Below are 57,671 nucleotides of genomic sequence, written 5' to 3' on the forward strand. Positions count from 1 at the left end.
GACTACTACAGGGAAGTAGCTCCACAACTTAACGAACCGCTGTATGCGAGACCCGCTTGTACAGTGGTGTGAGAGGCGCTCCCCGCTACCTAACGGTGGCGGGGCCGTCTACTCGATTGGCGGTTCTATTCCGCTGCTTTGCGCTCCACGTTGCTAGCCACAACCTCCAGCATGGAGCGGAACACCACGTATTTGCCCTGGTAGCGCTCGTGGTGGCGCATGTCAATCTCTGATGCGTGCTCACGCTGGTACTCTTCCAGGTCGTTGAGGCTGCGGCAGGTATACTGCACGGCATAGGTGGTGCCGTCGTTGGCCACCTCATGCATCAGGCGGCTGATCTGGTTGCCAAGGAAAAAGCCCGTGCGCATTACCGCCGGAATGTGCTCCTCCTTCATCCACTGCAGCCACTCATCGGCCACGGTGTTGTCTACACTTATGGTCTCGTTGTATAATATCATACCCAAAAGTACGAAAAAGCAGGTTAACATGGCCAAAACTAAAAAGAACAGCCCATGCGGCTATGGCACGGGCTGCTCCTCACAGTTTAGGAATTTTAAACTTGTCGATCTTATTTGCAGCTCCAGCGCCCCACCGAGCCGTCGTAGTAACCAGAGGTAGGGTTAGGCTGGTAGGCCAGCACCAGTGGGTCAGCATTGGCCTGTGGCACCAGTTGTAGCTGCCCCTGGCTTAACTGCAGAAAAATTACGCCATCCTTATCAACCACCGCGCGCAGCGTGTGGGATTTATTATCAACCTTGTAGCTGTTGTTGCTGTTAAGGCCGGTGGCAGTTAGTTCGGTAACTATGTACACTTTCTGCTGAGAGAAGGCTCCTGAGTTTGCCAGCATCGCCTTGTTCTGGCTTTCAAGCTTTCCCCCGAACCACAAGTCTTCGCCCAGGCAGTTGGAGGTGTTGGCAATCAGGTCGAAATAAACCTCATCGGATTGGTTCTCATAAGAAGCCACCGTTACAGACGGCACCTTTTTAGATGTTACTACAGCCACAGTAGCGTCTTGCTGCTTTTTATCTGCCTCACGCTCCACATGGGCAGAGCAGGCAGCTACAAAAAACAGGAACAGTAACAAGAAAGCGATTCGGTTTAAAACGGAAATAACAGAAGTAGAAGTTCTACGCATAGGCATATATATTATTAAATATGTTTTTAACTATATTTATTTATACTATGCGGCTTGAATTAATGTTGCTCCTGTGTTAGGAAATATTTAAAATATGCTCTTTGCAGGCGCTGGGGAGGGGTAGAGCAGGTAGCTGTTGTGCGTAGTGCTGCTTTATTCCTGATAGAGGTACGGGGGGAGGCGGCGGCTTTAAAAATGCCCTGCTTCAGGTGCAGGAGTGCAATTTTTGTGTTAGCTTAGCCTGCACTACACTTACAAACCATTTGCTATGGCAGACCTCGGAAAGAAACTACAGCTTAAAACGGAGCAGCCCCTGTTACTGTTGCAAGCCCCTGAAAAAGTAGCGCAGACGCTGCAGCAGGAGGGCTATACTTTTACAAAATCGGATGAGGCCCCAAGTATGGGCGCTTATGCAGCCGTGCTGTTGTTTGTGCAGCGTGCCGCCGAACTGGAGGCACTGGGGCCACAGGCCTTGGCGCTGCTGCAGCCGGAAGGTATACTTTGGGTTGCTTACCCCAAAAAAACATCCGGCGTAAAAACCGACCTTACCCGCGACAAGGGCTGGCAGGTGATGGCGCAGATGCAGTACGAGGCGGTGCGCCAGGTGGCAGTGGATGATGTGTGGTCGGCGCTGCGGTTCAGGCATAAAACGGAGCGCAGGCAGGAGTCTATGTTCGGTGTAGACAGGCCTGGCATAGACCGCTCAACCAAAACCGTAGTGGTGCCGGAGGATATGAAGACGGCGCTGCAGGAGGCCGGGCTGCTGGAGGCTTTTGAAAGTATGGCTTTTACGCACCGCAAAGAGTACGTGGTGGCTGTGCTGGATGCCAAAAGGCCAGAAACCCGTGCCAGCCGTATTGCCAAAGCCGTGGAGGGTGCGGGCAGGGCGGCAGCGAAGAAAAGATAACGTGCAGCAAGTACAAAAAAAGGAGGCGCAGCTCTATGGCTGCGCCTCCTTTTTTTGTACGCGTGTAGCTGTGGGGGCTACTGCAGCGAAACGGTGAAGTTCGCCTCAATGTCTGTATCACCAACAGAAACATCGCTGTTGTCATCCTTCAGGCCTTCCTGGTGCTTCAGGGTAACTCTCAGGGTACCAGACTCACCGGCGTTGCCCGTAATCATCCTTGTTCTCAGGCCAAGCGGGCGGCCATTGCTATCCAGGTCTTCCGGAATATTTTTCTGCACCACTAGCAGGTTTTCAGGGGCGTTAAAGAAGATCTCATGGTCTTCTGCCTCATTTCTTACCTCGGTGTGGAGGTTATCGTTAAGCGTGATAGTGGCGTTATACTGTGTGTTTGGTACTAGCTGCAACGTTGGCGTTGTGCCGGCCTCAAAAGTGGCTGTTGCTGTGTTAACGCCTTTGGCTGTAGATACTGGTTCCAGTGTCAGCGTTAACGAAGTAATGTTTTCACCTTCTTCAACTGGCTCCGGATCGTCATCGCCGCAGGAGGTAGAAGAGATAAGAAGAGCGCCTAGTAAGAATGCAGTAAGATAAGGTTTAAATAGTTTTTTCATGATATAGCTGTTAAGGAATGTACAACAATACGAGTTTTTAAAATAAATGATACTTAAAATTACGATTTGCTAAAATTGAGCGGCACCCGGATGCGCAACATCAACAACCGGCCCGGCTCGTCGGCAAAGTAGCGCAGCTTGTTCAGGTATTCGCGGTAGGTGGTGTTTAGCAGGTTATTACCAGTAATGCCAACCTCCACGGGTTGCCTGCCAAAGCGAATCGTAGTGCCCGCCTCTGCCTGCAAAAGAAAATATCCGGCCGGCGCCGGTGCAAAGTCCTGCTCTGTGTTCTCCGGTACCCGCTTCTGCTCCGTCACATACACCCCTCCCACCGATAAGTAGGCATCCGATAATTTACTGCTGCCCTTGTGCCCGAACTCATAGCGCAGGCTATTATCGAAACGGTTGGATGGCATGTAGATCAGGTAGTCATCTGTGTCAAGGTTGCGGGCGTAGAGCAGCGAGGTCTTCGACTCCAGCATCAGGCCTTCAGCAATTTTGTAATCCAGATTCAGGTCTGCGCCAGTCAGGGTAGCATTGGCCTGGGTGTACTTAAAAGCCGGAAAAGCTCCGCGCACCGTCAGGATCGGCTCGGGTTGCGGCGCCAGGTAGATAAAATTGCGGATGTAGTTGTGGTACACGCTCAGGGCACCATTCAGGCGCGGATTGCTGAAGTAATCCACCGATAGCTCCAGGTTGTACGCCTGCTCCGACTTCAGTGTAGGGTCGCCCTCCTCGTAAGTGGCTGCGCTGTGGTGCACACCTTCACTGAAGAGCTCGTTAGCACCGGGGGCACGCCAGGCCGAGGTGGCACTCAGACCAAAGGTAAAATGATAGCCCACATCGTACATGGCCCCTAAGATACCGGATATATTGTTGAAATCATATGTTGGCTGTATCAGGCTCCGGTCACTCTCGAATTTCTTTACCTGCAGGTGCTTGTAGTCATAGCGCAGGCCTGCCTCCAGCTGCAGCCGGTCTTTCTTCCATTTCTCAGTGGCAAAAGCGCCTGCCGTTACGCTCGTAAAGTATGGCAGAAAGTCGCTGTACTGGTAATTGTTTTTCTGGTAGATGGTGCTCATGCCCACAGCCCCTGAAAAGTTACCAAGTGGCTTGTGCTCAAAAACGGCCTCGGTGGTATGCGTGTTTAGTGTGAGCTGCAAGGATGGCGAAGTGTTGCTGCCGCGGCGCAACTCATACTCCTCGCGCAGGTTGCGCTGCCAGCCATACACAAACTCCAGCTTGCCGGCCTCGCCCAGGTGCCAGTAACCCTTTGCCTTCAGCAGGTCGTGCTGCACAGCCTGGTAAGGGCTGCTGATGTCGTAGGTAAACTCTGCCTTATCAGCCCGGCTGGGCTTGCCGCGCTCAATAGCGTAGAGCAAATCCTGCACACTGCCAATGTGTGACTCGCGCAAAATACCAAGCTTGGTGTCGAAGTGGCTGAAGTAAAGCTCTGCGCCATACTTTTCTTTGCTATAACCAACCGCTGCCGAGAAGTTCTGCTCCTCCAGGCCGGTGTTCTCCAGGTAATAATCCGGGGTTTTGGCGTTGCCGGCTTTGCGTAGCGTGCCCTGCACGCGCCAGCTTAGCGGCGGAAGCTTCTCAAAATTACCCTCTATGGTGGCAGAAGTGGCCAGTTGGCGGTTGTTGGTGCTGCCCAGCAGGTGCAGGTCGCCGGTAATGCCGGGTGTTGTAGGCAGCTCCTTTGGCTCCACCAGCACTACACCGCCAATGGCATCGGCCCCGTAGCGCACGCCGGCTGCGCCTTTTATCACCTTCATCTCAGCAGCCACAAACGGGTCGATCTCCGGTGCGTGCTCTGCGCCCCACTGCTGCCCCTCCTGCCGCACGCCGTTGTTAAGCAGCAACACGCGGTTACTGTGCAGGCCGTGAATAACAGGTTTGGAAATAGTGGGGCCGGTTTGCAGTACCGTGACCCCGGCAATGCCTTGCAGGGTCTCAGCCAGTGCCAGGCCGCGCGTCCTTTCCAGTTCCTGCCCGGACAGCGTGTGCTGCGTCTGTGCTTGCGCCTTCAGGTGCTCGCCTGTTACCTCCACGGTCCGCAGCATGCGGGCATCGGAGTGCAGTTGCAGGTCGCGGGTAGAGGAGCTGCTTAATTTCACATTGAAACGTTCGGTTTCGTATCCAACATAGGTTACCTGAAACATGTAGGTGCCACGGCAGAGCTGGTGGAAATGGTAGTTTCCGTACTCATCCGTGATGGCAGATCTGTCCAGCTCGGGCAGGTAAATAGTAGCACCAGGCAGTGCCTCGCGCGTGTCGTGGTCCAGCACCTTGCCCGATAGGGTAAGGCCGCAGTCCTGCGCCGCCTCCTCCAGCAGCGGCGCCGGCAACGACTGCGCCAGCAACCGGGGCGTTTGCAGCGCCAGCAGCGCCAAGGCAAAAAGTATACTTCTCCGGATTGATTTCGTCTTCAACACTTCTTCGGTTTTCAGCAATAAGAATAAAGGAGGCTATAACAAGTATAGCCAGATGCCCGGTGTTGGCTGCTACTGTGCCAAAAGCAAAGGCAGGCCCGCAGGACTGTTTGAAAGTATAAAAAAGGATGTGTGCACCTGCCTTAGTCATACTTTGCAAAGTATAATTAAGCCGTGCAGGGTAGCTGAAGATCAGGCCACAGGCGGGCCGCGAAGAAAGTATAAACCGGGTTTACTGCCTTGCCAGCTGCGTGTATAGGCAGTGGCGTAAACAGCGGTATGGATAGTAGTTGTAAAACTTAGTGAAAGCGCCTCGCCCTGGTACGGCGTGTTAAACACATCCTCTACCTGGCAGTGCTTGTGCTTTAGGCCGATCTGTGGCTTGTGCGGGTCGGCCTGCTCGGTGTGTACCGTGTGCGTGTGCGGGTGCAGCTCCTGGATAAGTTCATCCGGAACCATGGCCCTGCTAAACAGCAGCAGCAGTATGAGCGCGATATGTTGGATGTAACGGTGCACCTGAGCTTTAGAACAAAAACAAAGATAGATTAAATTCCACAGTGTTGCATTTATAACCTGCTTCTGTTCATACTTTTATTGTACGTGCAAGTATAAAATGGATGTTTCGTGTAGAGGTTTAGATGGCTTTTTGTGCCTATGGTTTAATCTGGAAGTATAAAACCCTGCCGAAGCGGTTGTTTTTTTCGGCGCATTCTGACAACCTGTCACAAATGCAGCCTCTGGAACAGGATTTGAAAGTATGGCTCAAGTATAAAATCAGCAAAAGATCAAACTTAACCTATAAAGTATAGACAATGGAAGAAAGAGGTAATATCTCCATCCACACCGAGAATATTTTCCCGATCATCAAGAAGTTCCTGTACTCCGACCACGAGATTTTCCTGCGCGAGCTGGTGAGCAACGCCGTGGACGCTACGCAGAAAATCAAGCGCCTCTCGTCTATCGGCGAGTATACCGGCGACCTGGGCGAGCTGAAGGTGACAGTGGCCGTTGACAAGGACGCCAAAACCATCACCATCTCCGATAACGGCATCGGCATGACGGCCGAGGAGATCAAGAAGTACATCAACCAGATCGCATTTTCGGGTGCCACCGAGTTTGTGGAGCGCTACAAGGAGTCTGGCGACAAGGATCAGATCATCGGCCAGTTTGGTTTGGGCTTCTACTCTGCCTTTATGGTGGCCGAGCGCGTTGAGATCGTTACCAAATCTTACAGAGACGAAACCGAGCCAGCGCACTGGACCTGCGACGGCAGCACCGAGTTTGCCATTGCCCCTGCCCACAAGGAAACGCGCGGCACCAACGTTATCCTGAACGTAGCCTCTGACTCAGAAGAGTTTTTGGAGCCGGTGCGCATCCGCACCATACTTGATAAGTACTGCAAGTTTTTGCCGGTGCCGGTGGAGTTTGAGGGCGAGATCATTAACAACCCGAACCCGATCTGGACCAAGCAGCCATCCGAGCTTAAGGACGAGGATTACAAGGAGTTCTACACAGAGCTGTACCCGATGTCGGAGCCGCCGCTGTTCTGGATCCACCTGAACGTGGACTATCCGTTCAACCTGACCGGTATTTTATACTTCCCTAAGATCAAGAACGAGTTTGAGCTGCAGCGCAACAAGATACAGCTGTACTCGCGCCAGGTGTTTATTACCGATGAGGTGAAGGACGTGGTGCCGGAGTTCCTGATGCTGCTGCACGGTATCATTGACTCGCCGGACATTCCGCTGAACGTGAGCCGCTCTTTCCTGCAGGCTGACTCCAGCGTGAAGAAGATCAATACCTACATCACCAAGAAAGTAGCTGATAAACTGGCCGAGATCTTCAAAAAAGACCGCACCGCCTTCGAAACGAACTGGGACGACATCAGCGTGTTTGTGAAGTATGGCATGCTCTCAGACGATAAGTTCTATGAGAAAGCCAAGGACTTTGTGCTGCTGCAGAACACCTCGGGCAAATATTATACTTTAGAGGAGTATAAAACCCAGGTGGAGGCCAACCAGAAAGACAAGAACGAGCAGTTGGTGCTGCTCTACACCACCGATGCCGACAAGCAGCACGCTTACGTGGAGGCGGCCGAGAACCGCGGCTACGACGTGCTGAAGCTGGATACGGTGATCGATAGCCACTTTATCGGCATGCTGGAGCAGAAGCTGGAGAAAACAACCCTTAAGCGCGTAGACTCCGAAACGATTGACAAGCTGATAGAGAAGGATGAGGCGAAGGAGAGCGTGCTGAGCGATACCGAGAAAGAGGACCTGAAGAAGGTGTACGAAGAGGCTATCGACAACAAGAACATGATGGTAGAGGTGGCGCCGATGTCGCCGGACGATGCGCCGCTGGTGATCACACTGCCGGAGTTTATGCGCCGCATGAAGGACATGAGTCGTGCTGGCGGTGGCGGCATGATGTTTATGGGCGATATGCCGGACACTTACAACGTGACCATCAATGCCAACCATCCGCTTAACCAGCGCGTACTCAAGGCAGAGGAAAAAGGCAAACTGGCCCGTCAGGCCTTCGATCTGGCGCTGCTGTCGCAGAACATGCTGTCGGGTGCCGCCCTCACCAGCTTCGTAAAGCGCAGCTTCGACCTCATGACAAAAGAATAGTACGTTTATTATAATACCTAACAGTGAAGGCAGTACCCTCTGGGTGCTGCCTTTTTTGCTGCCGGGCCAGCCGGCAAGTATAAATGAAACTTACCAGCGCCGCCCGGAGTTATAGGCACTTAGCCGCGTGTTGGTGCGTATACTTATAATGTGCATCTTTACGTTTGGGATAAAGGTTAAATTGCTTAATTGAGGGTTGCTACTGTTGTAGGTGAGCAAGTATAGCCAGGTTTATTAAGCATTCACTCAGTCAAAAATCATTCATTCAAAATTGAAGAACTCGGTTTATACTTTGTTGATAAGTGTTATGTTGCTAAGCCTGGGCAGCTGCGGCCAGCCTCAGTGGAACAGCGACTATAACCTTGACATGGCGCGCCTGAAGGAGAGCAGCAAAGTAAAGACCGATGCCCTAGCCTCAGCCGATACCACATTGCCCACCGTGGAAAAAAGAAACCCGCTGGAGGAGGAGATAGCCGAGAAAAAGAAAAAACGAAAGGTAAAACGCAGCAAGCGCGAGTTTCTGGGCTATAAGATAAAACGCGGCTACACCAAGACCGGCGGCCGTTACAAGGAAACCATAGAGACCTTCGGGTACTTGCCCGAGCACCAGGAACCGAACGAGTACGCCCCCTACAAGTATTATTACGACACCAAAAAAAGTAAACTGGCCCGCTCAGGCTCTAATGTAGAGGACACCGACCGCTACAAAGTGTTACATGGCCCTTACAAGAAAACTCTGAACGACGAGGTAGTGGAGGAAGGCTACTTTTACGTGGGCACCAAGCACCTGCGCTGGGAGAAATACCGCAATAACGACGACCATACCTTGGTGGACAAGGAGCACTACGACAAGGGCTTCCTGCGCGATGCGGTGGTAACCTACTACGGCGACACCAAAAAGATTAAGGAAGTGATACCGTATGAGTATGGCGAGGTGCAGGGCACTTATTACCGTTTCTATGAAAACGGACAGCTGGAGTGGAGCGGGCAGTACCAGAAAGGCCGTAAGATAGGTGTCTGGATCAACTACTACGACTTCCGGAACCGCCGCCACTACGAGTTTCAGTACCCCGAAACCGCCTACGACGCACCCCACGAGCCATACCTGATAAAGGAGTATGACCGCCACGCCACCCCCATCTACGAGCGCGGCAAATTCGACAAACGCGAGCAGGCAAGCAGTAAATAAAACTGCCGTACCGGGTCCAACCACCCCTGCCCCTCCTGGGGGTGCAGGGGCCCCTTTAGAGGCTAAGGCGGGGAGTTTTTAGCAGATGTAAACCCACCCCTATTCCTCCGAAGAGGGGGATTTTCAGCAGGCGATTACATCCCCCTCCTGCCCCCTTCGAAGGGGGACTTAGACCTCTTTTCATAGCAAAGGCAGCAGCTATTGAAACTGATCCCAGTCTTTCCGTTGAGCGCCTTGTGAGATCCGGTGCCGCGCATGCGGCAGCGCCCTGGCGCAGGAGGGAACACCGCGCGATGCGGGAAGACGAGCCCTCCCGGGCTGGAGGGAGCCAAGGCCAGAGATGAAACGCTAGGGTTTGTAGGACTGAGGATGAACCAATGCTAGAACAGATAGCTTGGTTCCAGTTGCAGGAAGCAGCGGCTAAGAAAGCATAAAGTATGGCTCACGCGGATTAGGAAGTCCGCGGCAGAGAGGTTCCGGACAAGGATGTCCGGAACAGCGGGTAGCTTAGCTCAAGTTAAAGGAAGCAGCGGTCAAAGTATAAATCGACAGGTATAAATCATCGTCAAAGTATAAAGTATGGCTACAGTTGAGTTACAAACTCAACACCATAAAAGGACACAAGTCTGAAGACTTGCGCCAGAGGGGGAATAAGAGCAAGTATAAAGTACAGCAGCTAACAAGTATGACTTACCACAAAAGCAATAACCAGCATCAATAAAACGCATCCTCAATATGGTGTATAGCCGGCGGCGATGTAAGCGTAACCGAGATAATATCAAACCGCACCTCATGCTGCCACTCCTCCTGAAGTATAAACTCCTCGGCAGCGCCTAGCAGCATAGCCTCCTTCCTGTAATTAACCGCCTCCTCCGGATACCCGTACCTATTAGTAGACCTTGTTTTCACCTCAACAAACACCAGTAGGTTGCCTTTTTGCGCAATGATGTCTACCTCGGCGCGTTTATACCTGTAGTTTTGCCGCAGGATAATATAGCCCTGCTCCCGCAGGTAAGAAGCGGCGTGGTTTTCGCCCAACTGGCCGGTATAGAGGTGCTTGCTTATTTGAGAAGCCATATAAAACTTGTACTTTGCAGGCAGCTAAGGCTGCTGCGCCAACTTAGCATACTATGAAACAACTTATTGAAGGCTTTAGCCAACAGCTGCGCAATGCCCTGGAAATTGGGGAGCGAGCAACCGTAACGTTTGCGGGCCCCAGGTATAACAATGTAGTGATGGCGGGCATGGGCGGCTCTGGTATCTGCAGCAGCATTTTACAGGCTTACGTAGCCGATAAGCTTAAGGTGCCTGTGGTAGTGCAGAAGAGTTACAGCTTGCCAGCCTTTGTAGGGCCAGCTACCCTGGTTATTGCCTCTTCCTTTTCGGGCAACACAGAGGAGGCTGTTTCGATGGTAAGGCAGGCAATGGAGGCGGAGGCAGTCATAGGCTTTGTTACCTCCGGCGGAGAGTTGCTCCGTATTGCGAGGGCTAACAACATGCCGCACATCGTTACCCCGGCAGATGCGGGCCCGCCACGTGCCTGCCTTGGCTTTACGCTGGTGCAGCAGCTTTACCTGTTGCATTATGCCGGTTTGCTGGATGACACCTTTAAAACAGAGCTCAACCAAAGTATAAACCTGCTGGAAGAGCAGTCCGGAAGTATAAAAGTGCAGGCTAGTGCGCTGGCGAGCACCTTTCATAACAAGTTGCCGTTTATCTACGCCAGCAATACCTTTGAGGCAGTGGCTTTGCGTTTTCAGCAGCAGCTTAACACAAATGCCAAGCAACTGGCACATGTGGGCAGTTTCCCGGAGATGACCCACAACGAGATAGAGGGCTGGCACCAACCGGAGAAACTAATTAGCCAGATGGTTGTTATGTGCATTAAAACCGCCTATGACCATCCACGCGCTAAGCTGCGCATGGACCTCGCCAGCACCGTTTGCGCGGGCAAGGGGCTGGAGATGCTAGAGGTAGAAGCCATGGGGGCTACCTTTCTGGAGCAGGCCTTTTACCTGATTCACCTGTTCGACTGGGTTGCTTTGTACCTAGCCGATCTGAATGGGGTAGACCCGGACTCCAACGATAATATCAGTTACCTGAAAAGGGAAATATCTAAACTATAACGTGCAAAAGAATACCGATATACAGTTTGAGCACCTGGGGTTGATAGACTACCAAGAGGCGTGGGATTACCAGGGCAAGCTCTTTACTGCCACCCTGGATATAAAAGTGCAGAACCGCGCCGCGGCGGCGGATGCCCAGGTGCCTACACCCAATTACCTGCTTTTCTGCCAGCACCCGCATGTGTACACGCTGGGCAAAAGTGGCCACGAGGAACACCTGCTGCTGAATAAGGAGGGCCTGAAGGCAAAGGGCGCTACATACTACAAGATCAACCGCGGCGGCGACATCACCTATCACGGCCCCGGCCAGATCGTGGGCTACCCGATCCTGGACCTGGAGAACTACTTCACCGACATCCATAAGTACCTGCGATTCCTGGAGGAGGCGATTATACTTACGCTGGCAGACTATGGTATTGAGGCAGGCCGCATAGAGGGTCTCACCGGCGTTTGGCTCGACCACGTGGAACAGCGCAACCCGCGCAAGATCTGCGCCATGGGCGTGAAGTGCAGCCGCTGGGTAACCATGCACGGCTTCGCCTTCAACATCAACACCGACCTCGACTACTTTAATAACATTGTGCCGTGCGGTATTTCTGATAAAGCCGTAACTTCGCTGGCTAAAGAGCTGGGGCATGAGGTGCCGCTGGCTGAGGTAGAAGAAAAACTGATAAAGCACCTGGCCGCCTTGTTTGGGGCCAACATTACAACTGCTGCGCATGAAGAAGGACATTGATTTCGGGACGGTAGAGGGAATTGCGGTGGCTGTTGCCAGAACCACGGATGCCACCACCGACCAGCCCGCCTGGAATGTATACCTACTCAACTATAATAACTTCCCGGTAGAGAACGTGCTGGTGGCCTCCAAAGGCTACGGTGAGGTAGGCGGCGAAGAGGTGAAGACATCGGTGCTGCGGCACATGTTTGAGCGCGTGGAGGCCAAAAGCTTTGTGCAGGTAGAGCCTATCGACCCCGCCATCTTCCACATCAACAACGAGTACTGGGTAAGCTACTACATCGACCGCCAGATATACGACAAGCGCTTCGTGTTTGTGCCGGACTCTATTGTGGAGGAGAACCTGATAGAGATAAGCATGCTGCAGATGCAGGGAGTGCTGCACTCTTAAAAACTAAGCCAGAAGTATAAGTATAAAGTATTGCCGGCGCTGCCGCTTTGCTCCGTTAACCCTTTACGCCGTGCACAGAGCGTTTCCTAAGTATAAATTCACCTTTCTGATACTATTTATAGTATGGCTGGGCGCGTGGCAGGTGCCTGTGCAGGGGCAGGTATTGCCGCTGGAGCAGAAAAACACCATTACAGGTAACTGGCTGGTGCAGCATGGCGAGGGGGGACAACTGGTGCCGTACGTGACAAATCAGCATGCCAATTACAATGCCTTGCACCAGTGGCTGCCCATTGCGCAGGCGCAGCCCTTTAACATTGCCTTTGCCGCACCGCAGGACCTGTGCCTGTTCCTCAATAACCGGCTCGTCTTTAAAGCCGACTCCGCCGCCAACTATACGTTAGACCTAACTAAGTTTACCCAGGGCACAGAACCCGTGGAGGGCAAGTACCTGCTTACCGTGTGGCACCCGGCGCAGCAACCGACCGTGAGCACCTTCCGCAACGTGGCGCTCATGGCCGACTCGAGGCAGGAGGCAGACCAGCGCCCGCTTTCGGTACAGGTGCGGGAGTATGTAAACCAAAACGCCTTCATTATTTTTATGCTGCTGATCGGGCTGATCTACGGCTTGCTGCGCGTCAGCTATCCTGCGGACTTTAAGAGCCAGTTCGACCCGAACCGCTTTCTGCACTCTAACCCGCAGGAGGACATGTATTCGGTGGGGAAGCCGGTAGGTGCGGTGTCCAACATGCTGTTTGTGCTGGCTTTTTCGCTGTCGCTGGCACTGCTCATTGCCGCCATCCATACCAACGTGCAGCACGTGCGGCTGTTTAACCGCCTGTTCCCTGTGTCGGAGGCAGACATAACCACTAAAATTCTTTTCTATACTTTGGTGATATTCAGCATTGTGCTGCTGAAGTATGTTTTCCTGAAAGTGATGTCTTTTGTGTTTGGGCTGGAGCAGCTGGTGCAGCTGCAGTACCGCGAGTTTCTGCGCTCGCTGCTGTTTATGGGCCTTTTCTTGCCGCTGGTCATGCTGCTGTACCTGTCCCTGAACGCGATGATGCCCGAGGCCATCCTGCTAATTTCGAGCCTGGCAGTATCCTTGGTGCTGGTTATCACGATACTGCGCGTGTTTTACACGGTAAATAAGAAAGCGTCAGTGATTAATTTGCATTTATTTTCGTACCTTTGCGCCACAGAAGTGATTCCGCTGGCAATTATGCTGGAGCTGATAGTTTTTAATTTCTAAGCAGCGGGCAGCGGGTATCGCAGCAGGCGAACGTTATAAGCATCATTATTCTAATATGGCTGAAAGCAAAGCAAAGGGCTCTGCGAACCCTGAAAGACACAAGTTTCCGATCAAGAGTATACTGGTTACACAACCGCAGCCTACTACCGATAACTCTCCGTACCTTTCCATTGCGGAGAAGTATGGCATCAAGGTAGATTTCAGGGCGTTTATCGAGGTGGAGCCGGTTCCTTTTAAAGAGTTCCGCAAAGATAAAGTGGATATTCTGTCGCATACTGCCGTGATCTTCACGAGCCGCAACGCTGTGGATCATTTCTTTCGCATTTGCCAGGAGAGCAAGATCGAGATGCCAGCCGACATGAAGTACTTCTGTATCTCTGACCAGACGGCTTATTACCTGCAGAAGTACATCACACTGCGCAAGCGGAAGTTATTTGTAGGTGAGAAAACAGCAAAAGACCTTTTCGAGGTGATTAAGAAGCACAAGAACGAGAAGTTCCTGTTCCCGTGCTCCAACATCCGTAAAGACGATATCCCGGAGTTCCTGACCACTAACAAGATCAAGCATACAGAAGCCATCATTTATAAGACCGTGGCCGCTGACCTGTCTGACCTTGATGATGTAACCTACGACTGCCTGGCTTTCTTCAGCCCGTCCGGTATTCACTCGCTGTTCATCAACTTCCCGGATTTCAAGCAGAACAATACCCGCATCGCCGCTTTTGGCCCAACTACAGCCAAAGCCGTACGCGACGCAGGCCTGGAGCTGGACATTGAGGCGCCGATGCCAAATGCGCCATCCATGACCGGGGCCATCGAGGTATACATACAGAACCAGATGCAGGAGGCAAAAAAATAAGTTGTAACGCAACTTTTAAGCCTTTTTTGCATACGTACTAAAACGCAAACGCCGGCGCAGCACAATGCAGCGAGGCATTTGCGTTTTAGTGTTTAATAGCTATATTTGAAAAGCGTTCTGTGCAAAATAGCTCATCTTAACCTTGCCTTCGTGTCGCAGCCTATGAAAAAGCTTCTACCTGTCTTGTTGCTGGTGCTCCTGCTGGCACCTCTTGCCAAAGCGCAGCAGCAACCTCAGTTTACCCACTATGGGTTTAATGGCATGCAGATAAGCCCTGCCTACGCTGGCATAACCAACCGACCGGAGTTCATGTCTATTTACCGCTACCAGTGGCTTGGCTACGATGCCTCCTTTGATGATGGCGGCTCTCCGCAGACGCTCTTCCTCTCGGCGCACACGCCTGTCAGGCTGCTGCACGGTGGCGTAGGCCTGAACCTGATGCGCGATAAAATTGCTAATACTACCATTCTGACGGCGGCTCTCTCCTACTCCTTCCATATGAAGATAGGCGAAACCGGTAAGCTGGGGCTGGGCATACAGGCCAACGTAAACAACTATAAAAAAGGCCGCTACCGCCCTATAGATGAAGGCGACCCGAGTGTGCCTTTCAACAGCGAGGATACCAAGTATGATTTAGGTGCCGGGGTGTGGTATGAGTCGGAGACTTTTTATGCCGGTGGTGGTGTTACGAACCTGCTCAAAGCCGAGTACGAGTTTGCGGACTCCTCTAATACCGGAAATGGTACATTACTGGGGGAGAACCACATCTACGCCACGGGCGGCTACCACATGCCGCTAACCACAGACCTGACCCTTACGCCCACCGTTTTGCTGAAGCACGACACCGAGACTTTCTCTTTTGATGCAGGTGGCCGTGTAACTTATCAGGAAAAATATTGGGCCGGAGTGAATTATCGTCATGAAGAAGCTGTTAGTGCCCTTGTGGGAGTGTCTCTGTTTCAGGACAATGCACTACGAGTAGGGTACGCGCTGGATCTGACCACTTTTAATAAGTCTGCTAAGGCCGCCACCTCGCATGAGGTAATGGTCAACTATCGTTTGGCAGAGCCGGTTATACGGTTTAAGCCACCTGTAAGAACCCCCCGCTACTTTTTTACCCGGTAGATAGTTGATAATTGTAATCGCTTTTTTACATTTATGACCGATTCTTAAAAAAGTGCATAAAAAAAATCTGATACATCATAATAATAATCAGCTCCTTACCACGTTAAAAAAATTAAAAAAGGTGTTGTAGTGAATTGTTTTTTATTTATTCCTAATTCTCATATATTTGCTACACTCGTAAAAGTGTGCTAAAATCTATTACAGAAAATTTACTTTTTAACAGTCATCATGAATAAACTACTTAAGCTGTCTTCCTTCGCATTGGCGGTGGTACTGCTTGCAAGCTGTGGGATGAGACGCGGGCCGCAAGGAGATCTTGTAGGTGCCGAGGACAGACCAGAGTACAATCCGCAGGAAGTGCCTTACGGCATGGTGGCCTGCCCGGGCGGTACGTTCCACATGGGTCAAGCTGATCAGGATATAGCGGCATCTATGGCGAACTTAAACAAGCAAGTGACGATCGGTGGATTCTACATGGACGAAACCGAGATCACGAACAACGAATACCGTCAGTTCATCAACGTGATGACGGAAGATTCGCTGGATGTTTTGGGCGAGGAGTACGTGATGACACAGTTATACCCTGATACAACTGTTTGGGTAAAAGACTATACATACCACATGGGCGACCCGCTGATGGAGTATTATTTCTCTCATCCGGCGTTCGATGACTATCCGGTGGTGGGTGTGGATTGGTTCGCGGCCAAGTATTTTAGCGAGTGGCGCACCAAGCACAAGAACCAGGCAAATGCCGATAACGGCATGGCGCCAATGCCGCAGTTCCGTCTGCCTTCAGAGGCTGAGTGGGAGTATGCTGCCCGTGGCGGCCGTGATATGGCAGTCTACCCTTGGGGTGGGCCATACCTGCGCAATGCCAAAGGTTGCTTGCTGGCTAACTTTAAGCCAGGCCGTGGCGACTACTACAGCGATGGCTTTACTTATACAGCCCCTGTAGCACAGTTCTTCCCGAACGACTTTGGTCTTTATGATATGGCCGGAAACGTATCCGAGTGGTGCGAGGATGCCTACTCAGACGCTACTGTTCCGATTACATGGGACTTGAACCCGGTTTACAACGATGACGCAGAGCCGCGTAAGGTTGTAAGAGGTGGCTCATGGAAAGATATCGCTTACTTCCTGGAGACAGGTACGCGTAATTTCGAATTCCAGGACTCTGCCAGATCATACATCGGTTTCCGTAATGCGATGATTTACCTGGGACGTTCATCAGGACGCGAGTTTTAATATTTAATAATTACAAATACTAATAATTTACCAATCCCCCATTTATCCTTAATTAATCGTTCACTACTTAATTAGAAAACAAAATGAGCAAAGCTAAAGGTCGCAGTTTCTTGTTCGACGTTTTGATGCCAAAGATCTATGGTATCGGTGCTGCCGTCGTAATTGTGGGTGCGTTGTTCAAGATCCAGCACTGGCCACTGGCCGACTTGATGCTGATCCTTGGTCTGAGCACAGAGGCAATTATCTTCTTCCTGAGTGCATTCCAACCACAGCATGCTGAGCCGGATTGGGCCAGAGTATACCCACAACTTGCTGATGATTATACCGGACAGGGTATCGTTCCTGCAGGTGCAGTAGCTGGTGGGCCGTCTGTAACAGGTAAACTGGACGAGATGATGCGTAATGCTGATATTACGCCTGAAACTATAAACCAACTTGGCCTGGGCCTTAACCGCCTTAGCGAAACAGCTGCCAGCATGGCTGACATGAGCAATGCAACAGCTGCTACTGAGGAGTACACTACCCGAGTAAGAGCTGCCGCAGGCCAACTGGATAAAATCAACAGCGCGTACGCTACTACAGCAGATGCTATCGCTCAGATGGCTGTTTCTGCTACTGACGCACAGGAGTACCACAACCAGATCCAGGGCATGACCCGCAACCTGGGTGCTCTGAACGCAGTGTACGAAATGGAGCTTCAGGATGCTAACAACCACCTGAAAGCCATGAATAAATTCTATGGCAACCTGAGCATGGCCATGGAAAACCTCACTGATGCCAGCAAAGATACAGAACAGTTTAAGCAGGAAGTTTCTCGCCTGACGCAAAACCTACACTCTCTGAACACGGTGTATGGCAACATGCTGTCAGCCATGAAAGGCTAATTCCTGGTTAAATAAGTTCTATCTAAACAAACACAGTTAATATAGTATAAAATGGCTGGAGGAAAAGAGACACCAAGGCAGAAGATGATCGGTATGATGTACTTAGTACTGACCGCACTTCTGGCCCTAAACGTGAGCTCGGCGATCCTGTTAAAGTTTCAGTTCCTGGATGCATCATTGCAGGAAGTGAACAAAAAAACATTGGATGATAACGCCGGAGTCGTAACAAACATACAGGCTGCGATTGCAGAAAACAAAAACCCTTCTGCTAATGACCAGCGCGTGCTAAAATCAGCACAACAAGTACGTCAAGAAACTTCAGAAATGGTTTCCTATATTCAAGGTCTGCGCAAAATGTTGATCGATGAAACAGGAGGACCAAATGAAGAAGGTACGGGATATAAGCAGCCGGAAGGCAATGATATCGTGGCCATGAACATGATTGGCGCGGCTAGCAAGAACAATGGCAAAGGCTATGAACTGGAGCAAAAGCTAAACGAGTATGCCAAGTTCCTGCGCCAGTACAGTGATCAGGTTCCTCAGAAGCTTGCCCTAAGCGGTAAAGAAGACCCGGTAGCACAGAAAGACCCGGCTCAGAAACGTAAAGACTTCGCACAGCTGAACTTTGAGGAAACACCAATGGTGGCTGCCCTGGCAGTACTTTCTCAGAAAGAGGCTGAAGTTTTGAAGTATGAGGCTGATGTGTTGCAGAAGCTTGCACAGCAGGTAGGTGCAGATATTATCAAATTTGAGAAAATTTTTGCCATGGCACGTGCTGAATCTAAAACAGTAGCCGCAGGTACAAAATACAAAGCTGATATGTTCATCGCTGCGTCTTCTGACAATATCACACCTAAAATGACTTTTAATGGTAAGCCTGTTAAAGTAGAAAATGGTGTAGGTCAGGTAGAGTTCGTGGCAGCTGCCTCAAACTATGATGCCGATGGCAACTCAAAGCAAACCTGGAAAGGAACAATTACAATCAACCAAAACGGAGAAGAGAAACAATTCCCTGTCGAAGAAGAGTACATTGTAGCAAAGCCGGTAATCCAAGTGCAGTCTGCCTCTGTGCAGGCGCTGTATTTCCAGTGTGCTAACGAATTGAACATTCAGGTGCCGGCTCTAGGTGCGGTCTATGACCCTAGCTTCAGCGCGAACGGTGGAACTGCTATTAAAGGTGCTAAGAAAGGTGAAGTAACCATTATCCCGAGCGGTACTGAGGTAACAATCAACGTAAGCAGCGGCGGAAATCCAATCGGTTCTGAGAAGTTTAAAGTGCGCCCTATACCTAAGCCAGAAATTGTGGCACTGGTTAATGGCAAACCAATAGATGTGAAGCGTGGTGTTCCTGCACAGGCTTTCAGAGCTGTTGAGATACAGGCTGTGGCAGACGAAGGGTTTAAGCAATTATTACCTAACGAAGCACGTTATAGAGTAACGAAATGGAGAGCGTACCTGGTACGTGGTAACCAACCGGTAGATCAGGGCGAATTTAACGGCCCGTCAGCTAACTTAACCAGCTTTGCCGCTAAAGCCAGCAAAGGCGACCGTGTTGTGATTGAAATCCTGGACGTGAAGCGCCTGAACTATAAAGGCAATGCAGTTGACGTGAATGTAGGTACGCCGAACTTCAACGTTCCTTTAAATTAAAATTTAGAAGCTTACAAGGAGTATGAAATTAGTTAAAGCAATAGGTGTAGCAGCCGGTCTGATGTTATCTGTAGGCGCTATGGCGCAGCAGGTATCAAACACTACGGCAAGCAATCCTTCGGCAAGGCCTATTCCGGAGTCTGATATTCTGTTCAAGAAGACAGTATGGCGTAAAATTGACCTGCGCGAAAAGCAGAACAAGCCACTGTTCTCGGAAAACAGAGAGATAACCAAGGTAATCATCGAAGCTGTGAAAAGCGGAGAGCTTACCGCCTACAGAAGCGACTCTGTAAGCACACCTATTACGCGAGAGGAGTTTATACAGAACATGACTCCGAAGCAAGAGCAAGGTGGCTTGAGCGAAGAGGAACTTGCTGCTGGTTTCGGCGAAGTGGAAGAGGAGGATGATGCCTGGGGCGAAGCGCTTGGTGCTGGTGCCGGCACTACTGAGGCTGCTCCTGTAAGCAATGAGTTCTTTCCCAAGCAATTGTACCTGCTGGAACTGAAGGAAAACGTGATATTCGACAAGAAGCGTTCACGTATGTACCACGATATCCAGACGATCAGCATTAAGGTGCCGGCAACGCTTAACCCACTGGGTTTCGAGCAAAATGTGGCGAGCTTTAAAATGAGCGACCTGGTACGCTTGTTCCGTGAGAATCCGGAAACAGCAATCTGGTACAATGCGCAGAATGATGCCCAGCACAAGAACCTGGCTGACGCATTTGACCTGTGGTTGTTCAGTTCTTACATCACGAAGATTTCAAACCCTGGCGACCAAAGCCTGGCTTCGATCTACGGTGGTGGTAAGAAAGGCCTGCTGGCTTCTCAGGATGCCTTGGAAGCACTTATAGAATATGAATACAGCCTGTGGAGCTACTAAGCACTGCAGCTTACAAAAACAAAAAAGGAGACTTTAACGGGTCTCCTTTTTTGTTTTTGTACTTTTCTGAATAAAAAGCTACAGCAGTATTAGTTATACTTCCTTGCCCTCATCAGCGGGGTGCAGGTGTGCATAAAGTATAGCAGCCTTCGCTTTCCCTATCTCGGTGGATATTTCATTAAGTGATAATTCCCGAAGCTTTTTCACAGATCTGTACTTTTGCAGTAAAGCATCTGCCGTAGATGGCCCTATACCTTTAATATCGGTTAATTCTGTTTTGAGCGTGCCAGCATCGCGTTTGCTGCGGTGGAAGGTGATAGCAAAACGGTGTGCCTCGTTACGGAGCCGTTGGATCAGCTTCAGCGATTCAGATTTTTTATCGATGTACAGCGGTAAAGAGTCGCCAGGATAAAAGATCTCTTCTAAGCGCTTAGCGATGCCCACCACAGCAATCTGACCATAAATGCCCAAATCGCGGAGAGCCTTTACAGCCATACTTAACTGGCCCTTGCCCCCGTCAATAATAATAAGCTGTGGCAGTGGTTGGTTCTCATCAAGCAAGCGGCGATAACGACGTGTCACGATCTCATACATCGACTCAAAGTCGTTAGGCCCAACTACTGTTTTGATATTAAAGTGGCGGTAGTCTTTTTTGCTTGGCTTGCCATTTTTAAAGCAAACCATAGAGGCCACTGGGTTATCGCCTTGGAAGTTGGAATTGTCAAAACACTCGATCTGGCGGGGCAGTTCTGTAAGGCGGAGGTCTTTCTTGAGCGTCTCCAGCACACGCAACTCCCGTTGCTCACTCAGTTCTTTGTTCTTCTCCTGGCGGCCTTCCCGTTCCTTGCGCAAGTATAAAGCATTCTTCAGGGAGAGGCTCAACAGCTTTTTCTTATCACCTATCTGCGGATACGTGACCAAAACATTATCCAGCGGAAGCTTTAGCTCAATATTCGTGATGACTTCACGGGAGGTGCTTTCAAACTCCTGGCGCAGCTGCACCACAACGGAGGCAAGTATGTCAGCATCCTCTTCATCCAACTTCTTTTCAAGCTCCAGCGACTGTGTAAGTATAATGGAGCCGTTCATCACTTTTAGATAGTTAACAAAAGCGCACTGCTCATTGCTGGTGATGGTAAAGACATCGATGTTGGTCAGGGTGTTGCTCACAACCGTAGACTTGGCCTGGAAGTCCTCCAGCAAGTCCAGCTTTTGCTTATACTTATGGGCCAGCTCATACTGGTAATCCGCAGCGGCGGCGGCCATGTGCTCCTTAAAGTATGTTTTGGCTACTGAGAGGTTGCCGGAAAGTATGTTTTTGATTTGCGCGATATTGGCGTTATACTCTGTCTCGTCCACCAAAGCCTCGCAGGGGCCTTTGCAGTTACCGATGTGATACTCCAGGCATACTTTAAACTTGCCGGCAGCTATGTTCTCCGGGGAGAGGTTATAGGTGCAGGTGCGCAGCGGGTACAGCGTCCGGATCAGGTCGAGCACCACATACATGGCCGTACCGCTTGGGTAAGGGCCAAAATAGCGCGAGCCGTCGTTCTTCTTGTTGCGGGTAGTGATAACGCGCGGAAAACGCTCGTTTATGATGCAGATGTAGGGATATGTTTTACCGTCCTTCAGCAGGATGTTATACTTGGGCTGATATTGCTTGATAAGGTTGTTCTCAAGCAGAAACGCATCAGCCTCTGTGTCTACAATGGTAAACTCAATGTCTTTGATCTGGGAGACGAGTTTCAGTGTTTTCTTGTTATGCTGGGCAGAGCGGTTGAAATAGGAGCTTACGCGCTTCCTGATATCAACCGCTTTGCCTACATAGATAATGCCACCGTCGTCGAAGAACTTATAGATGCCGGGCTTATGCGGCAGGTGCGATATTTTCTCCTTCAGCTTCTCGTTTGCTGGCATAGGTATTAGAATTAGATCTCAGCGTCTAAGTCAATCTCGGTTGGCAGGTTCAGGAACTCATCTTGCTGAGCGGAGTCGATCTGAATGCCCCGGTTATACTTTTCACAGTCTAATTCTACAGATAAAGGCACAGAAGGTTTAGGGAAAGGATCTTTTGACACATCCAAAGACTTATCTTTATACACCTTCTGCATAAATGCACCATAAATAGGCATGGCAAGTTTACCACCCTGGCCCAAGGCAATGGTGCGGAAGTGTATAGAACGGTCTTCACCGCCTACCCAGGTTCCGGTTACCAGGTCAGGGGTAACGCCCATGAACCAGGCATCAGAGTAGTTTTGGGTAGTACCGGTTTTAGCGCCTATCTCATTTTTAAGCCCGTTACGGAAACGAAGGCCATAATAAGCTGTGCCGCCTGGCTCTGCAGCTGCCTTCAGCATATGCACCATCATGTAAGCAGTTTCTTCGCTCAGTGCCTCCATCGTTTTAGGCACAAACTCAGCTATCACATTGCCGTGCTTGTCCTCGATGCGGGTGATATAGGTTGGCTGCACCCAAGTGCCTCCGTTTACAAAGGTGCCATAAGCGCCTACCATGTCATACAGCGTTACGTCGCTAGTGCCAAGTACTAGAGATGGGGTTTCATCCAGTTTTGTCGTAATACCCATGCGGCGGGCGGTTTGGGCTACAGATGGGGCACCTAATTTATTTACCAGGAAGGCAGAGATCGAGTTCACAGACTCGGCCAGGGCCTTGCGCAACGTATACTTCTCACCACTGAACTTGTTGTCAGCGTTTTGAGGGCACCACATCTTGCCATCCGGAAGCGGAATGCAGGTCTCCGTATCCAGCACCTCGTAGCATGGGTAGTAGCCATTTTCGATAGCCGTGGTGTACAGGAACGGCTTAAACGTAGATCCAGGCTGGCGTGAACCCTGCTTTACGTGGTCATACTTGAAGTGCTTGTAGTTTATGCCGCCCACCCAGGCCTTGATGTGCCCAGTCTGTGGCTCCATAGCCATAAAGCCCGTCTGCAGGAAGTGTTTGTAATATTTAAGTGAGTCCATCGGGCTCATCACAACCTCTTTCTCGCCATCCCAGCTAAAGATGGTCATTGGTATTTTTTTGTTGAGGTAGTAGTTGATCGAGTCCGTGTCGTCGCCGAAGCGAGCCTTCAGCCTGCGGTAGCGATCTGTACGCTTGATGGCCTGCTCCGGGAAGCTCTTGATCTCGCGCATGTTCTCATCCACCCACGGGTTACGTCCTTTCCAGTGTTCAAAGAAAGCTTTCTGGCGGTCTTTCATGTGCTCTGCCACAGCCTCCTCCGCATATTTCTGCATGCGCGAATCAATGGTGGTGAAAACACGGAGGCCATCCGCATACAGGTCATACCCATTTTCGCGGCACCACTGCAGCAGAAACTTGCTGGTTTCGGTACGGAAGTATGGGGCCATGCCGATGTTATGGCTCTCCACACGGTAATCCAAAGCAATTTCCTGCTCCTTTAATTGGTTAAACTCCGCCTCGGGCAGGAAATTATACTTCACCATTTGGGCCAGCACGGTATTACGGCGGCGCTTCGAATTCTCCGGGTTATACTTAGGGCTGTAGTAGGTAGGTGCTTTCAGCAGGCCCACCAGCACGGCCGACTCCTGTACTTGCAGCTCCTCAGGCTTCTTGTTGAAGAACGTTTTAGCAGCTACCTTGATACCGAAAGCGTTGGAGCCGAAATCCACAGTGTTCAGGTACATCGTCAGTATTTCGCGCTTGGTGTAGGAGCGCTCCAGCTTCACGGCCATGATCCACTCCTTTGTCTTCAGGATGAGCATGCGCAGCCCTGGCACATCATTGAGCACGCCATTGTTAAGTTCATCGCTACGTGTATCGAATAGGTTTTTGGCCACCTGCTGTGTAAGCGTACTGCCGCCCCCCTTTTGCTCGCCGGTAAGTATACCTGCGGCCACGCGCATCATAGACTGTGGATCAATGCCGGCATGTTCCTCAAAGCGAATATCCTCCGTAGCGACAAGTGCGTTCACCAGGTTGTCCGGAAGCTCCTCATACTCCACTGGTGTGCGGTTCTCCCGGAAGTATTTCCCCAGGAGTTGGTTATCGGCAGAGTATAGCTCAGAGGCTACCTCGCTTTTAGGGTTCTCCAGGGTGCGCAGGTCGGGCATTTCCCCGAACAGGTTCAGGAAATTGATGCTTACCGCATAGATGTAAAGTACAAAAGCAGCGAAGCCGCCGACAAACAGCAGCCACAACACGGATACAACTTTTGGATAAAAGGATCTTTTCGGCGTAAGGGTCTTTTGACGCGTAGTCATGGAATTAATAATTGTCTTTGAAGAAGTTCAGGTATACTTCAGGGTCTTTCTTCTGTAAAAATTTCTCGAAGTTGGCAGAAGAGATAACAAAGGTAATGAAATCTATGCCTCTAATTCTACCTATTGGCGCCTGCGGAGCCTTTTGTTTGATGTTATATGAAAGTGCCAGCTGCGGGTCCTGGAAAGAACGGGCAACCAACATGGTTTTGCCTTCTCCAAAATCCAGAGAATCCAGAGCTATTTGTTCCTTCTTATAATACATGCTGTTATACTTTTCATACTTCTGCTGTATGTCGGCGAAGGCTTTGGCATCATTTGGGTAAATCAGTACAAAATAATAGGCAGAGTCTGCCGCTGCTGTGTACTCCAGCGGGTTGGCCGCTGGCTCGGTAAGCGTATCTGTATTGGCCGTTACGCGTTCCTGCTGTTCCACTGAGTCTGCCGCTGTTACCACTGGTTGTGCCTGCTGCGTGGTGTTGGCGGGTTGCGGAGGATTGGCAGGAGGTAACGCAGGCATTGCCTTTGCCGCTGATGCTGTAGCCTGAGCAATTTCTGTGCTAACTTTCTGCTCCGGGGTCAGCTGCTCCTTCTGCTGCTTAGGAGCCGGCGGGGCAGGGGCCTCTGCCCGAAGCTGTTTTTTTTGCTCCAGTTCCTGGTAGGTGGCGAGCAATTTGTCGGCCTGCTTCACCAGGGGGCTATTTCTATGTTCCTTCTTAAACCTGTTTAACTTGTCGCGCAGCACTTCCGGCTTTTCGGTGCGGGCGGCAACCATGGCATCCAGAAACATCACCTTGTCCTGAATGTCGTTGAAAGGGTACTGCGCCGTGATGAGCTGAAGTTGCTCCAAGGCCATTTTATACTCCTGCTCCTCGTAATGCGCATAGGCTGAGTCGTAAAGCGCATGCACCTTTAGGTTATCGGCAGCGTTCTTGGCCGTAAAGCCCTCATCGTCGAGCAGGCGGGCATAGGTGGTGCTCGGGAACTGCTGCTTTATCTTATTATAATATACCTGTTGCTGCTCCTGGTTGCCGGTGCGGCCGTAGAGCAAGTATAAACTATAGTATGTTTCGGCAGCATGCGATGTTAGCGGGAAGCGTTGTAGCAGCTGCTCGTAGGTGGCAATGGCTTCTTCAGGGGCCTGTAGATTCTGGGAGTAGATGACCGCTAAACGGAAAAGCGCCTCCTCCACCATTCTCTCGGACTGCTGCAGAGCAATGGTAGTAAGCGGCAGGTTTTGCTGGTAGGTAGCCATTTGGGCCTGCATACGCTCTTCAGGGCTTTCTTCCTCGGCCGTCGCGGCTAGGCTGTCTGGCGCCTGTGCCACCACTGCAGGCATATTCTCAGTTTCGCCACGGGTACGGATGCGCCAGAAATCCTGATTCGGGCGATCGCCCCAGCGGCGGGTAAACTCTGCGCGTGCTGTGGCCATGGCCGAGGGGTTATCGAAATACCATACACCTCCCGCCTCATTACTGGTGCCAATGCTCGCATTTTTATTGTTTCGCACCGGGTTGCGGCGGTTTTCCTGCTCCTGGCGCTGTGCCTGCTCCTGTTGTTGAGCCAGTGCGGCAAGGCGTTCTTCCTCTTCGCGCTGCACCAAAGCCTGCAGAAACTCCAGGCGCTCCGCCTCCGGCATCTTTGCTATCCGCTGCAGGCTGTCCTGGGTCTGGATGGTGGTGTACTGCTGGGCGAAATCAGCCAGAATATCGCGGCGCTCTGCCACGGCCTCATACATGGCAGCCTGTGGCGGGTACACCTGCACGGCACTGTCATAGTAAGCGGCGGCAAGCTCATACTTTTTCAGGTTCTCAAAGTAGATCTCACCCGCCGATACATAGCTGTAGGCTTTCTGGTTAGGCAAGGCACCCGGTGTGCGCAGCGACTGGTTCAAATACTCCAGCGCCTTGTCATAGTTCTGCTGGCGGAGCTCGAACTGGGCCATCTCGTAATAGATCTTATCGCGGTACTCTTTATTCTTCTCGTCTTTCAGGAGTTTCTGGTAATAACCTTCTATACGCTCTTTGTCGTCGTTATCGGCCAGCTCGCTTACCTGCCCCAGGTTCAGGCGGCTGAAGAAGCCCAGGTCATAAGGCGGGTTGTTGCGCAGCACCTTGCTGTATTGCTTGCTGGCCTCCTTGTTCTGACCTGTAAGCTGATAAAGCTGTCCCAAAGTATAACGTACCCGCGATTCATCATCCTTTTCCTCAAAGTTGGGCAGCGAGAGCGCCAGGTTCTCAATGACCTGTGCCGTGTCATTCTGCAGGCGGTAGTATTGGGCGCGGGTTAAGTATAGCTCACGGGCATTCTCCTTGTTCAGGCGCTCTTTGCGCAGGAACTCCGATACTTGTTGGGCGTTTTCCATCTCCCCCAGCTTTATAAAAGAGCGCATCAGCCACACCAGGGCCTCGTGCCGCTCGTCTTTGCCCTTCCCGTTCGCATTTACATACTTAAAGGTGCGCACGGCCTCCTCAAAGTTCAGCTCATAAAAACTTGCCTGGCCTATCAGCACATAACTATTATCTACCCACTTGCTGTTCTGGTGGTACTGTATAGGGAATGATGCCTTCTTCTTGATGTCCTCCAGGTCGGCGGCCAGGGCGGTAGCGGTGGCTGTGTCGAGGGGCGGAAAGATAGGAAGCACCTGGCTGTAGTCGTACACCGTCTGCTCTTGCAGCTTCTCCTCCAATAGGCGCATCTTCTCCTTGGCCAGAAAATAACCATTGTAGCGGGCAGTGGTGTTGTGGTATGTCTTGCTGAGCGGGTTGTTGCGCTCGGCAGAACATGCCGCCAGCAGCAGCCCGGCAAGTAGAAAGAATATGTGCAGCGGTTTCTTGTTCAAGGCGATGGTGTGTGCAGCGGGTTTTGAGTGCTTCTTTATATATAATATGTAAACGTTGGGGGCAGGATCAAAAGTATAGGTTTTCGGCCTGTAACAGTTGGTGCAGTAATAGTTATAAAGAGTGCCACGCCCCGGCTTATCTACAAAAATACAATAATCATCGGATAGTTAAGCAAATAGCTTATTTGCGGACTGCTATTGAACTATACAAAAATCTAAATGGTTTCAGGCGTGGCATACTTTACTGCTGAGGCGCTGCTTTGGCTGTAAGCTCGTAAAAAGGAGTATCTTTGCAAACTTCTGAAGCACATGGAAAATCAGCCAGAAAAAGAGCAGAAGCCTGAGCAGCGCAGGCAAGAGGGTATAAAGCCCTATGTAAAGTACTCGGGCATGGCGTTCCAGATGATCGGGGCGCTGGTGCTGGCTGCCTTTGCCGGCCGCTGGCTGGACGGGTACATGGGCAACGATAAGCCCTGGTTTACCATTGCCTTGCTTTTGGTGGCTGTTGTCGCTACCATGGTCCTGACCATACTATCTATAAATAAAAAATAACCCGCGTGAAGTTTGTTCGAAACCTGGTCATACTTACAGCCATACTTTGTGTAACCATAGGAGCCCTGTTGCAATTTACCGCTTACTCCCTGTTGCACAGCTACATCTGGCACATGCTGCTTTTCTTTGTGTTTATCACCGGCTTTACCTACTACCTAACCCAGATGGGCTACAAAAACGACCCTGAGAACTTTCAGGTGTACTATTTTGCCTCCATGGGTTTCCGGGTGGTGCTAAGTATCGGGGTGGTGGCACTGTACGTGTGGTTCTTTAAAGAAGGCAGGTTGCAGTTCGTTTTCAACTTCTTCGCGTTATATTTCCTGTTTACCGGGTTTGAAATTTACAGTTTGTTGGCTAACTTGCGCCCGCATTTGAGAGGGCAGGATTAACGGTAGGTTCTGTCTGTAAAATATTGCTCCTAAATCATTCTTAATGAAGAGGTTATTCGTTCTATTGTTTTCCTTCCTTACGCTGACTGCTTTTGCTGAAGCACCTGTGGAAGGCGGAGAGTTTCAGCCAGGGGATATGATCACGCACCACATCGCTGATGATTATACCTGGCATTTCGCAGACGGTGCAGTTCTTTATCTGCCTGTTATACTGGTAGACAATGGTGAGTTTAAAGTGTTCTCTTCTCACAATTTCTACGATGAGAACCATGAGACAGTGCCCTACAATGGGTATGCGCTGGCGCATGGCCACATAGCACGCGTGGATGAGGCTGGCGAATCGCTGGAAGCGCATGGCGGGTTGTACGACTTCTCTATTACAAAGAACGTGGCCTCGATGTTTATTAGTGTGGCACTGCTGTTTGTGGTTTTCTTCCTTATTGCAGGCCGCTATAAAAACAACCCGAAAGCTGCCCCTCGCGGAATCCAGTCTTTCTTTGAGCCGATCATTATCTTTATTCGCGACGAGATTGCCAAGGCGAACATCGGTCCGAAGTATGAGCGTTATATGCCATACCTGCTCACCGTGTTCTTCTTTATCTGGTTCAACAACCTGCTGGGTTTAATGCCAGGTGGAGCCAACCTGACGGGTAACATTGCTGTAACGCTGGTGCTGGCGCTGATTACACTCCTTATAACTGTGTTTAGCGGTAACAAGAGCTATTGGAAGCACATTTTCGCGACACCTGGTGTGCCAACCTGGTTGGCCCCGATTATGATTCCGGTGGAGTTGATCGGCATCCTGACAAAGCCATTCTCCCTGATGGTTCGACTTTTTGCCAACATCACGGCAGGTCACATTATCATCCTGTCGCTGTTTAGCTTGATCTTTATCTTCAGAAGTATAGCTGTAGGCCCGCTAAGTGTTGCCTTCGCTACTTTCATGAACTTCCTGGAGTTGTTCGTGGCCCTGCTGCAGGCTTATATCTTTACGCTGCTTTCTGCCATGTATTTCGGCGGTGCTGTGGAAGAGCATGATCACGCTGATGAGCATCATTAATCTGAATTTTATTTTTTAACTATATATTTCTATAACTATGTTGTTAGCAATCTTGCTTCAAGCTGTTTCTGAAGGCGCTGGTCTTGGTATCATGGGTGCCGGTATTGGTGCAGGTCTAGTTGCCCTTGGCGCTGGTCTTGGTATCGGTCGCATCGGTGGTTCAGCTATGGAATCTATTGCTCGTCAGCCTGAGGCTGGTGGCAAAATCCAAACTGCCATGATCATCTCTTCTGCACTTATCGAGGGTGTAACCCTGTTCGGTGTAGTAGTGTGTCTTCTGATCGCTATTGCTTAATTACTTTATTTTAAAGTAACAAGCTAACATGCTTTAATGATCTCACGTCTGGGCGCATGGCCCAGACGATGAGGTCAAAAGACATAGTACAGATATAGTTAAAGGCGGCCACGAAGGCCGCTCAAAAAGAACTTAATACTCAACCTTCATAAAAAATGGAATTAGTAACCCCTGGTATTGGTCTACTTTTCTGGCAGACGGTAACGTTCCTGATCGTTCTGTTCCTGCTTGGTAAGTTTGCGTGGAAGCCGATCATGAGCGCCCTGAATGAGCGCGAGACTTCTATCGAAAATGCCCTGAGCGCAGCTGAGAAAGCGAAGCTGGAGATGCAGGCGCTGAAAGCTGACAACGAGAAACTGTTGGCAGAGGCTCGCATGGAGCGCGACAAGATTTTGAAAGAAGCTTCAGAGGCTGCTAACAGCATTGTGGAAACCTCTAAGCAGAAAGCGAACGAAGAAGGTGCCCGTATGATTGCCCAGGCTCGCGAGGCTATCGAAAACGAGAAGCGCGCTGCTATCACCGAGGTGAAGAACATGGCGGCCTCTCTGTCGCTGGAGATCGCGGAGCAGATCCTGAAAAGAGAGCTGAGCGATAAAACGGCACAGCAGACGTTGGCTCAGGATTATATCCGTGAAGTAACGCTTAACTAACAAAGTATAAACGCGGCCTGCCCCGGTAGTGCCGCTGCCATATAAACAAGCACTATGTCAGATATTAGAGTTGCTTCCAGGTATGCGAAGTCGCTGATTGAGCTGGCTGAGGAGAAAAGTGTGCTGGAACAGGTAAATGCAGATATGCAGCTGTTTACGCAGGTAGTATCCCAGAGCCGTGATTTTAAGCTGCTGCTGGAGAATCCGATTGTGAAGTCAGATAAGAAGCTGGCGGTGATCAATGCGGTATTCAAAGGAAAGGTAAATGAACTGACGCTGGCCTTCTTCAACCTGATAGCCCGCAAGAACCGCGAAGCTATCCTGGAGAGTGTTGCTACTTCTTACCAGGACCAGTACAGGGAACTACAGGGCATCCAAACTGCCGAGGTGGTTTCTGCTTACCCGCTTACCCCTGCCCTGCGCGATGAGCTGGGCCAGAAGCTGGTAGCCCAGACGGGCAAACGCATTGAGCTTATTGAGCGCGTAGATCCATCACTGATAGGAGGATTTGTGCTGCGCGTAGGAGATAAACAAATCGACAGCTCTGTGAAGAACACGCTTCGCAAGCTGAGAAATCAATTTAAAGACAACCCATACATTAATAAACTATAATCATGGCAGAAGTAAGACCTGACGAAGTATCAGCCATATTAAGAGAACAGCTATCTAACTTCCGTACCGAGACGGAACTGGAAGAAGTAGGTACTGTGCTGCAAGTGGGTGACGGTGTCGCTCGTATCTATGGCCTTTCCAAGGCCCAGTCTGGTGAGCTTTTAGAGTTTGAGAACGGACTGCAGGCACTCGTTCTGAACCTGGAAGAGGACAACGTAGGTGCCGTATTGCTCGGCGACTACAGCGAGATCAAAGAGGGCGCCACTGTAAAAAGAACAAACCGTATTGCCTCTATCAAAGTAGGCGACGGCATCATTGGCCGTGTGGTAAACACACTGGGTAACCCGATTGACGGTAAAGGCCCAATTGCAGGCGAAATGTATGAGATGCCACTGGAGCGTAAAGCACCAGGCGTTATCTTCCGCCAGCCGGTAAACGAGCCAATGCAAACTGGTATTAAGGCGATCGACTCTATGATTCCGATCGGCCGTGGCCAGCGTGAATTGATCATCGGTGACCGCCAGACAGGTAAGACTGCGGTTGCTATCGATACTATCCTGAACCAGCGCGAGTTCTTCGAAAGAGGAGAGCCTGTTTTCTGTATCTACGTTGCTATTGGCCAGAAAGCCTCTACAGTAGCGCAGGTAGTGAAAGCCCTGACAGAGGGTGGCGCTATGGATTACACTGTAGTTGTAGCTGCTTCTGCCGCTGACCCTGCTCCAATGCAGTTCTTCGCGCCGTTTACAGGTGCTGCCATCGGTGAGTTCTTCCGTGATACAGGCCGCCCTGCACTGGTAGTTTATGACGACCTTTCTAAGCAGGCCGTTGCTTACCGTGAGGTATCCCTGCTACTGCGTCGTCCACCAGGACGTGAGGCTTACCCAGGTGACGTGTTCTACCTGCACTCCCGCCTTTTGGAGCGTGCTGCGAAGATCAACGCATCGGATGAGATCGCCCGTAACATGAACGACTTGCCTGACTCTATCAAGCATTTGGTGAAAGGTGGTGGCTCTTTAACAGCCCTTCCGATCATCGAGACGCAGGCTGGTGACGTTTCTGCCTATATCCCGACGAACGTGATCTCTATTACGGATGGTCAGATCTTCCTGGAGACTAACCTGTTCAACGCAGGTATCCGCCCGGCTATCAACGTAGGTATCTCGGTATCTCGTGTGGGTGGTTCTGCCCAGATCAAGTCAATGAAGAAAGTAGCTGGTACCCTGAAGCTGGACCAGGCGCAGTTCCGCGAACTGGAGGCTTTTGCTAAGTTCGGTTCTGACCTGGATGCCGCTACCAAGCTTACAATTGAGCGTGGTCGCCGTAACCTGGAGATACTGAAGCAGGCACAGTACTCACCGGTACCGGTAGAGGAGCAGGTAGCAACGATCTACGCTGCCACTAACGGTCTGCTGGATACAGTTCCGGTAACGGAGGTAAGAAACTTCGAGAAAGACTTCCTGCGTACACTGCGTGCACAGCATGCAAATGCCCTTAGCGCGCTGAGAGCTGGTAAGCTGGATGACGAAACAACTGCCGTTATCAAACAGGTAGCGAAGGAAACTTCTGCCAAGTACAACAAATAGACTTTAAGTAAGAAGGCTGAAGGTTAAGAGGTAACAGCTTTTAACCTTCGGCTTTTGCACATAGCAACAACATATGGCAAGTTTAAAAGAGGTTAGAGGCCGCATTACATCGATCTCATCGACGCAGCAAATCACCAAAGCCATGAAAATGGTGTCGGCTGCCAAGCTTCGTCGCGCACAGGACAGCATCTTAAGAATGCGCCCTTATGCACAGCGCCTGAGCGGCATCCTGACAAACCTGTCATCAATGGCCGAGGGTTCTGTGTCAAACGCGTACGCTGAGAAGCGTGAGGTGAACAGCGTGTTGATTATCGCGATAACCTCTGACCGCGGTCTGGCCGGTGCCTTTAACTCAAATATTGTAAAGGGTGTAATGGCGTTAGTAAATGGCAAGTATAAAAGCCAGTACGAAGCCGGAAACGTTACAATTCTGACGATCGGCCGCAAAGGCTTTGATGCTTTCCGCAAGAGAGGCTTCAATGTGATCGGCGACTACAGCAACACCTTCGCTAACCTGTCTTTTGAAACAGTTCGTGCCGCTGCAGAGCGGGCCATGGCCGATTTTGTGGCAGGTGAGTATGACCAGGTGGATATCGTTTACAACGAGTTCAAAAACGTTGCTACGCAGATCGTGCGCCAGGAGCAGTTCCTCCCGATTGAAGAGAAACCAGCAGAAGAGGTAGACGCTGAGGTAATGCTGATCGATTATACTTTTGAGCCATCGAAAGAGCAGATCATTGAGGAGCTTATCCCGAAATCGCTGAAAATTCAGGTGTACAAGGCAGTGCTGGAGTCAAACGCTTCTGAGCACGGTGCCCGAATGACCGCCATGGATAAAGCGACGGAGAACGCTGGTGAGCTTCTGAAACAACTGAAGCTTACTTATAACAGGACAAGGCAGGCAGCCATCACGAAGGAAATCCTTGAAATTGTTGGTGGTGCAGAGGCCTTAGCTTCAGAATAAACAAGAACAAAAGAGTTCAGGAGCAGCGCCCACCGATAAAAGTGGGCGCTGCTTATTTTTGTAGGCACCAGTGTCGCGCTATTGTTATCAAACTGTAAAATAAGAGTTGTGACGCAGATCGGGGCGCTTAAGTGGGTAGTACTTATTATATTTGTAGGAATTGATCTATAGTAGAATGAGATACAAAGAGTTATTCAGGCAACTTAACCGGGCAACAGCCACGGCAGCCTGTGCGCTGCTCCTGGGCGCTTGCGCCGGAACCACACCCACTACCCCAGCGGCATCCAAAGTAAAGGAGGCAAAGCAAGAGGCATTCAGCCCAATTTTGCAGCGCCCAAAACTGGTGGTAGGAATTGTGGTAGACCAGATGCGCTATGACTACTTGTATCGCTACTGGAGCAAGTATGGCAACGATGGCTTTAAGAAAGTGCTGTCAGAAGGCTTTAACTTCAAGAACACGCAGTACAGCTACGTGCCTACGTATACAGGCCCTGGCCATGCATCGATTTATACAGGAAGCGTACCTTCCCTGAATGGAATAGTTGGCAACAGCTGGTATGACCGTAAGCAGAAGGAGGTTGTGTACTGTGTGGAGGATAAATCCGTGCAGACAGTAGGCAGCAGTTCTGATGCAGGATTGATGTCGCCGGCAAACCTGAAAACAACAACTATTACAGATGAGCTCAGGCTTGCCACTAACAAACAAGCCAAGGTAGTAGGTGTGGCCCTGAAAGACAGGGGATCTATACTTCCGGCAGGCCACCTGGCAAATGGGGCCTACTGGTTTGATTCTCAGAGCGGAAACTGGATTACAAGTACTTTTTACCACCAGCAGCTGCCGCAGTGGGTGCAGGAGTTCAATAATCAGAAGTTGGCAGACAAGTACTTGAGCAAACCCTGGGAAACACTGCTTCCGATAGAAGAGTATACCGAGAGCACCGCAGACGATATGCCTTGGGAGAGAGCCTTTTCCGGTGAGCAGAGCCCGGTTTTTCCGCATAATGTGCCTGCCATTCGGGGAGAAGATTATGAGCTGATTCGCTCTGTGCCTGCGGGTAACACCATAACCAAAGATTTTGCATTGGCAGCCTTGAGGGGCGAAAGCCTGGGCAAAGACGATGTAACCGATTTTCTGACTGTAAGCTTCTCTACGCCGGATTACGTGGGCCACTCTTTTGGCCCGAACTCTATCGAGGCCCAGGATGTGTTTCTGCGCCTGGACCAGGAGTTGGCCGAACTGATCAGTACTATTGAGCAGGAAGTAGGAAAAGGGGAGGTGCTGTTCTTCCTTACCGCGGACCATGGCGCCGCACATGTGCCTGCCTTTATGCAGGAGATGAAGGTTCCGGCCGGCTTGGGTTCATCCGGTGTGGTGCGAGACTCCGTGGATGCTTATTTAGATAAAACATATGGCAAGGCCGACTGGGTAGAGCATTACATAAATCAGCAGCTGTACTTGAACCGAGCCATCATTGATAGTAAGAAGTTAAACATAGCCGACGTGCAGCAGAGCGTGGCCAATTACGTGCTGCGCCTGGATGGCGTGATGCGCGCTGTGCCTGCCACTACGCTGCAAAGCAACAATTGGGGCACCGGCATGATGGCCCGCGTTGAGAGTGGCTATAACCCAAAGCGCTCCGGCGATGTGGTGGTGCTGCTGGAGCCGGGCTGGTTCGAGGGCTACGGAAAAGAGCCGAAGGGCACAACGCATGGCTCCTACTCAAACTACGATACCCACGTGCCGCTGCTGTGGTACGGCTGGAAGGTGCCAGCAGGAGAGAGCGCTGCCGAGGCAGAAGTATCGGATATAGCTGCTACGATTGCGGCCTGGTTATACATACAAGAGCCAAACGGAAGCGTGGGCAAACCTTTACAAGTATACATGAAATAAACCATAGCGCCTGAAGAAGAGCAATGATTGACGGCGCATTTTAATTTAATGATGAATATGGAGAATACAGAGGACAAGAACAATCCATGGCATAGTGTGAGCTACGGCGACATGTCGCCGGAAGTAGTTACAGCTATCATTGAGATTCCGAAGGGATCGAAGGCAAAGTATGAGCTGGACAAAGATAGCGGCATGCTGAAGCTGGACCGAGTACTTTTCTCATCGGTGAACTACCCTGCCAACTATGGCTTTATACCACAGACTTACTGCGACGATAAAGACCCGCTTGATATACTGGTAATCTGCTCGATCGATGTACAGCCGATGTGCCTGATCGATGCGAAGGTGATCGGTGTGATGCAGATGATCGACAACAACGAGGAAGACGACAAAATCATCGCTGTGGCTTATAACGACATGTCGGTGCGCCACATCAATGATATTTCAGAGCTGCCGCCGCACACGCTGCTGGAGATGCGCCGCTTCTTCGAAGACTATAAGAAACTAGAGAACAAAGAGGTAATCGTGGAGCAGTTCCTGGGCCGTGAGCACGCCTACAAAATCATCCAGGACAGCATTGAGCTTTACAATACTACTTTTGGTGAGCCCACCAGGAGAGAGCAAACGCTTTAACCCTATTACTTTTCCTGTTAAGCCTGGCGTGGGGTACCCTGTGCCGGGCTTTTCTATTTTTAAAGTATAAGCCTGTTACTGCTTGCTGTAGCAGCGGCGCCAGTGTTTGATTAGTGGAGGAATTGTTGCGTACTTGCATATAAGATGGAGGTAAACAAGCGGATCGGGGAAGGGAAAATGCAAGGCCAGCTGCACCAGCTGCTGGAGGGGCTGCTGTATAGCAGCGTTTTTATATCTTTCTGTGGCTTCGCCCTTACCGTGGAGACCTACCTGCTGGCGAGGCTGCCGGTGTCGCTGCCTATGGCGGTGTTCGTGTTTCTGGCTACCTTGTTTACCTATAACCTCAGCAGCGTGCAAAGTATACTACGGCATCCCAGCCAACGTGTAAACAGCCAGGATCCGGTTTGGGGCCAGCGGCACAAAAAAGGGCTGGCTGTGCTGGGCGTGCTAAGTATAAGCGCGGCAGTGGTTTTATACTTCTGGTTTGATCTGCGGGTAAACCCATGGTTCCTACTGCACTTGGCGTTGATCTCGATTGGTTACACGGTGCCGGTGCTGTACAAGCGGCGGCGGGTGAAGCCCTTGCGTAGCGTGCCATTACTCAAGGTTTTTCTTATTGCCTATGTTTGGGCGGTGGTTACGGCTGTGTTGCCCTTGCTGGATGCGGGTATGGAAGTATGGCAACCAGAAACCGTGAAATTTTTCCTACGCCGCTTCTTGTTTATACTTGCCCTGGCGCTCCTGTTCGATATTCGTGACTACACTTACGACAAAGGCATGAACACGCTCACCTTCCCTGGCTGGATTGGCGTGCGTAACACGAAGCTGTTTTCGCTGGGTTTGCTGCTGCTGTACGTGTTGGTGCTGCTGAGCAGCGAGAGCGGGCTTATACTTTGGGCGCTGGTGGCCAGTGCTGTGGGCGCAGCGGTCATTGTGTGGCGGTCTGCAGTAAACCGGCCACGGGCCTATTTTGCCATACTTGCCGACGGGGCCATGCTGCTGCACGCTGGGCTAGTGTTTCTGGCTACGGCAGTGGTTGGGTAAGATGCAGAAAAGCCCTCGGTAGGTGATCAATTACGTCTGAGGCTGTCATGGCGATATCCCCAACGGTTTGCAGTGCCAGATCTGCGGCCAGGCCATGCACAAACACACCCAGCCGGCAGGCCTCCTCTAACGTATACTTTTGCCCCACCAGCGCTGTAATGACACCCGTAAGCGCATCGCCGGTGCCGCCGGTGGCGAGCCCTGCGTTGCCGGTGGTGTTAAAGTGTACTTTGCCTTCTGGTGTACCAATGGCGGTGTGGCTGCCCTTTAAGGCAACATAGCAGCCATACTCCTGGCAAAACTCACGCAGGTGCTGCATGCGGTCATAGTCGTTCTTTACCTTGCCCACCAGCCGCTCAAACTCCTTGGGGTGCGGCGTAAAGATGAGCTTCTTCTTAAACAGCTGCGCTTTCAGTTTCTCGCTGGCGCCAACAATATTGATGGCATCTGCATCCAGCACGATGGGGTGAGAAGTGGTGGCCAACAGTTGCCCAATAGCCGTTTTCGTGACACGCTCCGTTCCAATGCCCGGTCCAATCCCGATTACATCAAACTTATCTATCTCCAGGGGCAGCTCCGAAAGGTGCTTCCGGTTCTTGTCCGTTAGCGTCATGGCTTCGGGCACAGCGGTCTGAAGTATAGGATAGCCGGCCTGCGGCACCTGAACCGTTAAAAGGCCGATGCCGCTGCGAAGGCAGGCGCGGGCGGCCAGCACGGCGGCTCCCATTTTACCATAGCCGCCGCAGAGCAGCAACGCATGGCCATACAGCCCCTTGTGCGAGAACTTCTTGCGGGGCTTCAGAAACTGTTGCACATCCTCCTGTTTGGTGCAATAGAGGTCAGACTTTGCCTCAGCGATAAACTTCTGGCTCAGCCCGATTGGCACCACATGCCACTCCCCCACAAAGTTCTCGTGCTGCGGCAGCAGGAACGCAAGCTTGGGTAGCTCAAAGCTGATGGTATAGTTGGCCCGGGTAATAGCTCCTTCTTCGGGTGTCTGGCTGTCGGAGTAGAGGCCGGAGGGGATATCGATGGAGGTGATGGTGGCGCCGCTGCTGTTCAACTTCCGGATCACTTCTCCATACAAACCGGTTACGGGACGGTTCAGGCCGGTGCCGAAGAGGGCATCTACCACACAGGCCGTATCGGTCAGTTCAGGAACGGCAGATGGCTGTTCCACGTGGATAGGCTGCAGCTCTTGCGGCAGGCGCTTCAGGTTCACATTAAAATCATCCGAAGCCTTCGAGACATCTCCTACTATGTATGGCTGCACCTTATACTTGCGCTCGTGCAGCAGCCGCGCCGCCGCCAGCCCGTCGCCACCGTTGTTGCCCGGGCCGCAGAACACATGCACTTCCTCGCTAGGCTGAAACTTATTCTCGAACCAGCCGGTAAAGGCCTTTGCAGCCCGCTCCATGAGGTCGGTGGAGGAGATGCCTTCTTCCCGGATGGTATATGCGTCGGCTTCGCGTGTTTGTGCAGCGGTGAGGATTTTCATGTGGAACAGGTGCGTTACGTTTGCCTAAATATACTGCATTGCGAAGGTTCGGTTGCAGGTATGGGAGCAGCTGGTTTTGCCGAAGCCATACTTTGCATATCCGGGAAAGGGGCATCAGCAAAAAAAGCAGCAGCTGTGGCACAAAATGTGCAGAAATGCAGTTTATTAGCTACAGCTCAACCTAAACCTACTTTTTAATTTGAAACTAAAGAATAAACTGACAGCCTTTCTGCTGGGGCTGGTGGTGCTGGCAAACCCTGTGCTGGCGCAGACACAGCAGCAGCCGGATGCCATAACGGAGGTTACGGCGCGTCCTGCCGCAACTGACAGCCTTCTGCTTACCACACCAGACTCATTAGCGGAAGCTATTGTTTCTGCTCAGGGCGATACAGTTTACCCGGGCCAGAAGAAACCGTTTACCGAGGCGCAGCTGCGGGAGGGCGAGAACAAGCGCTACCTGAAGCGAGCCGTGCTGCCGGCCGCCGCCCTGATCGGAATGGGCGTGTACACGATACAGGGTAATGGGTTTTTCAGCAGCCACGATGCCCGTGATGCCCGCAACAGGCATGCGCCTGATTTCAGCACAAAGGTAGACGACTACCTGTTCTTTCTGCCAGTGGCTTATTTGTATGGGTTTAACGCGTTCTCATCCCAGAACCGCCACGATATCCGCCGCCAGACGGGGCTGCTGTTAGCCTCCGGTGCGCTGACCTCGGCCATTGTGTGGCCCGCCAAAAAACTCACTGATATCGACAGGCCTAATGGCGATCCCACTGCTTTTCCCTCAGGCCACACGGCTTACGCCTTTACCATCGCCACGCTGGTGGATAAGGAGTTCCGGCATAAGAGCCCTTGGGTAAGTGTGGGCAGTTACGCCATTGCCAGCGCCACCGGCGTCATGCGTGTGATGAACAATGAGCACTGGATGGCGGATGTGCTGGCCGGGGCTGGCGTAGGCATCATTTCTGTGAACACCGTGTACTGGCTGCACGATAAATTTGCGAAGGACAAAGGATTAAACACAGCTGTGGTTCCTACCGTGCTACCAAACGGAAGCCCTGGCGTAGGGCTGCATGTAACCTTTTAGGCCATACCTTACGAAGAATGGAAGGCGCTGCAGGAGTAGCGCCTTTTCTTTTTATCTTTACCGGATGCCACACCTCCGCTACCTTATACTTTTATACTTGTGCCTGCTGTCTGGGGCTACGCTGGCGCAGTTGCGGCAGGTGCAGGGCGTGGTGCGCGATGCCGCCACAGGGGAGCGGTTGCCCTTTGTCAGCATCGTGGCCAACGAGGGGGAGACCGGCACCACCACTAACCTGGAGGGGGAGTATCGTCTGCGCTACCACCAGCCCATCCGCAGCCTGCGCTTCAGTTATGTGGGCTATAAGCCAAGTATAATCTATCCTGATTCTGTGGAAGAAATAAACGTGCAGCTGCAGCCCACGGCGGCGCGGCTGCAGGAGGTGGTGGTGTTGGGCACTGGCGAAAACCCGGCGCACCGCATCATACAGCTGGCTACACAAAACCGCGAGCGCCACCGCCTGCAGAACCTGCAGGGCTATACTTACCGAACCTACAACAAATTCATACTTACCGCCACCGATGTGGGGGCGCAGGAGCTACGCGATACCCTGCAGCTTTCCAAACGCGACTCGGCCTACCTGAAAATGCGCAAGCTGCTAGGCCAGCAGCACCTGTTTCTGCTGGAGAGTGTGACCGACTACGCCTTTCTGCAGCCGAATCTCACCAAAGAAACCATATTGGCTACACGCGTTTCGGGCCTACAGCAGCCGAGCTTTGGCGTGGTGGCCGCCGAGGCCCGCGATTTCTCGGTGTATGACGACCTGCCGGTGTTCTTCGGCAAGCGCTACCTGAGCCCCATCAGCCCGGGGAGCACCCGCAAGTATGATTTTGTGCTGCAGGAGACGGTGGTGCAGGGACAGGACAGCATTTTCATCATCTCCTTTAAACCCGGGCAGGGCAAGAATTTTGAGGGCCTTGAGGGCCTGCTCTACATCAACAGCAGCGGCTGGGCGGTGCAGAACGTGCTGGCCGGCTCGGCAGGTGACGACGACAAGCGCAACATACGGCTGCAGCAGCAGTACGAGCGGACAGGGCCGCAGCAGCAGTGGTTCCCGACGGAGCTGGACGTGGAGCTAAGCATCCCACAGCTCAACCTGAACGGGCACGAGCCCTACGCGCACATGCGCACCTACATCACCAACATCAACCTGAAGCCTAACCTGCGCCGCTCCGATTTTGGCGTAGTGGCCCTGAAGCAGCAGCCCAACGCCAACCGCCAGCCCGACAGCTTTTTCCAGCCCTACCGCCCCGACTCGCTCACGCAGCTGGAGCAGCGCACCTACGAGCGCCTCGACAGCGTGGGCCGCGCCCAAAAGCTGGACCGCACCATCCGCACCCTGGAGTACCTGATGAGCAAGCAGATTCCGATTGGCCCCGTTAGCCTGGACCTGAAGCGCCTGTTCCGCGTGAGTGCTTTTGAAGGTGTGCGGCTGGGGATGGGCGCACATACGAATGACCGCTTCTCGGAGCGGTTTAAAGTGGGCGGCTACTGGGGCTATGGTTTCAAGGATGAGGAGGCCAAGTATGGTGCCGATGCCTCGGTATTACTTTACCAGCCGCTGGAGCTGCAGCTAAAGGCGGTATACTTTGAGGATGTGCTGGAAACCGGCGGACGCAGGCAGGCTTTTGAGGAGAGCCACGGTTTGCTGGGCAGTCTGCGGCGCGCGCTGCTGACGGACATGGATTATACCACGCACCAAAGTATAGCCTTGCAGGGCCGCGTGCTGCGCTACCTGCAGGCCAATGCCCAACTGCGGCAGGAGGAGCGGCGACCAACGCTGCTGCAGCCGGAGGGGCAGCCGCTGCCCACCTTTAACCTGGCGGAGGCGGTGCTGAGCCTGCGCTATGCCCCCGGCGAGCAATACATGCAGCAGTTCAACCGCCTGGTGCCGATGACGGATGAGGACCGGCCGGTGCTGTGGCTGCAGTATACCCGTGGCTTGGATGGCTTTTTAGATGGCGATTACAGTTACAACAAGTATGATCTGCGGCTGAAGGCCCTGCTGCGGCACCGCACCTTCGGCGAGAGCAGCTTTATACTTGCAGGCGGATTAGTGGATGGCAACGCCCCGCTGGTGACGCGCTACAACGGCTACGGCAGCAACAACCCCGACTATAAACTGTACACCGGCGAGGGCTTCGAGACGATGTACCCCTACGAGTTCTTCTCCGACAGGTATGCCGCTTTGTTCTTCTCCCAGAACTTTGGGAAGCGCCTGCTCAACACCCGCTTCTTCGCTCCCGACCTGGTGGCGGTCACCAACATCGGCATCGGAAGTATGGCGGAGCCGTTGCCGGAGCTGCCAGAGGTAACCTTCAGAAGTATGCGCAAAGGCTTTTTCGAGTCCGGGGTGATGCTCCATAACATCATCAGTTCCCCGTTTAGTGGGGTGGGCGTAGGTGCTTTTTACCGCTATGGCCCCTATGCCCTGGATAAAAAAGACGATAACCTGCGCATTAAGCTCACGGCCACTATACTGTTCTAAAGTATAAAACTGGCCTTGGGGCATAGGGGGGATTGCATCACCCGGAAACATTTAACCGCAAAGGCGTTACAGTTAGTTGGCCGAAAATCGATAACTTTACAGAACCTTCTTATATTCAGTAATTCAACACCATGACAGTATCTAAAATGGCGCAGAACCTGATCGGCTCCGAAATTATTCGGGTGGCCGGCGAGGTGAACGCAATGATTGCCAAGGGGGAGCCTATCTGCAACCTCACCATCGGCGACTTTAACCCAAGCATTTACCCGATTCCGGAGGAGTTGCGCAAAGGCATTACCAAAGCCTATGAGCAGGGGCACACGAACTACCCGCCTGCCAACGGCGTGGCGGTGCTGCGCAAGGCGGTGGTGGCCTTTACCAAAGAGCGCCTTGGCCTTACTTACCCGGAGAACGATATACTGGTGGCTGGCGGCTCTCGTCCGCTAATCTACGCCACTTACCTGGCCCTGGTAGATCCGGGCGATAAGGTAGTGTACCCCACACCATCCTGGAACAACAACCACTACTGCCACCTTTCCGGCGCTACGCCGGTGGAGGTGAAAACGCGGCCAGAGAACAATTTTATGCCGACTGCCGAAGATGTGAAGCCACATCTGAAAGGCGCTACCATGCTGGCCCTGTGCTCTCCGCTGAACCCGACGGGCACGATGTTCTCTAAGAAAGACCTGGAAGAAATTTGCGACCTGGTGCTGGAGGAGAACCGCAGCCGCGGTGAAGGCGAAAAGCCCCTGTACGTGCTCTACGACCAGATTTACTGGATGCTGACCTTTGGCAACGCCGAGCACTATGACCCGGTGAGCCTGCGCCCCGATATGCGCGACTACACGGTATACATCGACGGCACCTCCAAGTGCTTTGCCGCCACAGGCGTGCGCGTGGGCTATGCCTTTGGCCCGACGGTGGTGATGGATAAGATGAAATCCATACTTGGCCATGTGGGTGCCTGGGCTCCTAAGGCCGAGCAGATGGCTATGGCCGAGTTCTTGGGCCAGCCCGAGGAGGTGGACGGTTTTATGGGTGAGTTTAAGCCGAAAGTACAGGAGAGCCTGAACGTGCTGTACAACGGTTTCCAGGAGCTGAAGTCGGAGGGTTATGCCGTGGATGCCATTGAGCCGATGGGCGCGATCTACCTGTCTGCGAAGATGGACCTGGCGGGCAAAACCGCACCGGATGGCAAAGTGCTGGAGACGAGCCAGGACATAACGTTTTACATACTACACGAGGCAAAGCTGGCCGTGGTGCCGTTCTCTGCCTTCGGCTCCGGCAAAGACCTCAACTGGTTCAGGCTGTCGGTGGGAGGTGCCTCTTTAGAGGAGATTAAGGCATCGCTGGGCAGGCTGCGCGAGGCGCTTCAGAAGCTGAAGTAATATTATTCCCCTCCTTGGAGGGGCAGGGGTGGGTTTATGCCTGCCGCAAGATTTCATCTTGTGGCTTTTGAATGGGGCAAGCTTTCAGCTTGCGTTGATTGCTCGGTCTATACTTCCGCAAGCTGAAAGCTTGCCTCATGGGAAACCACGAGTTGAAAACCCGCGGGAAGTTAGCTTGCTATTGAACCTGTGCCCTAATTTTAGCCTTGGCCAAGGGAATGGCAAACCATCCCGAAAATGAATCTATCCTTTGCAGAGACGCTCTAACCGGCGTCTCTGTTTTTTGACCGTTAATCAATCCGGATCTGCCGGTTTATACTTTCCTCCAGGGAAATCAGCGTTTCGGTGCGCTGCACACCCTCTATAGACTGCAGTTTCTCGTTAAGCACCTCGCGCAGGTGCTGGGTATCGCGGCAGATGATCTTGGCAAACATGCTGTAGGCACCGGTGGTATAGTGCAGCTCCACAATCTCAGGTATGTCCTGCATCTTCTTCACGGTCTCCTTATACTCCGAGCCCTTCTCCAGAAACACACCGATAAACGCGCAGATGTCGAAGCCTACCGCCGAAGGGTTAATCAGCAGCTGGGCCCCTTTTACCACGCCCATTTCCGTCAGTTTCTTCATCCGCACGTGTATCGTGCCACCCGATACGTTCAGTTCTTTGGCAACATCGGTGTAGGCGCGGGTCACATCCTGCATCAACAGGCTCAGAATCTGCTTATCCAGTTTATCAATTTCGTAATTCATATGCTCCTGTACTTGCTGCTGTTAACAAAGTTTCAAAGATAAAGCATTATTATTAAAATATTATCAAATTTAAAAAATATTATTTGATAAATTTATAAAATAGAGCAACGGTTTTTACATTTGTGATGTATAACGACTCAATTCTTTAACAATTTATCAAAAAATGATGGAGCAAGAAACACTAACTGAACCGACGGTACTTGAGGCCACGGTTAGCCACCTGAGCCGCGCATCGCTACCCAAGATCCTGAAAGTGCAGCAGGGTATTGTGCGCGCCACCCACGATTTTATGTACCGCAAAGGCCTGACGCAGCTGATGCCGCTCATGCTGTCGCCGATCACGGACCCGCTGAACCATGGCGTGGTGGATGCCACCATTGGCTATGCCGACCAGCGCTGGAGCCTTACCAAGTCCATGATCTTCCATAAGCAGCTGGCCCTGATGAACCCGGAACTGGACAGCCTCTACATTGTGTCGCCGAACGTGCGCCTGGAGTTTTCTGACCGTGCCGAAACCGGCCGCCACCTGTTCGAGTTCACGCAGATCGACTTTGAGTTTAAGGGCAAGGATCGCTTTTACGTGATGGAGTTTATGGAGGAGCTGGTGAATTTCGTGTTCCGCCGCCTGAACGAGGAACTAACGGAAACTGTACTTGAGCTGCGCGGGGAATTGCTGCCGCAGTACGAGAAGTGGGAAGTATGCCGTACCGAAAAACTGGAGGCTGCCCTCGGCCCGGATTACGAGCACATCAAATCGAAGGAAGCCACCGCGCCGTTCTGGCTGCTGAACCACAAGCGCGAGTTCTACGACAAAGAGGATCCGAAGAAGCCGGGCACATACCTGAACTATGACGTAATCTGGCCTGAAGGCTTCGGCGAGGGCTTGTCCGGGGCAGAGCGTGAGCACGAGTACCACCAGATTCGCAAACGCATGGACGAGGTAGGCACCAGCCAGGAGGCCTTCGCGCATTACCTGGAAGTGGCCAAAGAAGGCGGTATCCCGAAAACAGCCGGCGGAGGTTTTGGAGTGGAGCGCATGACCCGTTTTATCTGTCGCCTGAAGGATGTGGACGAGGTGACTGTGTTCTCGCGCAAGCCTTTTACCAAAGCTGTTTTTTAGCGTAAATAAGGATGTGATTAACCTATGTTAGATGACTAAAAAGATATGGATGACAATAGCGATAATGCGGATAATCCTGCGAATTATAAGTTAATTGAATGGTTTAAGATGATGTGAAGGCCTGCAACTGAGATGCTGCAGGCCTTTTTCTTGCCCAATTATCAACAGGATTTAAGAAATTCATACTTGCCTGTACGGCTTTGGCAGGTGTAATGTCAATTTTCAGATTCCCGTGAGCCATACTTTATACTTTCAGTAGCGCCCAAAGTATAAAATAACAGTTAGCAGCTTTGGGCCTGCTTTTTCATACTTATAAAGGGCTTAACACTTACGTTTTGGTTTAAGGCTGCTCAAGCGAGGTGTTAGTGTCGTGCAGCTTCTCGTAGAGCAGCAGCGAGGCTATGGTGCTGGCCAGTACCATGCGCGTGTCTTCGGTGAGGTTGGGCTGCAGCCATACTTTACCGTTGTTCAGCACCTGCACCGCCCCCAGCACCTCAGTCCCGTTTTTAAATTCATACCCCACAATGTCGGGTAGCGGCAACGTTTTGCCCTCAAACTTATACACAGGCGCTACTGTATACACGGTGCTGCCGTTGGATAATTCCCCCTCGAAGCGTCGGCGGTCCTGGTAGTGGCCCGGGTCAGCGGTGAGCAGGTGCCACTGTCCGCTCTCGGGAGAGGTGAAGTAGCTGGCATAGTACTCCAGGTTAGGCGAGAGCCGTATGCTGATGCCGTTGTTGGATTTCAAGTTCTTCTCGTGCAAACGGCTCGCACCAAACACATACCACGTTGTGCCCTGCGCACTCATCAGGCTAAATTCATGCCGCTGCCTGGATTTGACGTACTCGTAACCGAACAGGTTAAAGCCGCCACTGTTTTTCCAGCCGCGGTGCACGTTGGCCACAGTATAGCCGCCGATCAGGAAGTTTCCGTTCGGTTTTAATACTTTGCGGCCTTCCACAGGGAGCTCCTGTGCCTGTTGCCTAAAGCTTGATTCCATGGCCATATGCGGAACAGAACAGCCCTGCAGCGCCAGCACTCCCGCCAGCACAGCAGCCAATAGTCCTTTTTTCATAGTTTTGTAGATTGAGGTATAGGTACTTCTGTAATCCAGAGATTACAAGTATAGCCTTAGCATATATAGTGCCAGCTGCTGCAGAAGAAGCTGTTTCTGGGGCAAAAAATGGCTGGCTTATGTACAGAGAAAGTGGAAGTATAAATCAGGCGGGTATAAAGCTATTCACCTTAAGTTCGGGCACGAGTGGACGCTTGCGCCATAAGGTGCCTAATGTATAAATCAACATGAACTATTAACAAAAAAGGCAGAAGCCGAAGCCCCTGCCTTTCATACCTGCTGTGGTTTATACTTTAGAAGCTCAGAATCACCTCTTCGATGATGTCGCAGCACTCATGCAGCTGTTCCTCTGTCATCACCAGCGGTGGTGCAAAGCGGATGATGTCGCCGTGGGTAGGCTTGGCCAGCAGGCCTTTATCTTTCAGCTCCACGCACACATCCCATGCGGTGCGGCCATCGGCGGTAGGGTTAACGATAATGGCGTTGAGCAGGCCACTGCCGCGCACCAGCGTCACCAGCTCGGGGCGCTTCTCAATCAGGCGCTGCATGCGCTCCCGGAACAGCTCACCCAGTCTGTTGGCATTCTCCGTCAGGTTCTCGTCCTTTATCACCTCTAGCGCGGCAATGGCTACCATGGCAGCCAATGGGTTACCGCCAAAAGTAGAGCCATGCTCACCCGGCTGGATGCACAGCATGATATCGTCGTTGGCCAGCACGCAGGAAACCGGCAGCACGCCCCCGGAAAGCGCCTTACCAAGTATAAGTATGTCGGCTTTTACATCGTCGTAGTAGCTGGCCAGCAGTTTGCCGGTGCGCCCGATGCCGGTCTGTATCTCGTCTGCCATCAGCAGCACATCGTACTCCTTGCAAAGCGCGTGTGCCTTGGCCAGGTAACCTTCGTCAGGCACCACCACACCAGCCTCGCCTTGGATCGGCTCCACCAGGAAGCCGCACACGTTCGGATTCTCCTTCAGGGCACGCTCCAGCGCCTCCACATCGTTGTAAGGAATTACCTTATAGCCAGGCATGTAGGGGCCGAAGCCCTTGGTGGAATCCGGGTCGGTGGAGAAGGAGATGATGCCGGTGGTGCGCCCGTGGAAGTTATGCTCCACCACAATGATCTCGGCGTTGTGCGGCGCGATGCCTTTTTTAAGGTAGCCCCACTTGCGCGCCAGTTTGATGGCGGTCTCCACGGCCTCGGCGCCGGAGTTCATGTACAGCGACTTATCGTAGCCAAACAGCTCACAGATATATTTCTCGGCCAGGCCCAGCTTATCGTTGTAAAAGGCGCGCGAGGTAAGTGTGAGTTGTTGCGCCTGCTCTGTTAGGGCGCCTACAATTTTCGGGTGGCAGTGGCCCTGGTTCACGGCGCTGTAGGCCGACAGGAAATCGAAGTAGCGCTTGCCTTCCACATCCCATAGGTGCACCCCTTCGCCGCGGCTCAGCACCACGGGCAGCGGGTGGTAGTTGTGGGCACCATACTTGTGCTCGGTGTCGATAGCCTGCTGGCTGGAGGTGATGGTTTGAGTGTTCATAGTTTTCAATTATCAGATTCTTTGGAGAAAGGCAGCGTTACTGCCAATCATTATTACAGAATATAGGCTTTATTGTTGTCAAAATTACACATTTCAGGCCCACTTCAAAACCACGGGCAGACATATGCCCGTGAGCCGGGACACTGTTACAACGCCTGGGCAGCAGGCACAGTACGCACAGGTTTTGGCACGAACTGTATAAATGCCGTACTTTGCGTAACAAATAAGTATAACGGTGGCGCAGAAGTTAACAGAAGGAGAGGATTTTTACTTTAACCAGCAGGGGCTGATGGTGCTAACGGCAAAATACCTGCTAAAGCGCGGGTATTGCTGCAAAAACGCCTGCAAGCACTGTCCCTACGGCTTTCATAAAGAGGTGGCCGAGAAGCGGGGGAAAGTATAATACATGTTACCGGGGTTGGTGTTGCGAAGCAGATTCTATACACCGGAAGTAAAATTTTAGCTACAGGTTTGATATTCTGTATCTTTTTATAGATATTTGCACCCCTATTGAAATAAACCAGAAAAGAATACAAGATGGCACGAGTTTGCGACTTAACAGGTAAAAGACCACAGGTAGGTAATAACGTTTCGCACGCTAACAACAAGACGAAGCGTAAGTTTTATCCAAACCTACAGAAGAAGCGCTTCTACATCCCGGAAGAGGATGCTTGGGTAACGCTGAAAGTTTCTACTTCTGCACTGAGAACCATCAACAAGAATGGTATCTCTGCGGTGTTGAAGAAGGCTGTAGAGCAAGGTTACATCATGTACTAGTAGTGCTATACTTCCGGCTGCGCCGCCAGCGGTAGCTTTACAGCGCCACGGCAACAGGCACATCCGGAGAAAGCCATCTGGTACTTTAGATAAAACATCGGCAACGGAGAGAAGCTGTAGATGCTTTCCTCCGTTGCTCTTTTTTTGACCTTTGCCGTTTCTTCTGTGGCAGAAGGAGCAGCGCACAACGGCAAGTGTAAATTTTGTGAAGCACCAAAAGGTGATTCTACAAGAAAGTTTATACATTGTTTGTAATTAGAGATTTAAGCTTTTATATTTGCAGTCCTAAATAAAAAATTACTGTCGAGATGGCTAAAAAAGCAAAAGGTAATAGAATCCAGGTTATTATGGAGTGCACAGAGCATAAAGCTACTGGCATGCCTGGAACTTCAAGGTACATCACTACCAAAAACAGAAAGAATACTCCAGAGCGTCTTGAGCTGAAGAAGTATAACCCTGTGTTGAAAAAAGTAACTGTACATAAAGAAATTAAATAACCATGGCTAAGAAGGTAGTTGCAACCCTAAAGACCGCTACAGGTAAAGACTGGGCAAAAGTGATCAAGGCTGTGAAGTCTCCAAAAACTGGTGCTTACAGCTTTAAAGAGGAGATGGTGCCTGTTGACAAAGTTCAGGAGTACCTTTCTAAGAAATAATACAGCCTACTCTACATCGATAGATAGATAACATGAAGAAGTCCCTTTACTGGGACTTTTTTAGTATATTACCGTATCACTGATATAGCATTCACCCTACATCATAAACCGGCATGGGAATTTTTGACTTTTTCAGCAAAGAGAAGAAAAAAGAATCGCTGGACAAAGGCCTCGAGAAAACCAAGGACAGCTTTTTTGGTCAGCTAAGTAAAGCTGTAATTGGTAAATCTACAGTAGATGTGGAGGTGCTGGATGAACTGGAAGAAATTCTGGTGCATGCTGATGTGGGAGTAGAAACTACGGTAAAGATTATAAACCGCATCGAGAAGCGCGTGGCCCGCGACAAGTACGTGAGCACCGACGAGCTGGACAAGATCCTGCGCGAGGAGATTGCGGCCTTGCTGGAGGAGAACCGTGCCGGTGACGGTGCCAACTTCGACCTGCCGAAAGACATCAAACCCTATGTAATCATGGTAGTGGGTGTGAATGGCGTGGGTAAAACCACGACCATCGGTAAGCTGGCTGCCCAGTTCCATAAAGCGGGCAAGCAGGTAGTGCTTGGTGCCGCCGATACTTTCCGTGCCGCCGCCGTAGATCAGTTGATCGTGTGGGGCGAGCGTGTGGGTGTTCCGGTTATCTCGCACGGCATGAACACGGACCCTGCCTCCGTGGCGTATGATGCTGTGAAAAAAGGCGTGGAGATGAATGCCGATGTGGTGATCATAGACACAGCCGGGCGACTGCACAACAAGGTGGGCCTGATGAACGAGCTGTCCAAGATCAAGCGCGTGATGCAGAAAATAACACCAGACACGCCGCATGAGGTGCTGCTGGTGCTGGACGGAAGCACTGGCCAGAACGCCCTGCTGCAGGCCCGCGAGTTTACGAAAGCCACCGATGTTACAGCCCTGGCCATTACCAAACTGGACGGCACGGCAAAAGGTGGCGTGGTAATCGGTATCTCGGATGAGTTTAAGATTCCGGTGAAGTATATCGGAGTTGGCGAGAAAATTGAAGACCTGCAGCTATTCGACAAGCACGAATTTGTAGAGTCTTTCTTCTCACGCAAATAAAGTATAGCCATGGCCAAGTTCCTGCTGCTGCCGCTGGCGCTGCTACTCTCGCAGTGCAACGGCGCGAATCAAACCCATCACGATACACAAAACGACCAGATGGAGAACCAGGAGCTGCCGCAACAGGCACAGGAAAACAAGGCACAGCAAGCGCCCATTGAGCAAGGTATAGCCGGAAAAGTGCTGTGGCAGGCGGGCAACCAGATGCCCTCGCCAGATGCGCCGCCAAGTAAAGGCAGGGGCGTGGAGCGCACACTTTACGTCTACGAGCTTACCAACGCCAACCAGGCCAAAACCACAGACGGCGTTTTCCACACCAACATTCAAACCCAGTTAGTAACTCAAGTTAAATCGGATGCTGACGGCAACTTTGCAGTTAGCCTAAAGCCCGGCAAGTATAGCCTTTTCTCGAAAGAGGAGAAGGGCCTGTTTGCCAGCCTTTACGATGGGGAGATGAACATCAATCCCGTGGAGGTGCAGGAGGGGCAGGTGACAAAGGTGGAATTCCTGATCAATTACCAGGCGAGTTATTAACCAAGCTGAAAAGGTATACTTGCTGTAGTCTCAACCCTTTGTGTTCTCAAGCACTTTTCTCTAAGTACGCTACATTTTGGGCTTTCCAGCATTCACATTTGGCACAATACAAGTTGTGTGCTAATTTATGCCCCAATAACAGGAGTTCTACTCCGTGTCATTAACAATCTTCTTATTTTTTTATTCGCTCCTGAGGCAAAGCACATGCTTGTTTAAAGTATAACTGTATGTTTTGCTGCTTCGAGTATACCCTTAAAACAAACTTATGGCCAAACATCTACTCGTTTTACTTCTATTTCTTTTATCCACTTCTGCTAAAAGTATAGCGGTTACACCTGCAGGAGATAATAACAAAGCGGACACATTCCAGAACGGGGCAGACTCGGGTGAAAGCTTGGCCTTGGCATACGGCGATGAATGGGGAAATAATCTTTTTACCGCCAAGTCGCGTTTTGCTGCCAGGTATGCAACGCCTACCATAACGATGGGGGCGCTTCCGGCTAGCTATAGCACATGCTCTGGCGCTACGTTGGATATTCCCTTCACCACCACAGGCACTTTCCAGGCAGGAAACACTTTCCGGGTACTGCTTTCCGATAAAAACAGCTCTTTTTTAGCGTCTACTACTATCGGGGAGGGTATGGCGAGCCCTATCAGGGTTACTATTCCCGGCGGCATCGAAGCGGGTGCCGGCTACAAACTACAAGTTATCGCCACCTCTCCTTACACGGCGGATGAGGCAAATGCTAAAAGCATCCAAATCATTACAGTACCCGATCAGCCTGCTCCGATTGCAGGCCCAACAGAAGTGTGCCTCCACAGCGAAGCCGCGTTCAGCGTGGCGCAAGTGGCAGGCGCGGAAGGGTACACCTGGACAGTGCCGGATAGTTGGAGCATAATAACAGGCCAGGGAACACACAGGATTACTGTACGGGCAGGAACAAAGCCCGGAACTGTATCAGTGGTAGCCTATAACCAGTGCGGCGTAAGTGCGGCACAAACTGTAAGCATCAAAAGTATAACCGTACCCGATCAGCCTGCAGTTATTAATGCCACTAAAACAGAAGTATGCTCCGGCAGCGAAGTTGGGTACAGTGTGGCGCAGGTAACAGGTGCAACAGGGTATACCTGGACGGTGCCAAACGGCTGGATGATAACATCAGGCCAAGGGACAAGCAGTATTACAGTTATTGTAGGATCTCAGTCCGGAAATATATCAGTATCTGCTCATAACCAGTGCGGTGTAAGCGCGGCACAAATGATGAATGTGGAGATAGACACGCCTGTTGCCCCTGCAGTGGTTGCTGTTCGCAACTGTGAGGACGGAAGCGTAACCTTGCAGGCCTCCGGAGCCTGGGCAGAAAGCGCTTACTACTGGTACACCTCCGCCACTGGCAAGGAGTATGTTGCTACAGGATCATCCTATAAAACGGACCCGCTAACAGCCACTACTACATATTACGCTTCCCTGGAGACGAGAGGCGGCTGTGAGGGGCCAAGGACTGCAATCACCGTGCAGGCTTACCCAGTACCAACTGTAACTGCCGGACCAGATGAGACTGTTTGTGCTGATGCGGCAGCTTTGCAGCTTACAGGTTTTAGCCCTGAAGACTACGGATCATGGTCAGGCGCGGGAGTATCAACAGAAGGCATTTTTAACCCTCAGCTTGTAGGGCCTGGCGTTTATGAGTTAACCTATACTTACAGTTATCCTTCGGAGTGTGCCTATACCGCCACAAAAAACATAACCGTTACCACCTGCACCGGGCTCCCGGAGAGCAGGCTGGCAGCCGAACTTATACTTTACCCCAACCCGACCCGGGCAGAGACACAAGTGGTGCTGCCGCTGCTAAAAGCGACGGGTTTAACACTGCGCCTCCTGGATGCCAAGGGACAGCAGTTGCATGAGCAAGTTTACCCAAATGTGCACGGCGAGTTTAAGCAGGTGATGGATCTAAGAAATAAGCCCAAGGGCATTTACCTGCTTCAGCTAATTCTGGATGATGGTGTAATCACAAAGCGGTTGATGAAGGAGTAATACCTGCTTCGTACCGTCTTTATAAAAGAACAGGCTGCTATTCAGCGGGCTGTTCTTTTATTACCCAAACATATCGTACCTTTGCCAGCTGGTTTCCGAAACGAACTAATACAGACCCGCAATGGTTTTCAGTTACTGAAGATTAACGCGTTAATACATAGCTAAGTGAAAGTAAGATCTCTAAAGAAAGATAAGGTAAACGTAATTACACTGGGTTGCTCTAAAAACCTGGTGGATTCGGAAGTACTGATGGGGCAGCTGCGCGCCAATGAGTTTGAGGTGGCGCATGAGTCTGAGAACGACGATTCTAACATTATCATCGTGAACACCTGCGGCTTTATCGACAATGCCAAACAGGAGTCTATCGATACCATTCTGCGCTACGCCGAGGCCAAAGAGTCCGGGCAGATCGACAAGCTGTACGTAACCGGGTGTTTATCGCAGCGCTACAAGGACTCGCTGGAGGAGGAGATTCCGCAGGTGGACGCCTACTTCGGCACGCTGGAGCTGCCGCAGCTGCTCAAGAAGCTAGAGGCTGACTACAAGCACGAGCTGATCGGGGAGCGCCTGATCACCACGCCTTCGCACTTCGCTTACTTTAAGATTGCCGAGGGCTGTAACCGCCCTTGCTCGTTCTGCGCCATCCCGCTGATGCGCGGCAAGCACGTAGACCGCCCGATTGAGGATTTGGTGAAGGAGGCTAAGCGCCTGGCAAGTATGGGTACGAAGGAACTGGTGCTGATTGCCCAGGACCTAACTTACTATGGCCTGCAGCACTACGGTGAGCGTAAGCTGGCAGATCTTTTAAGAAACCTTTCGGATGTGGAAGGCATTGACTGGATCCGAATGCAGTATGCCTACCCGTCGCAGTTTCCGATGGAGGTTTTTGATGTGATGAACGAGCGTGAGAACATCTGTAAATACCTGGACATGCCGCTGCAGCACATCTCGGACAACATGCTCAAGACCATGCGCCGTGGCATTAGCAAGCGTCGCACTATCGAGTTGGTAGACCAGATCCGCCAGCGCGTGCCAGACATCGCCCTGAGAACAACCCTGATCGCCGGTCACCCGGGCGAGACGGAGCAGGATTTCCAGGAGCTGTATGACTGGGTAGAGGAAACACGCTTTGACAGGCTCGGCATCTTTACGTACTCGCATGAGGATAACACGCACTCTTATACTTTGGAGGACAACGTGCCGGAAGAAGTGAAGCAGGAGCGCGCCGACGCCATCATGGAGCTGCAGCAGGGCATCTCAGTGGAGCTGAACGAGGAGAAGATCGGCAAGACCTACAAGGTGCTTTTCGACCGTAAGGAGAGTGGCTACTTCGTGGGCCGCACCCAGTACGACTCTCCGGAGGTAGACAACGAGGTACTCGTACCAGCCGACAGCAACTACGTACGCCTCGGCGACTTCGCCAACGTGAAGATTACCGACGCGTCTGATTTTGATTTGTATGGTGAGGTGGTCGTGTAAGACCTCCCCCTGCCCCCTCCTAAAAACAGGAGGGGGTGTGAAGATACTTTTAAAAAGCCCTTTCCATTTTAAGATGGAAAGGGCTTTTGCTTTTTGGAACAGTATGAATGGGATTGCTGTTTGCTGGAAAAGTATACGTCTATGCGGAAAGACCAATTGCACAGTATGCCTAATCTGAGGCAAGAGCGATCTTTTTTAAGGTGTAACATGACTCCTGCAGAGAAAGAGTTGTGGAGGTTGCTGCGGAAACACAAGTTGGCAGGCCGCAAATTCAGAAGACAGCACAGTATCGGCAGTTATATTGTAGATTTTTACTGTGCCGCCGAGAAATTAGTATTAGAAGTTGATGGTTCTGTGCACGACACACCCGATGCTATTGCAAATGATTTAATGAGAAATGAAACCTTGCAACATTTGGGCTACAAAGTCATCCGCATCAGAAACAGTGAAGTTTTCGAACACCCAGAACTGGTGCTACAAAGAATCGCCTCGATGTTTAGCAAAAACTACTAGCGTACCCCTCCTGTTTTTAGGAGGGGGCAGGGGGAGGTCATAATACATACCTGCTCAGCACCCTATAAGCCTCGTTTATATTATCACCCTTCCGGAAGTCCTGCTTGATGGTTGGCTCTGACTCGCCGGTGAGCCAGATCTTGAGCTCTGCGTCCAGGTCTGCAATGCCGGCGCTCTCTTTGGAGAACATCTTAATGCTGCCGTAAGGTATACTTTGGTAATCCACCTTCGTGCCGGTGAGGCCCTGCTTGTTTACAAGTATAAGCCGTTTGTTGGTGAACACGAGCATGTCGCGGATCAGCTTGTAGGCCCGCTCGATGCGCTCGTCGTCAATCAGGATGGGCTGAAACTCCCTGGACAGTTTTTCGATGGACACCTCGGAGGCGTGGCCCATCATACCGCTTAATAATCCCATGAGTATAGAAGTATAGGTTAGAAAAGTTATCTCCTGCTGTACGATTGATGGCGGAATAGTTTTCGCCATTACCCGATTTGAGCAGGTGCAACTACTGCTCATGCCCCTCTTCCTGCTTTCTATCGTATCATCTGCAAAACAAGAAATAAAACCTTTACTTTGTGCCGAAGCGGCAAAGTATAAATTAGCCGCAACACATTTCGGGCTAAACTGTTAAAAGGGCTACACCTACGGCTACAAAGCAGATGGAAGTACAAACCATGAAAATCACGAAGCTAGACTACGCCGCCACGGGCGCGTTTTCCAAGACCATAACCGATTACCTTTGTTGTAGCGAGCAGTTGCAACCATTCTACAACCGCTTCCCGACCTTGGAAACCTTCGGGACCCAGCTGAAGGAGAAAAGCTTTAGCGGCGCGCAGCGGAAAACCCTGCACCAGGCACTGCAGGAGCAGTATACTTCCATCTCTGAGGTAAATCCCAAAGTGCAGGAGAACATTGATCTGCTGCAGCAGCCAAACACCTACACCGTTACCACCGGGCACCAGCTCAACATTTTTACCGGCCCGCTATACTTTGTGTATAAAATCATCACGGCCATCAACACCTGCCGCCAGCTAAAAGAGCAGTACCCCGACTATAACTTTGTGCCGGTATACTGGATGGCCACCGAAGACCACGACTTTGCCGAGATCAACCACTTTAACCTGTTCGGGAAAAAGTATACCTGGCAGAGCGAGCAAACCGGCGCCGTGGGCCGCTTCTCCACCAAAGACATGGAGCCGCTGCTGGCAGACCTGCCGGAGGCATACCCGGTGTTTGAGGACGCCTACCGCAATAGCAGGAACCTGGCGGACGCCACCCGTGCCATCACGCATTCCCTGTTCGGGGACTATGGCCTGGTAAGTATAGACGGCGACGACAAATTGCTGAAAAAGGCCCTGATCCCGGTGGTGGAGCAGGAACTGACCGAGCAGCTCTCGAACCGTCTGGTGGAAGAGACGAGCCAGCAGTTGGAGGAACTGGGCTACAAACCGCAGGTATACTCCCGCGAGATCAACATGTTTTACCTGACCGACGGCCTGCGCGAACGCATTGTGCAGGAAGGGAGCAAGTATAAAATCCTGAACACCAACCTAAGTTATACGTTGGAGGAACTGCAGCAGGAGGCGCAGGAGCATCCGGAGCGCTTTAGCCCAAATGTTATACTTCGCCCGCTGTATGAAGAGCTGATACTGCCGAACTTGGCCTACATCGGCGGTGGTGCCGAGGTGACGTACTGGTTCCAGCTCAAGAAGCTGTTTGCAAAGTATAACCTGGCCTTCCCGCTGCTGATGCTACGCAACTCGGCCCTATACATTAACCGCAGTAACGCCAGCCGCATGCACAAGCTGGGCCTGCAGCCACAAGACCTGTTCCAGGATTACCAGGAGCTGAAGAAGCAACTCTCCGGCCAGCTGCACGAGGAGGAGATAAACCTGGAGGCGCAGCGCGAGGCTGTGGCCGCCGCCTTTACCGAGGTAGAGAAGCTGGCCGAAAGTATAGACCCGACCCTGCAGAAAGCCGTGGGAGCCGAGGCGCAGAAAACCATCAATTCGCTGCAGATGCTCGAGAAGAAGATATCCAAGGCCCGCGACAGCAAACACGAGCAGACCTTTAAGCAACTGGAGAACCTGAAGGATAAACTTTTCCCGGGCGGAACGCTGCAGGAGCGCAAGGATAACCTGCTTACTTTCCAGACGAACAACCCTGACTTTATACCTGCCCTGGTAGAGGCTTTCGAGCCGCTGGAGTTTAAATTTACCGTACTGGAGGAAGAGGCGTAATGCTGAAGGCGGAGTTACGCAAACACATGCTGCGGCAGCGGCGCACCCTGCCACAGGAAGAGGTGCAGCAGCGCAGCGAACGTATAGCCGAAGTGTTTTTCCGTCACTTTCCGTTGCAGGTAGGCCAAACGGTGCATGTATTCCTGCCCATCATCAAGAACAACGAGGTCAACACCTGGAGCATCATCAACCGGCTGCGGCAGGAGCACCCCGAAGTGCGGGTAGCGGTGCCGGTAACCGATGTGGAACAGAACGTGCTTACGCACCACCACCTGACCGATGAGGCCGTGCTGATAGAAAACAACTGGGGCATACCCGAGCCGCAGGACGCGCACATTATACACGCCCAGGAGGTGGATGTGGTGCTGGTGCCGCTGCTGGCTTTCGATAAGGCGGGCCACCGTGTGGGCTACGGCAAAGGCTTCTACGACCGGTTTTTGGCCGACTGCCGCCCGGATGTGCTGAAGATTGGACTCTCGCTGGAGCCGCCCGTGGAAAACATAGCTGACCCTAACCCGTTTGATGTGCCGCTGGATGCCGTGGTGATGCCGCACGGGGTATGGTGGGCTTCAGAATAACAACAGGTAAATTTTTTTTAATAAATATATTTGTA

Annotated in this window: 53 protein-coding genes; 39 read left to right on the top strand and 14 right to left on the bottom strand. The window is 51.6% G+C overall.

Annotated elements, in window-relative coordinates; translation table 11 throughout:
• Nucleotides 1-125: 125 nt before the first annotated feature.
• Together OO017_RS18270 and OO017_RS18275 are read right to left on the bottom strand one after the other, a co-directional pair.
• On the bottom strand, nt 126-458 hold the full coding sequence (locus OO017_RS18270; protein ID WP_266054146.1) for a DUF4286 family protein: 333 nt from the start codon (nt 456-458) through the stop codon (nt 126-128).
• Between the two features lie 110 nt (nt 459-568).
• Nucleotides 569-1,135 carry a hypothetical protein gene (locus OO017_RS18275; RefSeq protein WP_266054147.1) on the bottom strand — a complete coding sequence of 189 codons (567 nt, stop codon included), beginning with the start codon at nt 1,133-1,135 and terminating at the stop codon, nt 569-571.
• A gap of 268 nt (nt 1,136-1,403) precedes the next feature.
• On the opposite strand from OO017_RS18275, the gene OO017_RS18280 reads away from it, so the two are divergent.
• Nucleotides 1,404-2,042 carry a YdeI/OmpD-associated family protein gene (locus OO017_RS18280; RefSeq protein WP_266054148.1) on the top strand — a complete coding sequence of 213 codons (639 nt, stop codon included), beginning with the start codon at nt 1,404-1,406 and terminating at the stop codon, nt 2,040-2,042.
• Between the two features lie 77 nt (nt 2,043-2,119).
• Here OO017_RS18280 and OO017_RS18285 read toward each other — a convergent pair whose 3' ends face one another.
• The 3 genes from OO017_RS18285 to OO017_RS18295 form a co-directional block, all read right to left on the bottom strand.
• Nucleotides 2,120-2,650 (bottom strand): hypothetical protein, encoded by a 531-nt coding sequence (locus tag OO017_RS18285; protein WP_266054149.1) that lies wholly within the window; start codon nt 2,648-2,650, stop codon nt 2,120-2,122.
• A 59-nt stretch (nt 2,651-2,709) separates the two neighbouring features.
• The gene (locus OO017_RS18290; RefSeq protein ID WP_266054150.1) at nt 2,710-5,088 is read right to left on the bottom strand and encodes a TonB-dependent receptor; all 2,379 of its coding nucleotides are present in this window, start codon (nt 5,086-5,088) and stop codon (nt 2,710-2,712) included.
• A 192-nt stretch (nt 5,089-5,280) separates the two neighbouring features.
• On the bottom strand, nt 5,281-5,604 hold the full coding sequence (locus OO017_RS18295; RefSeq protein ID WP_266054151.1) for a hypothetical protein: 324 nt from the start codon (nt 5,602-5,604) through the stop codon (nt 5,281-5,283).
• A 296-nt stretch (nt 5,605-5,900) separates the two neighbouring features.
• Here OO017_RS18295 and htpG point away from each other — a divergent pair, with 296 nt between their 5' ends.
• Both htpG and OO017_RS18305 read left to right on the top strand, forming a co-directional pair.
• Nucleotides 5,901-7,718, top strand: coding sequence for a molecular chaperone HtpG (gene htpG / locus OO017_RS18300; RefSeq protein ID WP_266054152.1), 1,818 nt, complete (start codon nt 5,901-5,903; stop codon nt 7,716-7,718).
• 292 nt (nt 7,719-8,010) lie between these two features.
• Nucleotides 8,011-8,907, top strand: a complete 897-nt coding sequence (locus OO017_RS18305; protein WP_266054153.1) for a toxin-antitoxin system YwqK family antitoxin — start codon at nt 8,011-8,013, stop codon at nt 8,905-8,907.
• A 714-nt stretch (nt 8,908-9,621) separates the two neighbouring features.
• Here OO017_RS18305 and OO017_RS18310 read toward each other — a convergent pair.
• A complete protein-coding gene (locus OO017_RS18310) occupies nt 9,622-9,984 on the bottom strand; it encodes a YraN family protein (RefSeq protein WP_266054154.1) in 363 nt (120 codons plus the stop codon).
• Between the two features lie 53 nt (nt 9,985-10,037).
• Here OO017_RS18310 and OO017_RS18315 point away from each other — a divergent pair, with 53 nt between their 5' ends.
• The 10 genes from OO017_RS18315 to porN all read left to right on the top strand — a co-directional run bounded on the left by OO017_RS18315 (nt 10,038) and on the right by porN (nt 20,055).
• Nucleotides 10,038-11,033: a bifunctional phosphoglucose/phosphomannose isomerase gene (locus OO017_RS18315; RefSeq protein ID WP_266054155.1), complete on the top strand. Its 996-nt coding sequence runs from the start codon at nt 10,038-10,040 to the stop codon at nt 11,031-11,033.
• Between the two features lies 1 nt (nt 11,034).
• On the top strand, nt 11,035-11,769 hold the full coding sequence (gene lipB / locus OO017_RS18320) for a lipoyl(octanoyl) transferase LipB (protein WP_266054156.1): 735 nt from the start codon (nt 11,035-11,037) through the stop codon (nt 11,767-11,769).
• Nucleotides 11,753-12,160 carry a hypothetical protein gene (locus tag OO017_RS18325; protein ID WP_266054157.1) on the top strand — a complete coding sequence of 136 codons (408 nt, stop codon included), beginning with the start codon at nt 11,753-11,755 and terminating at the stop codon, nt 12,158-12,160. The genes lipB and OO017_RS18325 overlap by 17 nt, the downstream gene beginning before the upstream one ends.
• 70 nt (nt 12,161-12,230) lie before the next feature.
• Nucleotides 12,231-13,409, top strand: coding sequence for a DUF4271 domain-containing protein (locus OO017_RS18330; protein WP_266054158.1), 1,179 nt, complete (start codon nt 12,231-12,233; stop codon nt 13,407-13,409).
• Nucleotides 13,410-13,464: 55 nt separating this feature from the next.
• On the top strand, nt 13,465-14,268 hold the full coding sequence (locus OO017_RS18335; protein WP_266054159.1) for a uroporphyrinogen-III synthase: 804 nt from the start codon (nt 13,465-13,467) through the stop codon (nt 14,266-14,268).
• Between the two features lie 162 nt (nt 14,269-14,430).
• Nucleotides 14,431-15,393, top strand: coding sequence for a PorP/SprF family type IX secretion system membrane protein (locus OO017_RS18340; protein WP_266054160.1), 963 nt, complete (start codon nt 14,431-14,433; stop codon nt 15,391-15,393).
• Between the two features lie 228 nt (nt 15,394-15,621).
• Complete coding sequence (gene porK, locus OO017_RS18345) at nt 15,622-16,638, top strand: T9SS ring complex lipoprotein PorK/GldK (RefSeq protein WP_266054161.1); 1,017 nt, start codon at nt 15,622-15,624, stop codon at nt 16,636-16,638.
• A gap of 83 nt (nt 16,639-16,721) precedes the next feature.
• On the top strand, nt 16,722-17,522 hold the full coding sequence (gene porL / locus OO017_RS18350; RefSeq protein WP_266054162.1) for a type IX secretion system motor protein PorL/GldL: 801 nt from the start codon (nt 16,722-16,724) through the stop codon (nt 17,520-17,522).
• A gap of 51 nt (nt 17,523-17,573) precedes the next feature.
• Nucleotides 17,574-19,172 (top strand): type IX secretion system motor protein PorM/GldM, encoded by a 1,599-nt coding sequence (porM, locus tag OO017_RS18355; protein WP_266054163.1) that lies wholly within the window; start codon nt 17,574-17,576, stop codon nt 19,170-19,172.
• Nucleotides 19,173-19,194: 22 nt separating this feature from the next.
• A complete protein-coding gene (gene porN / locus OO017_RS18360) occupies nt 19,195-20,055 on the top strand; it encodes a type IX secretion system ring subunit PorN/GldN (protein WP_266054164.1) in 861 nt (286 codons plus the stop codon).
• Nucleotides 20,056-20,148: 93 nt separating this feature from the next.
• Here the strand turns inward: porN and uvrC are convergent, their stop codons facing one another.
• Genes uvrC through porW form a run of 3 tightly spaced genes read right to left on the bottom strand, consistent with a single transcriptional unit; the run spans nt 20,149 to nt 27,138 of the window.
• Nucleotides 20,149-21,972: an excinuclease ABC subunit UvrC gene (gene uvrC / locus OO017_RS18365; protein ID WP_266054165.1), complete on the bottom strand. Its 1,824-nt coding sequence runs from the start codon at nt 21,970-21,972 to the stop codon at nt 20,149-20,151.
• A gap of 11 nt (nt 21,973-21,983) precedes the next feature.
• Nucleotides 21,984-24,299 carry a penicillin-binding protein 1A gene (locus OO017_RS18370; protein ID WP_266054166.1) on the bottom strand — a complete coding sequence of 772 codons (2,316 nt, stop codon included), beginning with the start codon at nt 24,297-24,299 and terminating at the stop codon, nt 21,984-21,986.
• Between the two features lie 4 nt (nt 24,300-24,303).
• Nucleotides 24,304-27,138, bottom strand: a complete 2,835-nt coding sequence (porW, locus tag OO017_RS18375) for a type IX secretion system periplasmic lipoprotein PorW/SprE (RefSeq protein WP_266054167.1) — start codon at nt 27,136-27,138, stop codon at nt 24,304-24,306.
• Nucleotides 27,139-27,447: 309 nt separating this feature from the next.
• Here porW and OO017_RS18380 point away from each other — a divergent pair, with 309 nt between their 5' ends.
• The 11 genes from OO017_RS18380 to OO017_RS18430 all read left to right on the top strand — a co-directional run bounded on the left by OO017_RS18380 (nt 27,448) and on the right by OO017_RS18430 (nt 36,811).
• Nucleotides 27,448-27,690: an AtpZ/AtpI family protein gene (locus tag OO017_RS18380; protein ID WP_266054168.1), complete on the top strand. Its 243-nt coding sequence runs from the start codon at nt 27,448-27,450 to the stop codon at nt 27,688-27,690.
• 5 nt (nt 27,691-27,695) lie between these two features.
• Nucleotides 27,696-28,079 carry a hypothetical protein gene (locus OO017_RS18385; protein ID WP_266054169.1) on the top strand — a complete coding sequence of 128 codons (384 nt, stop codon included), beginning with the start codon at nt 27,696-27,698 and terminating at the stop codon, nt 28,077-28,079.
• A 43-nt stretch (nt 28,080-28,122) separates the two neighbouring features.
• On the top strand, nt 28,123-29,139 hold the full coding sequence (gene atpB, locus OO017_RS18390; protein WP_266054170.1) for a F0F1 ATP synthase subunit A: 1,017 nt from the start codon (nt 28,123-28,125) through the stop codon (nt 29,137-29,139).
• A gap of 37 nt (nt 29,140-29,176) precedes the next feature.
• A complete protein-coding gene (gene atpE / locus OO017_RS18395; protein ID WP_025608468.1) occupies nt 29,177-29,434 on the top strand; it encodes an ATP synthase F0 subunit C in 258 nt (85 codons plus the stop codon).
• Between the two features lie 155 nt (nt 29,435-29,589).
• Nucleotides 29,590-30,084 (top strand): F0F1 ATP synthase subunit B, encoded by a 495-nt coding sequence (locus OO017_RS18400; RefSeq protein ID WP_266054171.1) that lies wholly within the window; start codon nt 29,590-29,592, stop codon nt 30,082-30,084.
• 54 nt (nt 30,085-30,138) lie between these two features.
• Entirely contained in the window at nt 30,139-30,696 is a 558-nt protein-coding gene (atpH, locus tag OO017_RS18405) for an ATP synthase F1 subunit delta (protein WP_266054172.1), read from the top strand.
• A 2-nt stretch (nt 30,697-30,698) separates the two neighbouring features.
• The gene (gene atpA, locus OO017_RS18410) at nt 30,699-32,279 is read left to right on the top strand and encodes a F0F1 ATP synthase subunit alpha (protein ID WP_266054173.1); all 1,581 of its coding nucleotides are present in this window, start codon (nt 30,699-30,701) and stop codon (nt 32,277-32,279) included.
• A 73-nt stretch (nt 32,280-32,352) separates the two neighbouring features.
• Complete coding sequence (gene atpG, locus OO017_RS18415) at nt 32,353-33,243, top strand: ATP synthase F1 subunit gamma (protein ID WP_266054174.1); 891 nt, start codon at nt 32,353-32,355, stop codon at nt 33,241-33,243.
• A gap of 175 nt (nt 33,244-33,418) precedes the next feature.
• Nucleotides 33,419-35,134: an alkaline phosphatase PafA gene (gene pafA / locus OO017_RS18420; protein WP_266054175.1), complete on the top strand. Its 1,716-nt coding sequence runs from the start codon at nt 33,419-33,421 to the stop codon at nt 35,132-35,134.
• Between the two features lie 51 nt (nt 35,135-35,185).
• The gene (locus tag OO017_RS18425) at nt 35,186-35,767 is read left to right on the top strand and encodes an inorganic diphosphatase (protein WP_266054176.1); all 582 of its coding nucleotides are present in this window, start codon (nt 35,186-35,188) and stop codon (nt 35,765-35,767) included.
• Nucleotides 35,768-35,911: 144 nt separating this feature from the next.
• Nucleotides 35,912-36,811, top strand: a complete 900-nt coding sequence (locus OO017_RS18430; protein WP_266054177.1) for a UbiA prenyltransferase family protein — start codon at nt 35,912-35,914, stop codon at nt 36,809-36,811.
• Here the strand turns inward: OO017_RS18430 and OO017_RS18435 are convergent.
• Complete coding sequence (locus OO017_RS18435) at nt 36,792-38,309, bottom strand: NAD(P)H-hydrate dehydratase (protein ID WP_266054178.1); 1,518 nt, start codon at nt 38,307-38,309, stop codon at nt 36,792-36,794. The genes OO017_RS18430 and OO017_RS18435 overlap by 20 nt on opposite strands.
• A gap of 199 nt (nt 38,310-38,508) precedes the next feature.
• Here OO017_RS18435 and OO017_RS18440 point away from each other — a divergent pair, with 199 nt between their 5' ends.
• The 3 genes from OO017_RS18440 (at nt 38,509) to OO017_RS18450 (ending at nt 43,269) form a co-directional block, all read left to right on the top strand.
• Entirely contained in the window at nt 38,509-39,396 is an 888-nt protein-coding gene (locus OO017_RS18440) for a phosphatase PAP2 family protein (RefSeq protein WP_266054179.1), read from the top strand.
• 64 nt (nt 39,397-39,460) lie between these two features.
• Entirely contained in the window at nt 39,461-41,881 is a 2,421-nt protein-coding gene (locus OO017_RS18445) for a DUF5686 and carboxypeptidase-like regulatory domain-containing protein (RefSeq protein ID WP_266054180.1), read from the top strand.
• A gap of 131 nt (nt 41,882-42,012) precedes the next feature.
• Nucleotides 42,013-43,269 (top strand): pyridoxal phosphate-dependent aminotransferase, encoded by a 1,257-nt coding sequence (locus tag OO017_RS18450; RefSeq protein WP_266054181.1) that lies wholly within the window; start codon nt 42,013-42,015, stop codon nt 43,267-43,269.
• A gap of 290 nt (nt 43,270-43,559) precedes the next feature.
• On the opposite strand, the gene OO017_RS18455 is transcribed toward OO017_RS18450, so the two are convergent.
• Nucleotides 43,560-44,018 (bottom strand): Lrp/AsnC ligand binding domain-containing protein, encoded by a 459-nt coding sequence (locus tag OO017_RS18455; protein ID WP_266054182.1) that lies wholly within the window; start codon nt 44,016-44,018, stop codon nt 43,560-43,562.
• 163 nt (nt 44,019-44,181) lie between these two features.
• On the opposite strand from OO017_RS18455, the gene OO017_RS18460 reads away from it, so the two are divergent.
• Nucleotides 44,182-45,138 carry an asparagine synthetase A gene (locus tag OO017_RS18460; protein ID WP_266054183.1) on the top strand — a complete coding sequence of 319 codons (957 nt, stop codon included), beginning with the start codon at nt 44,182-44,184 and terminating at the stop codon, nt 45,136-45,138.
• A gap of 340 nt (nt 45,139-45,478) precedes the next feature.
• Here the strand turns inward: OO017_RS18460 and OO017_RS18465 are convergent, their stop codons facing one another.
• On the bottom strand, nt 45,479-46,213 hold the full coding sequence (locus OO017_RS18465; RefSeq protein ID WP_266054184.1) for a hypothetical protein: 735 nt from the start codon (nt 46,211-46,213) through the stop codon (nt 45,479-45,481).
• Between the two features lie 293 nt (nt 46,214-46,506).
• Nucleotides 46,507-47,748, bottom strand: a complete 1,242-nt coding sequence (gene rocD, locus OO017_RS18470; protein ID WP_266054185.1) for an ornithine--oxo-acid transaminase — start codon at nt 47,746-47,748, stop codon at nt 46,507-46,509.
• 235 nt (nt 47,749-47,983) lie between these two features.
• On the opposite strand from rocD, the gene OO017_RS18475 reads away from it, so the two are divergent.
• From OO017_RS18475 to OO017_RS18515, 9 genes are all read left to right on the top strand, one after another.
• Nucleotides 47,984-48,151, top strand: a complete 168-nt coding sequence (locus OO017_RS18475) for a C1orf53 family protein (protein WP_369426443.1) — start codon at nt 47,984-47,986, stop codon at nt 48,149-48,151.
• Nucleotides 48,152-48,285: 134 nt separating this feature from the next.
• Nucleotides 48,286-48,525, top strand: a complete 240-nt coding sequence (gene rpmB / locus OO017_RS18480) for a 50S ribosomal protein L28 (protein WP_266054186.1) — start codon at nt 48,286-48,288, stop codon at nt 48,523-48,525.
• A gap of 308 nt (nt 48,526-48,833) precedes the next feature.
• A complete protein-coding gene (gene rpmG / locus OO017_RS18485; protein WP_073851609.1) occupies nt 48,834-49,022 on the top strand; it encodes a 50S ribosomal protein L33 in 189 nt (62 codons plus the stop codon).
• Between the two features lie 2 nt (nt 49,023-49,024).
• Nucleotides 49,025-49,180, top strand: a complete 156-nt coding sequence (locus OO017_RS18490) for a DUF4295 domain-containing protein (protein WP_071843114.1) — start codon at nt 49,025-49,027, stop codon at nt 49,178-49,180.
• Between the two features lie 113 nt (nt 49,181-49,293).
• A complete protein-coding gene (gene ftsY / locus OO017_RS18495) occupies nt 49,294-50,253 on the top strand; it encodes a signal recognition particle-docking protein FtsY (RefSeq protein ID WP_266054187.1) in 960 nt (319 codons plus the stop codon).
• A 9-nt stretch (nt 50,254-50,262) separates the two neighbouring features.
• Nucleotides 50,263-50,787 (top strand): carboxypeptidase-like regulatory domain-containing protein, encoded by a 525-nt coding sequence (locus OO017_RS18500; RefSeq protein ID WP_266054188.1) that lies wholly within the window; start codon nt 50,263-50,265, stop codon nt 50,785-50,787.
• A 265-nt stretch (nt 50,788-51,052) separates the two neighbouring features.
• Entirely contained in the window at nt 51,053-52,825 is a 1,773-nt protein-coding gene (locus OO017_RS18505; protein WP_266054189.1) for a PKD-like domain-containing protein, read from the top strand.
• A 165-nt stretch (nt 52,826-52,990) separates the two neighbouring features.
• Nucleotides 52,991-54,304 (top strand): 30S ribosomal protein S12 methylthiotransferase RimO, encoded by a 1,314-nt coding sequence (rimO, locus tag OO017_RS18510; protein WP_266054190.1) that lies wholly within the window; start codon nt 52,991-52,993, stop codon nt 54,302-54,304.
• Between the two features lie 165 nt (nt 54,305-54,469).
• Nucleotides 54,470-54,817, top strand: a complete 348-nt coding sequence (locus OO017_RS18515; protein ID WP_266054257.1) for an endonuclease domain-containing protein — start codon at nt 54,470-54,472, stop codon at nt 54,815-54,817.
• 37 nt (nt 54,818-54,854) lie between these two features.
• Here the strand turns inward: OO017_RS18515 and OO017_RS18520 are convergent, their stop codons facing one another.
• The gene (locus OO017_RS18520) at nt 54,855-55,232 is read right to left on the bottom strand and encodes a PH domain-containing protein (RefSeq protein ID WP_266054191.1); all 378 of its coding nucleotides are present in this window, start codon (nt 55,230-55,232) and stop codon (nt 54,855-54,857) included.
• Nucleotides 55,233-55,492: 260 nt separating this feature from the next.
• Here OO017_RS18520 and bshC point away from each other — a divergent pair, with 260 nt between their 5' ends.
• Nucleotides 55,493-57,058: a bacillithiol biosynthesis cysteine-adding enzyme BshC gene (bshC, locus tag OO017_RS18525; protein ID WP_266054192.1), complete on the top strand. Its 1,566-nt coding sequence runs from the start codon at nt 55,493-55,495 to the stop codon at nt 57,056-57,058.
• Nucleotides 57,058-57,636: a 5-formyltetrahydrofolate cyclo-ligase gene (locus tag OO017_RS18530; protein WP_266054193.1), complete on the top strand. Its 579-nt coding sequence runs from the start codon at nt 57,058-57,060 to the stop codon at nt 57,634-57,636. The genes bshC and OO017_RS18530 overlap by 1 nt, the downstream gene beginning before the upstream one ends.
• The last annotated feature ends 35 nt before the right edge of the window (nt 57,637-57,671 follow it).

The sequence above is a fragment of the Pontibacter anaerobius genome (assembly GCF_026241195.1).
Lineage (GTDB): Bacteria > Bacteroidota > Bacteroidia > Cytophagales > Hymenobacteraceae > Pontibacter > Pontibacter anaerobius.

Bases quoted from the DNA above. Each gene is read 5' to 3' on its own strand.
- OO017_RS18270 (WP_266054146.1), bottom strand. From the start codon at position 458: ATGATATTATACAACGAGACCATAAGTGTAGACAACACCGTGGCCGAT.
- OO017_RS18275 (WP_266054147.1), bottom strand. From the start codon at position 1,135: ATGCGTAGAACTTCTACTTCTGTTATTTCCGTTTTAAACCGAATCGCT.
- OO017_RS18280 (WP_266054148.1), top strand. From the start codon at position 1,404: ATGGCAGACCTCGGAAAGAAACTACAGCTTAAAACGGAGCAGCCCCTG.
- OO017_RS18285 (WP_266054149.1), bottom strand. From the start codon at position 2,650: ATGAAAAAACTATTTAAACCTTATCTTACTGCATTCTTACTAGGCGCT.
- htpG (WP_266054152.1), top strand. From the start codon at position 5,901: ATGGAAGAAAGAGGTAATATCTCCATCCACACCGAGAATATTTTCCCG.
- OO017_RS18310 (WP_266054154.1), bottom strand. From the start codon at position 9,984: ATGGCTTCTCAAATAAGCAAGCACCTCTATACCGGCCAGTTGGGCGAA.
- OO017_RS18315 (WP_266054155.1), top strand. From the start codon at position 10,038: ATGAAACAACTTATTGAAGGCTTTAGCCAACAGCTGCGCAATGCCCTG.
- OO017_RS18325 (WP_266054157.1), top strand. From the start codon at position 11,753: ATGAAGAAGGACATTGATTTCGGGACGGTAGAGGGAATTGCGGTGGCT.
- OO017_RS18335 (WP_266054159.1), top strand. From the start codon at position 13,465: ATGGCTGAAAGCAAAGCAAAGGGCTCTGCGAACCCTGAAAGACACAAG.
- OO017_RS18340 (WP_266054160.1), top strand. From the start codon at position 14,431: ATGAAAAAGCTTCTACCTGTCTTGTTGCTGGTGCTCCTGCTGGCACCT.
- porK (WP_266054161.1), top strand. From the start codon at position 15,622: ATGAATAAACTACTTAAGCTGTCTTCCTTCGCATTGGCGGTGGTACTG.
- porL (WP_266054162.1), top strand. From the start codon at position 16,722: ATGAGCAAAGCTAAAGGTCGCAGTTTCTTGTTCGACGTTTTGATGCCA.
- porM (WP_266054163.1), top strand. From the start codon at position 17,574: ATGGCTGGAGGAAAAGAGACACCAAGGCAGAAGATGATCGGTATGATG.
- porN (WP_266054164.1), top strand. From the start codon at position 19,195: ATGAAATTAGTTAAAGCAATAGGTGTAGCAGCCGGTCTGATGTTATCT.
- uvrC (WP_266054165.1), bottom strand. From the start codon at position 21,972: ATGCCAGCAAACGAGAAGCTGAAGGAGAAAATATCGCACCTGCCGCAT.
- OO017_RS18370 (WP_266054166.1), bottom strand. From the start codon at position 24,299: ATGACTACGCGTCAAAAGACCCTTACGCCGAAAAGATCCTTTTATCCA.
- OO017_RS18380 (WP_266054168.1), top strand. From the start codon at position 27,448: ATGGAAAATCAGCCAGAAAAAGAGCAGAAGCCTGAGCAGCGCAGGCAA.
- atpB (WP_266054170.1), top strand. From the start codon at position 28,123: ATGAAGAGGTTATTCGTTCTATTGTTTTCCTTCCTTACGCTGACTGCT.
- atpE (WP_025608468.1), top strand. From the start codon at position 29,177: ATGTTGTTAGCAATCTTGCTTCAAGCTGTTTCTGAAGGCGCTGGTCTT.
- OO017_RS18400 (WP_266054171.1), top strand. From the start codon at position 29,590: ATGGAATTAGTAACCCCTGGTATTGGTCTACTTTTCTGGCAGACGGTA.
- atpH (WP_266054172.1), top strand. From the start codon at position 30,139: ATGTCAGATATTAGAGTTGCTTCCAGGTATGCGAAGTCGCTGATTGAG.
- atpA (WP_266054173.1), top strand. From the start codon at position 30,699: ATGGCAGAAGTAAGACCTGACGAAGTATCAGCCATATTAAGAGAACAG.
- atpG (WP_266054174.1), top strand. From the start codon at position 32,353: ATGGCAAGTTTAAAAGAGGTTAGAGGCCGCATTACATCGATCTCATCG.
- pafA (WP_266054175.1), top strand. From the start codon at position 33,419: ATGAGATACAAAGAGTTATTCAGGCAACTTAACCGGGCAACAGCCACG.
- OO017_RS18425 (WP_266054176.1), top strand. From the start codon at position 35,186: ATGAATATGGAGAATACAGAGGACAAGAACAATCCATGGCATAGTGTG.
- OO017_RS18430 (WP_266054177.1), top strand. From the start codon at position 35,912: ATGGAGGTAAACAAGCGGATCGGGGAAGGGAAAATGCAAGGCCAGCTG.
- OO017_RS18435 (WP_266054178.1), bottom strand. From the start codon at position 38,309: ATGAAAATCCTCACCGCTGCACAAACACGCGAAGCCGACGCATATACC.
- OO017_RS18445 (WP_266054180.1), top strand. From the start codon at position 39,461: ATGCCACACCTCCGCTACCTTATACTTTTATACTTGTGCCTGCTGTCT.
- OO017_RS18450 (WP_266054181.1), top strand. From the start codon at position 42,013: ATGACAGTATCTAAAATGGCGCAGAACCTGATCGGCTCCGAAATTATT.
- OO017_RS18455 (WP_266054182.1), bottom strand. From the start codon at position 44,018: ATGAATTACGAAATTGATAAACTGGATAAGCAGATTCTGAGCCTGTTG.
- OO017_RS18460 (WP_266054183.1), top strand. From the start codon at position 44,182: ATGATGGAGCAAGAAACACTAACTGAACCGACGGTACTTGAGGCCACG.
- OO017_RS18465 (WP_266054184.1), bottom strand. From the start codon at position 46,213: ATGAAAAAAGGACTATTGGCTGCTGTGCTGGCGGGAGTGCTGGCGCTG.
- rocD (WP_266054185.1), bottom strand. From the start codon at position 47,748: ATGAACACTCAAACCATCACCTCCAGCCAGCAGGCTATCGACACCGAG.
- rpmB (WP_266054186.1), top strand. From the start codon at position 48,286: ATGGCACGAGTTTGCGACTTAACAGGTAAAAGACCACAGGTAGGTAAT.
- rpmG (WP_073851609.1), top strand. From the start codon at position 48,834: ATGGCTAAAAAAGCAAAAGGTAATAGAATCCAGGTTATTATGGAGTGC.
- OO017_RS18490 (WP_071843114.1), top strand. From the start codon at position 49,025: ATGGCTAAGAAGGTAGTTGCAACCCTAAAGACCGCTACAGGTAAAGAC.
- ftsY (WP_266054187.1), top strand. From the start codon at position 49,294: ATGGGAATTTTTGACTTTTTCAGCAAAGAGAAGAAAAAAGAATCGCTG.
- OO017_RS18500 (WP_266054188.1), top strand. From the start codon at position 50,263: ATGGCCAAGTTCCTGCTGCTGCCGCTGGCGCTGCTACTCTCGCAGTGC.
- OO017_RS18505 (WP_266054189.1), top strand. From the start codon at position 51,053: ATGGCCAAACATCTACTCGTTTTACTTCTATTTCTTTTATCCACTTCT.
- OO017_RS18515 (WP_266054257.1), top strand. From the start codon at position 54,470: ATGCCTAATCTGAGGCAAGAGCGATCTTTTTTAAGGTGTAACATGACT.
- OO017_RS18520 (WP_266054191.1), bottom strand. From the start codon at position 55,232: ATGGGATTATTAAGCGGTATGATGGGCCACGCCTCCGAGGTGTCCATC.
- bshC (WP_266054192.1), top strand. From the start codon at position 55,493: ATGAAAATCACGAAGCTAGACTACGCCGCCACGGGCGCGTTTTCCAAG.
- OO017_RS18530 (WP_266054193.1), top strand. From the start codon at position 57,058: ATGCTGAAGGCGGAGTTACGCAAACACATGCTGCGGCAGCGGCGCACC.